Annotated in this window: 34 protein-coding genes and 2 tRNA genes (2 of these 36 cut by a window edge); 6 read left to right on the top strand and 30 right to left on the bottom strand. The window is 40.7% G+C overall.

Annotation, left to right across the window (positions count from 1 at the left end; genetic code table 11):
• From PHU20_RS12590 to PHU20_RS12500, 19 genes are all read right to left on the bottom strand, one after another.
• A protein-coding gene (locus PHU20_RS12590; RefSeq protein WP_274825729.1) for a GH116 family glycosyl-hydrolase crosses the window boundary here: on the bottom strand, nucleotides 1-128 show its 5' end (the start). The gene continues 2,455 nt to the left of window position 1, outside the view; 128 of the gene's 2,583 nt are visible here — the first part of the coding sequence; its start codon is at nucleotides 126-128; the stop codon falls past the left edge of the window.
• A gap of 2 nt (nucleotides 129-130) precedes the next feature.
• A complete protein-coding gene (locus PHU20_RS12585; RefSeq protein ID WP_274825728.1) occupies nucleotides 131-769 on the bottom strand; it encodes a GDSL-type esterase/lipase family protein in 639 nt (212 codons plus the stop codon).
• Between the two features lie 10 nt (nucleotides 770-779).
• Nucleotides 780-3,119 (bottom strand): glycoside hydrolase family 95 protein, encoded by a 2,340-nt coding sequence (locus PHU20_RS12580; RefSeq protein ID WP_274825727.1) that lies wholly within the window; start codon nucleotides 3,117-3,119, stop codon nucleotides 780-782.
• 35 nt (nucleotides 3,120-3,154) lie between these two features.
• On the bottom strand, nucleotides 3,155-4,585 hold the full coding sequence (locus PHU20_RS12575) for an arylsulfatase (protein ID WP_274825726.1): 1,431 nt from the start codon (nucleotides 4,583-4,585) through the stop codon (nucleotides 3,155-3,157).
• A 12-nt stretch (nucleotides 4,586-4,597) separates the two neighbouring features.
• Nucleotides 4,598-7,075: a glycoside hydrolase family 95 protein gene (locus PHU20_RS12570; protein ID WP_274825725.1), complete on the bottom strand. Its 2,478-nt coding sequence runs from the start codon at nucleotides 7,073-7,075 to the stop codon at nucleotides 4,598-4,600.
• A 10-nt stretch (nucleotides 7,076-7,085) separates the two neighbouring features.
• A complete protein-coding gene (locus PHU20_RS12565; RefSeq protein ID WP_274825724.1) occupies nucleotides 7,086-9,188 on the bottom strand; it encodes a Sip1-related alpha-galactosidase in 2,103 nt (700 codons plus the stop codon).
• 42 nt (nucleotides 9,189-9,230) lie between these two features.
• Nucleotides 9,231-10,778 (bottom strand): sulfatase family protein, encoded by a 1,548-nt coding sequence (locus PHU20_RS12560; RefSeq protein WP_274825723.1) that lies wholly within the window; start codon nucleotides 10,776-10,778, stop codon nucleotides 9,231-9,233.
• A gap of 60 nt (nucleotides 10,779-10,838) precedes the next feature.
• The gene (locus tag PHU20_RS12555; RefSeq protein WP_274825722.1) at nucleotides 10,839-11,495 is read right to left on the bottom strand and encodes an SGNH/GDSL hydrolase family protein; all 657 of its coding nucleotides are present in this window, start codon (nucleotides 11,493-11,495) and stop codon (nucleotides 10,839-10,841) included.
• Between the two features lie 4 nt (nucleotides 11,496-11,499).
• A complete protein-coding gene (locus tag PHU20_RS12550) occupies nucleotides 11,500-14,043 on the bottom strand; it encodes a GH116 family glycosyl-hydrolase (protein ID WP_274825721.1) in 2,544 nt (847 codons plus the stop codon).
• An 18-nt stretch (nucleotides 14,044-14,061) separates the two neighbouring features.
• Nucleotides 14,062-15,447 (bottom strand): sulfatase family protein, encoded by a 1,386-nt coding sequence (locus PHU20_RS12545; protein ID WP_274825720.1) that lies wholly within the window; start codon nucleotides 15,445-15,447, stop codon nucleotides 14,062-14,064.
• 4 nt (nucleotides 15,448-15,451) lie between these two features.
• Complete coding sequence (locus PHU20_RS12540) at nucleotides 15,452-15,712, bottom strand: hypothetical protein (RefSeq protein WP_274825719.1); 261 nt, start codon at nucleotides 15,710-15,712, stop codon at nucleotides 15,452-15,454.
• The gene (locus tag PHU20_RS12535; RefSeq protein WP_274825718.1) at nucleotides 15,709-17,325 is read right to left on the bottom strand and encodes a sulfatase; all 1,617 of its coding nucleotides are present in this window, start codon (nucleotides 17,323-17,325) and stop codon (nucleotides 15,709-15,711) included. Before PHU20_RS12535 ends, PHU20_RS12540 begins: the two co-directional genes overlap by 4 nt.
• A gap of 8 nt (nucleotides 17,326-17,333) precedes the next feature.
• Nucleotides 17,334-19,238: a glycoside hydrolase family 97 protein gene (locus tag PHU20_RS12530; protein ID WP_274825717.1), complete on the bottom strand. Its 1,905-nt coding sequence runs from the start codon at nucleotides 19,236-19,238 to the stop codon at nucleotides 17,334-17,336.
• Between the two features lie 362 nt (nucleotides 19,239-19,600).
• Nucleotides 19,601-21,016: a sulfatase-like hydrolase/transferase gene (locus PHU20_RS12525; RefSeq protein WP_274825716.1), complete on the bottom strand. Its 1,416-nt coding sequence runs from the start codon at nucleotides 21,014-21,016 to the stop codon at nucleotides 19,601-19,603.
• A gap of 56 nt (nucleotides 21,017-21,072) precedes the next feature.
• Nucleotides 21,073-22,530, bottom strand: a complete 1,458-nt coding sequence (locus PHU20_RS12520) for a hypothetical protein (protein ID WP_274825715.1) — start codon at nucleotides 22,528-22,530, stop codon at nucleotides 21,073-21,075.
• 96 nt (nucleotides 22,531-22,626) lie between these two features.
• On the bottom strand, nucleotides 22,627-24,432 hold the full coding sequence (locus PHU20_RS12515; RefSeq protein WP_274825714.1) for an alpha-L-fucosidase: 1,806 nt from the start codon (nucleotides 24,430-24,432) through the stop codon (nucleotides 22,627-22,629).
• A 181-nt stretch (nucleotides 24,433-24,613) separates the two neighbouring features.
• Nucleotides 24,614-27,646 (bottom strand): TonB-dependent receptor, encoded by a 3,033-nt coding sequence (locus tag PHU20_RS12510; protein WP_274825713.1) that lies wholly within the window; start codon nucleotides 27,644-27,646, stop codon nucleotides 24,614-24,616.
• Between the two features lie 440 nt (nucleotides 27,647-28,086).
• Nucleotides 28,087-32,253 carry a hybrid sensor histidine kinase/response regulator transcription factor gene (locus tag PHU20_RS12505; protein WP_274825712.1) on the bottom strand — a complete coding sequence of 1,389 codons (4,167 nt, stop codon included), beginning with the start codon at nucleotides 32,251-32,253 and terminating at the stop codon, nucleotides 28,087-28,089.
• A gap of 386 nt (nucleotides 32,254-32,639) precedes the next feature.
• Nucleotides 32,640-34,286 carry a sodium/sugar symporter gene (locus tag PHU20_RS12500; protein ID WP_274825711.1) on the bottom strand — a complete coding sequence of 549 codons (1,647 nt, stop codon included), beginning with the start codon at nucleotides 34,284-34,286 and terminating at the stop codon, nucleotides 32,640-32,642.
• 172 nt (nucleotides 34,287-34,458) lie between these two features.
• Here PHU20_RS12500 and PHU20_RS12495 point away from each other — a divergent pair, with 172 nt between their 5' ends.
• From PHU20_RS12495 to PHU20_RS12485, 3 genes are all read left to right on the top strand, one after another.
• Nucleotides 34,459-35,457, top strand: coding sequence for a GntR family transcriptional regulator (locus PHU20_RS12495; RefSeq protein WP_274825710.1), 999 nt, complete (start codon nucleotides 34,459-34,461; stop codon nucleotides 35,455-35,457).
• A gap of 193 nt (nucleotides 35,458-35,650) precedes the next feature.
• Nucleotides 35,651-36,799, top strand: a complete 1,149-nt coding sequence (gene galK / locus PHU20_RS12490; protein WP_274825709.1) for a galactokinase — start codon at nucleotides 35,651-35,653, stop codon at nucleotides 36,797-36,799.
• A gap of 21 nt (nucleotides 36,800-36,820) precedes the next feature.
• A complete protein-coding gene (locus PHU20_RS12485; RefSeq protein WP_274825708.1) occupies nucleotides 36,821-37,846 on the top strand; it encodes a UDP-glucose--hexose-1-phosphate uridylyltransferase in 1,026 nt (341 codons plus the stop codon).
• 317 nt (nucleotides 37,847-38,163) lie between these two features.
• Here PHU20_RS12485 and PHU20_RS12480 read toward each other — a convergent pair.
• The 8 genes from PHU20_RS12480 to PHU20_RS12445 form a co-directional block, all read right to left on the bottom strand.
• Nucleotides 38,164-38,245 (bottom strand) — tRNA-Leu (locus tag PHU20_RS12480).
• Nucleotides 38,246-38,536: 291 nt separating this feature from the next.
• Nucleotides 38,537-39,424, bottom strand: a complete 888-nt coding sequence (locus PHU20_RS12475) for a carbohydrate kinase family protein (protein ID WP_274825707.1) — start codon at nucleotides 39,422-39,424, stop codon at nucleotides 38,537-38,539.
• Nucleotides 39,425-39,502: 78 nt separating this feature from the next.
• Nucleotides 39,503-41,245 carry a RagB/SusD family nutrient uptake outer membrane protein gene (locus tag PHU20_RS12470; protein ID WP_274825706.1) on the bottom strand — a complete coding sequence of 581 codons (1,743 nt, stop codon included), beginning with the start codon at nucleotides 41,243-41,245 and terminating at the stop codon, nucleotides 39,503-39,505.
• Nucleotides 41,246-41,257: 12 nt separating this feature from the next.
• Nucleotides 41,258-44,410 carry a SusC/RagA family TonB-linked outer membrane protein gene (locus PHU20_RS12465; RefSeq protein WP_274825705.1) on the bottom strand — a complete coding sequence of 1,051 codons (3,153 nt, stop codon included), beginning with the start codon at nucleotides 44,408-44,410 and terminating at the stop codon, nucleotides 41,258-41,260.
• 13 nt (nucleotides 44,411-44,423) lie between these two features.
• The gene (locus tag PHU20_RS12460; protein ID WP_274825704.1) at nucleotides 44,424-46,049 is read right to left on the bottom strand and encodes a glycoside hydrolase family 32 protein; all 1,626 of its coding nucleotides are present in this window, start codon (nucleotides 46,047-46,049) and stop codon (nucleotides 44,424-44,426) included.
• A 38-nt stretch (nucleotides 46,050-46,087) separates the two neighbouring features.
• Nucleotides 46,088-47,440 (bottom strand): sugar porter family MFS transporter, encoded by a 1,353-nt coding sequence (locus tag PHU20_RS12455; protein WP_274825703.1) that lies wholly within the window; start codon nucleotides 47,438-47,440, stop codon nucleotides 46,088-46,090.
• Nucleotides 47,441-47,671: 231 nt separating this feature from the next.
• Nucleotides 47,672-50,416, bottom strand: a complete 2,745-nt coding sequence (locus tag PHU20_RS12450) for a substrate-binding domain-containing protein (RefSeq protein ID WP_274825702.1) — start codon at nucleotides 50,414-50,416, stop codon at nucleotides 47,672-47,674.
• A 516-nt stretch (nucleotides 50,417-50,932) separates the two neighbouring features.
• A tRNA-Leu gene (locus tag PHU20_RS12445) sits at nucleotides 50,933-51,014 on the bottom strand.
• A 122-nt stretch (nucleotides 51,015-51,136) separates the two neighbouring features.
• Between PHU20_RS12445 and PHU20_RS12440 the strand changes: the two genes are divergently transcribed.
• Nucleotides 51,137-52,531, top strand: a complete 1,395-nt coding sequence (locus PHU20_RS12440) for a dipeptidase (protein WP_274825701.1) — start codon at nucleotides 51,137-51,139, stop codon at nucleotides 52,529-52,531.
• 243 nt (nucleotides 52,532-52,774) lie between these two features.
• Here PHU20_RS12440 and PHU20_RS12435 read toward each other — a convergent pair whose 3' ends face one another.
• Complete coding sequence (locus PHU20_RS12435) at nucleotides 52,775-53,353, bottom strand: PhnA domain-containing protein (protein ID WP_274825700.1); 579 nt, start codon at nucleotides 53,351-53,353, stop codon at nucleotides 52,775-52,777.
• Nucleotides 53,354-53,780: 427 nt separating this feature from the next.
• Between PHU20_RS12435 and PHU20_RS12430 the strand changes: the two genes are divergently transcribed.
• Entirely contained in the window at nucleotides 53,781-54,881 is a 1,101-nt protein-coding gene (locus tag PHU20_RS12430) for a DUF4407 domain-containing protein (RefSeq protein WP_274825699.1), read from the top strand.
• A 48-nt stretch (nucleotides 54,882-54,929) separates the two neighbouring features.
• On the opposite strand, the gene PHU20_RS12425 is transcribed toward PHU20_RS12430, so the two are convergent.
• The gene (locus PHU20_RS12425; RefSeq protein WP_274825698.1) at nucleotides 54,930-55,067 is read right to left on the bottom strand and encodes a hypothetical protein; all 138 of its coding nucleotides are present in this window, start codon (nucleotides 55,065-55,067) and stop codon (nucleotides 54,930-54,932) included.
• Nucleotides 55,068-55,109: 42 nt separating this feature from the next.
• On the bottom strand, nucleotides 55,110-56,252 hold the full coding sequence (locus PHU20_RS12420) for a response regulator (protein ID WP_274825697.1): 1,143 nt from the start codon (nucleotides 56,250-56,252) through the stop codon (nucleotides 55,110-55,112).
• A 212-nt stretch (nucleotides 56,253-56,464) separates the two neighbouring features.
• On the opposite strand from PHU20_RS12420, the gene PHU20_RS12415 reads away from it, so the two are divergent.
• Nucleotides 56,465-57,671: the beginning of a hypothetical protein gene (locus PHU20_RS12415; RefSeq protein WP_274825696.1), read on the top strand. The gene runs 1,880 nt beyond the window's last position; the window shows 1,207 of its 3,087 coding nt (coding positions 1-1,207); the start codon lies at nucleotides 56,465-56,467; the stop codon falls past the right edge of the window.

The raw sequence follows: 57,671 nt of genomic DNA, 5'->3' as shown, positions 1-57,671 counted from the left end.
ATTTTTATTTTTTGAATATGGTCTTGGTCATAAGTTTTTAATACGGGCCAATTTAATGATTCATCTTGTGCGGTAAGGCAACCCATCATCATCATCAAAAACAGTAAACTTATTTGGATTTTTTTCATGATTATTTCGGCATTTGTTCAGCTATAATCCCAGCTAATATTTTTGCTCCATCCTCCTCTGGATGCACACCGTCCGGAACGAGGTTTCCCTTATCAATTAAAGGCTCATATAAATCAATAATTGGTAAATTATTTTCTTTAGCCAACGTTTTTATAATTGGTATAACTTCTTGCTTTACGATTTCACCATTAATTGAAAATTTACTGTGATCATAAACAGGAACCGGCAAACACAAATATAATTTTGGGGTTGGCAAAATGGTTTGAAAGGTATCGATCAAACTTTGATAACTTTCTTTAAAATCTTGGGCATTCCAATTTTGCGGTTTGGAATCGTTAGTCCCTAATTTAATTGTTATAATGTCTGGATGAACCGCAAAAACATTTGAAAACTCCTTACAATTCCAATAAGGTAAATTACCGTTTTTTAATGCTGTTGCACCACTTCGCCCTAAATTAACAACGGAATATGCATTTCCCAACAAATCGTTTAAAACCTTGGGATATGCCGTTACACTTTCTTTTTTATGCCTTGAACCAGCAGTAATGCTGTCACCAACACATGCTATGGTTTTTGGCTTAGTACTACAAGACACCAAAACTACTAGTGCCAAAATATTCAAGAACCCTATTTTTTTCATAAACTCAATTTTAATACTTTTTCCATTCAGGTTTCCAAACCTTGATTTCCCCTTCTTTCAAAGAGATGACTTTACTCAATCTTCCATCAGAAAAAACCCTAAAGCTTCCATTGGTGGTGGCGCGTATTTTTGCTTCAACCAATTTCCCGTTTTCCCAAGTGATATCCACTTCAAAACCACCACGGGCCCGGAGTCCTGTAATACTTCCATTTGGCCATGCAGTGGGTAGTGCAGGTAGTAAATTGATTTTGCCATCGTGACTTTGCATCAGCATCTCCGTAATACCTGAAACCAACCCAAAATTACCGTCGATCTGAAAAGGTGGATGAACATCCAAGAGGTTTGGCAGGGTGGATTTTTGCTGTAGTGCCATAATGTTTTCATGTGCTTTTTCAGCTTCCAACAAGCGCGCCCAGAAATTGATAATCCAAGCACGACTCCATCCTGTATGTCCGCCACCATTAGCCAAACGATGCTCGATGGTTTTTTTAGCTGCTTCAAATAACTCTGGCGTATTTTCTTTTGAAATTTGATTGGAAGGATGCAACGCATATAAATGTGAAATGTGGCGGTGCCCTGGGTCTCTTTCCCCAAACTCCTCCATCCACTCCATCAAACGGCCATCGCTTCCTATTTGTAAAGGTTGAATTTTTGCAAGCTGACTTTTTAATGTATTTCGGAAATCTTCATCGATACCCAAAATTTCAGCGGATATTATGCAGTTGCGGTATAGTTCCAGAATAATCGAGCGGTCCATGGTGGACCCCATGGATACTGTTGCAACTTCGCCGTCTTCAGTTATAAAATCATTTTCTGGAGATATTGAAGGTGAAGTAACCAGATACCCCGTTTTGGGATCGGTAATCATAAAGTCTACAAAAAACTCCGCAGCTTCCTTCATAATAGGATAAGCGTGTTCCGCTAGATATTTTTTGTCCTTGGTGTATTCATAATGTGTGAAGAGATGCTGACAACTCCAAGCGGCTCCCATAGGCCACATACCATATCGTGCCCTTCCAAAAGCTGCAGTCATATTCCAAGCATCACTGGTGTGGTGTGCTACGAATCCACGACTTCCGTAAGTTTCTCGAGCAGTGATTCTACCCATCTCCCTCAAATCCCCAATAAACTTTAAAAAGGGTTCGTGGCATTCGGCAAGATTAGTCATTTCAGCCATCCAATAATTCATCTGAATATTAATATTGATGTGGTAATCGGCATTCCACGGCGGTTTAAACCCGTTTACCCAAATACCCTGTAAATTGGCAGGCAAGGTTCCCGGTCGTGAACTGCTTATAAGCAAATACCTGCCGTATTGGTAATGCAGTTGGGTAAGGTAGTTATCAACAGTACCATCTTTTACCCGCTGTAAACGTTTATCGGTCGGAAGGTCTTCTCCATGGCCTTCAGAAATTTTAAAATCCAGTCGCTTAAAGAGGGATCGGTAGTCGTTGGTATGCGCCTTGTACAAGCTTTCATAGTCCTTATTCAGGATTTTTTCGAGATTCGCTTCTGTAAGCTTTCTTGGATCTTCGCCTCGATAATCACTGGCAGCTACAATACGTATGATCAACTGATCTGCATCCGAAATCACTATTCTACCCTCCTTAACTTCAGAAGTGCCTCCTTTAATTTCAAAATGGATAGTGGCGTAAAACTTCACACCTAAACCATCACCTATATGCTCAGAAAAATGAATGCTGTTTTTGCTAAGCCGTATCTGTGTATTATCAGTACGCCTTACATAAGCAGACAAGTTAATGGATTTGTTTTGGTCTGCTGAATACTTAATAAGCATCGCTTTATCCGGAAAGCTTGAAAAACTTTCTCTTTTGAATGTAACCCCATCTTTTTCGAAAAGGGTGGTTTGCAAAGCAGTATTAAGATCCAATTCACGTCTAAAATTGGTTATGCTGTCAAAGCCAGATCGCTCAACAATCAAATTAGCGAGCATTTGGTTGGTCATGGTACCGGTAGGAAAACGTTCGGTCAAAAGGTTTTCAGTAAGATAGGTTTCAGCCTCAACGTATTTCCCATCAAAAATTAATTGCTGGATCTTTTTAAGAATTTCAGGCCCTGCTTTTTTATCCCGATTATAAAGTTTTTCACCGGTCCAGATGGTTTCTTCATTTAAACAGATGGTTTCTTTAGAAGGAGTGCCATACAGCATGGCCCCCAAACTTCCGTTTCCTATGGGAAGGCCTTCGTTCCATTTTTTGGCAGGCTGCTCAAACCAAATTTTCAAAGCTTGTTCTTTACCTTGTTGGTCTTTGTTCTTATGTTCAGAATCTGAACATGCCGCACAAAAAACAAAGACAAAAGCCGTTAAAATATTCTTGTGAATTGACATATTACTTTTATTTTATTACCTGGTTTCCCGATCTTTCAATCCTTTTTATGTCCTTTAAAGCCAACAGAAGCATCTAAAACCTTTCCTTGTTTAGGCGGTGTATGTGCCTGTTGGGCATAGCGCAGCATTTTTTCCAAAATTTCGGGGTGTTCAGTAGCCAGATTATGCTGTTCTTCAATATCAGAACTCAAATCATACAATTCATAATCTGCTTGTTTATTGGGTTTAATGGCTTTCCAGTCCCCCATTCTAATAGCACGACCTTTGAGATCTTCCCAGTACAGATAATCATGTTGTTTTTGAGAGAATTCTAATGTTTCGCCAAATAATGTCGGAGCAATGGAAACACCATCGGTCGAAGCTGGTGCTTTGGTTCCTGCAATATCGGCAAGGGTAGGCATGATATCAGGAAAATAGCCTAAATGGTTTGATACACTACCCGGCGCTATCTGTTCTGGCCAGTAGGCTATAAACGGAATTCTAAGGCCGCCTTCATAAAAATTGCCTTTCCCCCCTCTAAAACGCTTACCGGTTTCGGGATTTAGATTTGGAGCAAAAAAACCGTGAGGATGATTTTCATTCTTAAAATAAGGCTGACCACCATTATCCCCAGACACAAAAATTATGGTGTTATCGGCAATACCCAACTCTTCGAGTAAGGTTACAATCTCCCCTACCTGTCTATCTACCATTTCAACCATGGCGGCATACATTTGCGCATCGTATTTTCCTTTTTGGTTGGTAGCGTCCCATTCTTTGTTTTTATATTTTTGCCAAGTGGGTTCATCTTCGGGCATCGCCCAATACCCATGAGGTGGTGTCCAAGCCATATAGGCAAAAAACGGTTCCTCCTTTTTAGAACGGATAAATTCCAATCCCTTTTCGTGAATAAGGTGATGAGAGAATGTTTCCCCACTTAAAAAATCACCTGTATTCCCTTCTAGGGGCACTTTTTCACTATTATGAACCAAGTATCTCGGATAGTACGTATGCGCATGCACTTGGTGATAGTACCCAAAAAACGTATCGAAGCCATGGTTTTCAGGAACGCCTGTGGTTCCGACATCCCCAAGACCCCATTTACCAAATCCTCCCGTGGCGTATCCGGCATCTTTAAGTACATTAGCAATGGTAATATCCTCTGCCGCTAAACTCAATCCACCACTGTTGGAGCGAACAGTTGTATGCCCCGTATGCTGGCCAGTAATAAAAGTACTCCTGGTGGGCGCACAAACGTTTCCGCCCGCCAAAAATTGAGTGAAACGCATGCCGTTGGAGGCTAATCTGTCTATAGTTGGCGTTTCAAAAATTGGGTGCCCCATACCAGAAGATTCAAAATAGCCCCACTCATCCATCATAATATAAACAATGTTAGGCTTTTTGACTTTTTCCGGTTTCGTGTTACAAGCTGTCATAGCTATGAACACCAAAGTCAGTAGTATGTAAGAAATTTTTTTACTTTTCATTATCCATAAGTTTTAATCCTGGTTATTTTTCCAAACCATCGTTTCACCTTGTTTCAAACTCAAGGTTTCACTCAACTGGTCATTTGAATAAACCCGGAACTTCCCTTCTTTTACCGCATGAATTTTAGCTTGTTTCAATTTTCCGCTTTCCCAAACAATATCCACTTCAAAGCCCCCACGGGCTCTTAAACCTTTAACATTTCCGTCAGGCCATGATGAAGGTAAAGCTGGCAATAGATGAAAAATATAGGGAGCTTCCGCTAAACTTTCATCGGGAACTACTGGCACAAAATGATTGGGTTGGCCCATATCTTTGTGGTAGGCTACAAAAGCAGCCTCTTCAATGGTTTCCGCTTTACTATCAATACTTCTTAAATGACTTTGCAACAACATTTCACACACACCTGCCACTCCACCAAAATTCCCATCGATTTGGAATGGTGGGTGAAAATCGAACAAATTAGGATAAGCACGTTCTGAAGTTAAAAACTTGTAAAACCGATGTGCCTTATCGCCATGGTGCAATCTTGCCCAAAAATTTGTTTTCCACGCCGTACTCCAACCGGTTGAAACGTCGCCACGGTGTTTCATGGTTACCAAAGCCGCATTGGTTAATTCCAGAGTGGTCAATGGTGAAAAATCACGCCCGGGATGCAAGGCTATTAAATGTGAAATATGGCGATGTTGGTCTGTGGGACTGTCCCAATCTTCAGGCCATTCCTGTACCTGTCCGTATTGACCTATTTTTTGTGGACAGAGTTTTGGAATGATATGCTGTAGTGTTTCCCTAAAGGCTGTATCCCTATTTAAAACGGTGGATGCTTCAATGCAATCGGTGAATAGATTCAATACCAATTGCTGCTCAAACGAAGCGCCATAAGCTTGCTTATTCAATTTGCCAAATTGCTCCACCAGATAAGCATTCTCTGGAGACCAAGTGGGATAAACCAACAACGAACCATCTTTCCATGGGGCTAAAAATTCCAGGTAAAACTCCGCAGCTCCTTTTAAAATCGGATAGATTTCCTTAAGATAATTTACATCCTTACCAAAAGCATAATGCTCAAACAAATTCTGGCATAACCATGCTCCAGATTGTTGCATACGCCTACCGTGTTCGTTAGGTGCCGTAAAACCGAAAACATTACCGTTCAATCCGGTACTCCAACCTTTTTCGACCCCATACGTTTCTTGGGCAACATGCTTTCCTGATTCTGCCAATATTTTCATCCATTCCACATAAGGCGTAAAAGACCCTGGAAGATTTGCCGTTTCCACCATCCAGTAATTCATGGCCACATTAATATCGTTGTGATAATCGCCGTTCCATGCAGGCTTTAAATGACCGTTCCACAACCCTTGTAGATTGGAAGGTACAGGGGCAGAACGCGAACAACTCAATTGTAAATAACGGGAGTAATTGAAATAAAGGTTCTCCAATTCCAAGCTTGGGCCGTTTTCAATCAAATCATCCGTGGTTACATGGGAAGGTTCGTAATCCAAGTTTAACTGGCAATTATCCATCAAGTCTGAAACATCTTTTCGATGGATACTTTTGAGCTCATCGTAGTCTAATTTTATGGCATTTTCTAGCGTTGTCTTCGTATCAGTTTCAAAATCACGACCTTTAAACGATGGATAAACGGGAAGATAATCGGTGTAGGCCGACACATAAATTTTTACATCCTTGGCGTTTTCAACCTTTAATGTCCCATCGTCTTGGGCGGTTATTTTTGCGTTACCCGCATCTATGAACACCCTTTGTTGAAATTTGACGGGGTCTTTTACCATGGCGGCTTCACCATTTAAAACCAGCACATTTCCTTCGGAAATGAGGTTGGTTATTTTATGCAAACTACTTGCTTTGATAGTGAGGTTCATTTCCGCATTTTCAGCGGTATAGCGCATTGCGACCACATCATTGGGGTAGCTGCAAAAATATTCCCTGGTGAAGTTTGCCTTACCGATACTATAGTTGACATGCCCAACGCCAGAAAATACATCCAAGGAACGGGTGTAATTCGTGACGGCTTCACTTTGATGCCCCGTTGCAATATATACGTCGGTAAAAGGGGCATAATTCCCCAAAGGTTGATGACTACTGAGGTATTTGGTAGACATGCTTTCCATACTATTTTCCGAAGTGCCATAGTTTTCGTTACGATAGGCTTCCCGTACTTTTTCAAAGTTTTTATATGCCCCTATTCGGGTTCCGGACTGTTCTACTTCGCTTAAACCCCTTTTACTGTTCATCCACAAGGTGATATCATTCAGCATGATGTGCTCTTCCTCCATATCCCCTGAAAACATGGCTCCCAAGCGGCCATTGCCCAAAGGCAATGCTTCTTGCATGTAACCTGGCTTACTGTAATCCTGCCTTTGCCCAGTAGTGAACTTGCTGGCAGGCTCATCATAAGTCAGCAAAAACTGTGCATCGATTTTCGCGGAGGTTACAATAATCAATAAGAGGGTTACAATAGGTTTTATCATGTTTTTTTATCTATTGGACTTTTCCAATAATGTTGTACTTTCTATCACTATCTGGCTTAATTAATTCACCTTTCCATAAACCATTTTCCAATTTTGTGAATTCAAAGTTTTCCGAATGTGGAATTTTGTTATCGGACCACAATAATAACGGCCCGTCTTCCACCATTTGGATTTTCACGGAATTTTCATCGATTTCCAATACTTCGAAGGTTGACCCCGAAAGGTATTTGTCGGGTCGTCCGATGATAGACCAACCATGTTGTATTGGGTTTAACAATAACAAACGTTCTTTTCCAGAGCCCAATGTGAACTGGTAATCTTCTTTTAGAATTTGTGCTGAACCTGTATAATAATCATAAAGTAATATACCTTCTTTCGGTATTTCCCAAAGACCGTCATAAGGTTGTATCATGCCTCCAGCAAACGGATAATCCTTTAAGGAAACTTGAGTAATCAGCTCTTTATCATCTTGATTTAGGTTCACCGCCATTATAGCTGCGGTTTTGTTCTTTAATGGTGCTATGACCCGAAATGCCTTCCCGTCAAAATAAGGATCTTGCATCAGACTTTCGGGCAGTGGCACGGCAGGAGCCAAAGTTCCTAAAATACGTCCGTCGGCATAAGTCAATGGTTTTAAAACGGTATCATCTATATGCTCTGGCACATCCGATAAGTAAATAGGGCCTCCAGACATGGCCCTTGCAACGGCCATTAACTGAGCAGTTTCTTCAAAATTGGCAAAGAACATATCTTGGTCCAGCCAATGCGTGTGCCCCAACCAAAAGGCATTGGCGAAATTTTGAACCAAAGTCACATCCAAACGGTCTTTGGTGGTTTTATAATCCACACTCCCACGGATAATGGCGCTATGCCTGTGATTGAACACATTGAAGTTTTGTTGGGCAATACAGTTAAGAAGCATCAAATCCTTGTCTTTGCAATTTTCCTCTAACGCTATATTGTTGTAATGTACTCCTAGAATGGCATTGCTAGCTCCTGCATTGTTTCGGAAATTATCCGATTGAAAATCGACTTTAATAATATCAAAACCATTGGCCTTGGTGTTTTTTGTCATTTCATGGAAAAACGCATTGGCGGCTTCCCCTGAAATTTTTGGCACTAAAAGCGGCTTTTGGCCACTAGGGTTGCGCGCTACCAAATGCTCTCCCAAACCCGGCATGTTATGCTTTGGCGATACGGCTCCAAAATAGCCATTGAAATTTCGCCAAATACCCATCCATTTTATTTTATCGTCTTTCTGACTTGTAATGGGTTCCCAACCATTCGGGAATTTAGTTTTATCTGCTCCAAAAGATAACAATTGTCCTTTTTCGTGGTCTAAATAACCATCATCAACCAGCATCCACCGAAACGGAATTGTACTTTCTTTCATGCCTTTAAGTGCATCCAAAATCACCTCCTCGTTGATGTTGTGCTTGTAATGCTCCCAAGAACACCAACCCAAATAGTTGTAAGCTTCAGGATATTCTTTATCAGACCTCCAATTGATGTTTTCTTTTACATTATCGGTGTTCATCGCCTGCTCCCAAGCCATTCTAGCGGCTTCATACGGATTCTTGGATTGCCCGTAACCCATTAAAGGTGCCGCTACATTTTCGGTATCCGTACCATACGTAGTAACCGTTAAATAAACCGTTTTATTGCGAATGGAAAACGTATTACCTAAACGATTCGAGACCAAGGGTAAAAGCGCTAAATAATCGCCATTTTCCTTTTGAAGCATCATAAAAGCCCCAAGATCGATATGGCTGTCCATTCTTGGTTTTTGGTGCTTGTAACCGTCTAATTCAGAAATATCATCAAACCAAAGCGGCTCTACCCGATTCCCTGCGGCCAGCTTTTGTGAAAACGGACGATAGTAAATACCTTTTTTGTACTTGGGCAATTCCAGTTTGATTTCAGAAATAATCCCGATGGAATCCGGTGTCAATTCTTGTTTTTGAACAGAAACTACCCCGCTCCCGCTAAAGGATGATACATGTAACGTTTGTGGAATTACCTCCAATGGTGCATCTTGTTCTTTTGCCTTGGAAGGTTCTGAACACGACCATATACAGGAGATACCAACAATAAATAGAAATACTTTATACATTATATGGTTTAACTTTGGAAAGATTTTATTTATGACTTTGACTTAATTGATTATCGGTTGGATTTCCTTCCACCCTTCCATATCTTCATTTTCCTGAATCGCTCCCGGTGTACTTCTTCCGTCCAGGATAATTTTTTTCAAAGCTGCCTTTAATTCTGCCGCTTTTTCCGGATGTTCGGCAATTAAATTTTCGGTTTCACCTATATCGGCTTTCAGATTATACAGTTGCATATCGGGTAAATCCAATTTTTCATCTTTAATATCCTGTGGCCTTGGATAACTCCATCCACCAGAACCCGGACAAACATTCAGTTTCCAATCACCTTGCCTAATGGCAAAAGAACCGTTGATGGAATGGTGGACGGTGTAATCCCGAATTTCGTTATTACCATCTCCCGTTATTAACGGCAACATACTGAAACTGTCTTCAGCTTCGGAATCCTTTATGTTATATCCTGAAATTTCTGCACAAGTGGCAAAAAAATCGGTAGTACAAATGGTTTTATCCATACCAGTATTCTTAGGAGCTTTGGCTGGCCATTCCACTATAAAAGGCACACGATGGCCGCCTTCAAAAATATCGGCTTTTGAGCCTCGGAACTTGTAACTAGGATTATGGTCGACTTTTGCCAACTCCTCAAAATCAGCTCTTGGAGAGCATCCGTTATCACTTGTAAAAACCAATAACGTATTTTCTGAAATACCACGTTTTTTAAGCGTTTCCCTTATTTGACGCACCACATCGTCTACCTGCATCACAAAATCGCCATACATATTGGTATTACTCTTACCTAAAAACCCTTCGGCCGGCAAAATAGGTGTATGGGGTGCCGGTAAAGGAAAATACAAGAAAAAAGGTGTTTTACCTGTTACTTCGTTGTTGATATAATCCACTGCTTTATCGGTTAAATCCTGAAGTACGTTGGCATGGTCAAAATCATCGGCAGTAGGCCCGTTCCGCCAGAATGCCTTGCCATCTACGCTAACCGTTGTTTTGGTGGGCACCATGGTAGGCATATCATTTTCCACATACACATAAGGAGCCATATCGAGGGAACCACAGAAACCGAACGAATAGTCAAATCCATGGGTCGATGGCCCGTTTTCAATAGGCTTGGTATAATCAACCGCGAGTTGGGCATCCCATTTATTTCTGGCATCTCCATCTGCACCGTCTTGAATAGCCCAATCCCAACCTAAATGCCATTTACCAATAAAGGCTGTGGTGTAACCTTGTGCTTTTAGCATTTCGGCAATTGTAGTGCGCTCTTGTTTTATAAGTGATGAAGAGTACCCTCCAAGTACCGACTTTTTTAAAGTTGAACGCCAATTGTAACGCCCCGTTAAAATACCATAACGTGTTGGGGTACAAACGGCCGATGAGGTATGCGCATCGGTAAATTTCACCCCATTTTCGGCCATTTCGTCTAAATGCGGTGTTGGGATTTTCCCTTCCGGATTAAAGCTTTTTACATCCCCATAACCCATATCGTCTGCTAGGATGTAGATGATATTGGGGTTTTTATCCGCTTTTTGCGCTTGTACCGTCAATATTGGAAAAAGAAATATGAAAAATATGAAATGCTTCATCTTACTAATTTTATGTTGTTTAATTTTATTTGACCTACTTTCAATCAATTATCAACCCGACTATTTTATGAGCTGTTTTATGAAATTTGAAACATGCTCCCCTAACAATTCATAGCCTTTTTCGGTATAGTGTACATCATCGATACCTTTTCCATATTCGTTATGGATAATTTTTGAAACTTCAAAAATATCATTGATTTTTACGCCGTTAGCCTTCATTATTTTTTTGGCTATGGTATTATATGTTATGGCATCTTCCTGAAACCGTCCTGCTTCCTTTTCGGGGACGAAGGTGGTTGTGGCGAAAATTAATTCCGCATTGGAATGCTTCTTTATGAGTTTAACCAAGGTATTGAGGTTTTTTTCATATTCCTCTGGCCCGAATGTTATGGTTCCATTTACCTTGTCCCTGTTTCCTTGAACTTTTGAATCGGGGTGCCGATAACATAAATCCCATAAACCCCAATTAAAATGAATAATATCCCAGTCCCCCGCTGCCAACCATGATTCAATATGCTTTAACCCGTTCTCTGTATGTTTTGCATTCCCAGGGTTATGATGCACCTCGGCAATGTCTTTCAACTCCTCTTTAACGAAAGGTGTATAACCGTTGGAAATGGAATCGCCAATAATTAAAATTTTGGGGTTTGGCTGCTTTGAACTTGAGGCCACAGCCACTAAAACGAATAAAATAAAAGCTATTCCAATGTTTTTCATCCTATTAAAAATTAACCGTTATATTTTCTCCTTTTGAAATGGTTTTGCCTTTTAGTTTCTTTTTGCCAAGACCTTGAAGCGTTAAACTTTTAAGCTCCAATTGCCCGTAAAGCACGTTTATTTTTGCCGACCCTTTTTTTACCTCACACGTACCCCAACTGTAGCCATTACTCCAAAAATAGGTACCCGGTTTTGACGTAAAACGGATCGATTTTTCAACCCCGGAATAATGAAACCCCGTTGTTGCCAACACCCCGCCCCAAGCCATCATACTTCTGGCATAATGGTGACCATATTCCGCTTCGTTGAACGGATTTCTTTTTTTTCCGTCGTAACGATTACGGATATCCCGTATGGTTTTTAAGCCTTCTTCCACCTGATCTTCATACATCATGGCTACCGCTGCCGTGTGCTCAAATCCGGTCATCACCTCGGTAAAATACGGGAACGGTTGCTTGGGTCTTTCCCCAGGATAATCGGCCATCAACAAAGCCGATTCATCCCCATAGGCATACGAGCGCATAAAGTTGGGGTGCTTCATTAGACTTTCGCGGTAGTTGTATTTTAAAATAGACGCATTGGTTTTCTTAATGTTTTCTTTGTTGGCAAGGTGTCCCAAGTCAAGGATATGGGCCACAACCTGACCTACCAACTGGTCTACAAGCACGCCTTCTCCCAACTGGTATTGTGGGTCGTTTGGAACCAGTCTTCTTTTTACACGGATAAGACCTTTGGCAATACTATCGAGATGCATTGGGGGCACTATTTCCTGTACATAATATTCTCCGTTAAAGAGATTTTCATCCATCCATTTAGAACCGTTTTCATATAAAGACCTGCAGGTTTTCGCAAACTTTTTTTCACCAAGGTAGCTTGCCATTTCTTCCGTTGCCCGTAAGGCCCCGAGGTACCAAAAGCCCATTTGCGGGTTGGGGCCATAATATTCAACATCCATGGTATTGTGCTGACTACCTTCCATAACGCCATCTTTATCGGGATCCCATCCTTTGGGGATCCAACAGAACTCCAAAGCTTTTTTCACCATTGGCCAATTCTTTTTCAAAAAAGCGTCATCACCCGAAAGCTGCCATTCACGGTAGTATTTCATTATACACCCCATTTGTCCGTCGGCGGCGGCCAAACCAAAACTTGTGGCATTAGTTTCCAATGGCAAATAAATACGGTAACTCATCAATCCTCGATCGTTGGTCGCATACCCAAACTCCACTTCGCGCATGTTTTGGGCCACATCGCCGAATAAAAACGGGATGGTCTGTTCGTAATTCCAAACATGGGTGCAAGACCCTGAACCACTACCTTCGTTATCCTTGATACCTTCCCAACCTAAATAATAACCCGATTTGGTCCTAAAAGCGAGTTGCGTACGCAAATGCGCTAAATTGAACAAGGCAGCTTCCTTTACGATTTCCGGGATATCACTTTCGATAAAAGCATCTACGAAGGTTTTCGTCTGTTTTTCCAATTCGGGAATCCTGGGAACATTTTTCCGTGCGACCTCCCATGAATCCTTAAATTGCGTAGCATAGTAATTGCCCACATTGGCTTTATATTGAAAACCAAGTCGGTTGGGGAAATGCCAAGTGATAAAAAATCGTATATCTTTTTCTTCGTTGGGGGCTAAAGTGGTTTTTACCGCTAAGGACCCCATATTGTTCTTTTGTTCGGACGTTCTTTCTTCCAATAAACCATTATCGGTATAATCATCCCAAAACTCCAAAGTGCTGTTTCCCCAATCTCCCGGTTTCCAGGCGGTTCTATATGAAACTTCACCGTCACTATTGGTTGTTAAACTAAACGTCCCCCACTGCGGACTTTCTTTCTCTATTTCTTGGCTCGCGGAATAATGGATACCTTTCAGATCAATGGCCTCTTTGTAGGTATTGATATTTTGATAGGCTTGACCTTCCTTACCATCAAACCCAATGAAATTGGGGATGTTACCCGCCAAAGAAATCGTAATTGGCTTATCGCTGGTATTTTTCACTTTATAGCTCAATACGACCATTGGGAGGCTACTATCGTCCGTATTTCCGGGAATCAAAGGGTTGAACGCCCCAACCGTTACTTCTACAGGCAAACTATTATCCCGTAGCAACACTTGCCCAAAAGGATAAGCGGTTTGAAAAGTAGCTTGAGCAAAACGGGGCAGTCCGTGATTGGGTGCCTTTGAACCATAAAAACCTTCATCGTACTTTGTAGGCACCGGACCCTCTAATAGTAAAGCTTGTGCCGCTTTATTTTCTTCTTTTAAATAGATGGAGAAAAAAGGTGCCCGATTGATAACTTCCACGCCGGTATATTTTGGGTTATACCCTTTGGCAGGCCTACTTATAATTTCCCAGTCTTCAAATGCACCCCTTCCTGTTAACGAAATGGTTCCCGTACCAATACCGCCAACGGGCATGGCGATGCGGTCGGTATGGTTTTGGTCGTAGGTTTTAAGCACAGGCCAATCAGCGGCAGAATCCTGGGCCTTTACCATAGAAGTAACTAAAAAAAGCAATATTGAAAAATGAAGTAACTTCATGATGCTGTTTTATTCAGCTTAATTTTTAGTGAGTGCCTTAGGGATTTCAAGATATCCAGCCGGACGGTTATTTTTTTTAATGTCTTCTTCAAAATCTGTGATACAACCCAGTAATTGATCGGCAATCGGTCGATTCCCTTCCAAAACATTTATGGATTCCGAAATATCATTTTCTAAATCGTACAGTGCAACTGGTTTATCTCCCTCAACATGCAGCTTCCATGTACCCGATCTTACCGCCGCCATAGTATTTCCCTTATGATAAAAAAATGCCTGGTGCGGACTTTTGCTATTACCGCTCAATACTGACATAATATCCTTTCCATCAAGTATCCGGTCTGCCGGGAGTGCTGCCCCTGCCAACTTCGCAAAGGTGGGGAACAGGTCCATGGCCGTCATAAGCTCATCGTTTACTTGGCCAGCAGGGATTTTTCCAGGCCAACGCACTACGGTAGGCATGCGCATCCCCCCTTCATAGGTACTCCCTTTTTTGCCCCTTAAAGGATGGGCGCTTCCCACCATAGGGCCATTATCGGAAGTGAAAATCACTATGGTCTTATCATCGATACCGTTCTTTTTCAAAGCATCTAGAATTTGACCTACAGACCAATCTATTTCACTAATGGCATAAGGATACCATTGATCACGTACACGATAATTGAAATACCCTTTTTCACCGTTGGGAAAAACTCTTAAAGAATCTGGGATCTCCTTTTCAAAAGACGCTGATACGGCAATAGGCCTATGCGGCATGGGATGGGGGATATACAAAAAGAAAGGGGCGCCCCTATTTTTTTCAATAAAACGAATGGACCGCTCAGTGATTTGTTCGGTCAGTACGCCGATATTAGGATTTAATGCAACTACTTCTGCATTCTCCATCAAGGGTAAGGGTGGGAAATCAAACTTTTTGTTATTGGGATGAAGGGGTTGGATATCATGACTATAGGGAATCCCAAAAAACTCATCGAATCCTTGGCGGGTAGGTAAGAATTCAGGTTGATCCCCCAAATGCCATTTCCCGAACATCCCGGTCTTGTACCCTACCGCTTGCAGTACCTCTGCAATGGTAATTTCTTCCGGGTTAAGGCCTTTTTTATCGGCTGCAAGCAACACCCTTTCGGCCATGCCGATACGTGAGGGATAAGATCCGGTCATTAACGCAGCTCTTGATGGCGTACAAATCGGTGCCGCCACGTAAAAGCTGGTCAATCGCATGCCTTCGGATGCCATTTGGTCGATTCTGGGTGTTTTTACATGCGTACCACCAAAACAGCTCAGGTCTCCATAGCCTTGATCGTCGGTAAAGATGATGATCAAATTGGGCTTCCCTGGCCCGGATACCGCTTGGGAATGACAAGCACTAAACCCGAATACAAAAAATAGCCAAACAAGATTTTTCACACGTTTAAATTTTAGTAATCATTGGTACTCCTTTGAACAACCAAGGGTTAAACCCTTTCGCGGGGCGGTTCATAATCTCCCAATCCAGTTTGGCACCATTCCCTTTTAAAGAAACCGTTCCAGTGCCCAAACCGCCAACAGGCATGGCTATGCGTTGAAAGTGATTTTGGTCGTAGGATTTTAATATGGGCCATTTCTGTTGTGCTTTAACACCCAAAACAAACAAGGTTACCACAAGTACTATAAAAATAGTTTTGGCCTTCATTGATTTTGAGTTTGGTTTATTTCGTTGACTTCACTTCCCCACCAATCGTCATTGGGCTGCCAATCGGGGCTCAACATTTCCCTTCTTTGCTTTTCCAAGCGTGGCATGAGTTTCGTTTTATGGCTTTCCAGTCTTTTAATACGGGCAGCTTCATCCCATTCGGGGTCTTCCTTTGCATATTGGGTATTCATGGATTCCAACCAATCCATTAATTGTGTGTATAAGGTTTCCGCTATCGCTTTGTTTTTCCCAGACAAATCGTTACCCTCTTTTAGATCTGTATTTAAATCATACAATTCATTGTGATCGTCTTCCCAGTAATGAATCAGTTTCCAATTGTCCTTTCTAATAATGGAAACCGGCTCCCCCCCTTGATTTCCGTAATGCGGATAATGCCAAAAAAGTGGTCTATCATCAATTTCTTCCCCATTTAAAAGTGGCTTTAAACTAATGCCATCGGCATGTGCTTCGGGTTTTAAAGGGATATTCGCCAAGTCTAACAATGTCGGGTACAGATCGGCGCCGGAAACCGGGGTTTCTATCATACCCCCATTTTGCTTTAACCATGGTACATAAATAAAATAAGGCACCCGTATACCACCTTCCCATTGGTACCCTTTTCCTCCCCTTAACATCAATTGATCGGTCGAGAAGTTGTCACCGGAAGTAACCCCTCCGTTATCCGAAGTGAACACCACGATGGTATTTTTATCCAAACCATTATCTTTCAAAGTCTTAAGAACACTTCCAACAGCCTCATCCACTTGTTCGATCAAGCCGGCATACACTGGGTTATCTTGGTATTTTCGGGCAGGTAAAATACGTTCCATTTCAAAGCCATTTTCTGCAATGCCCATTTGTTCGGCTTTGTCCCTGTACCTTTTCCATTTGTCTTTGGTGGTCTGTATAGGGGCATGTACCGCATAAAAAGAGAGGTATGCCAAAAATGTGGTGTCTTTGTTTTTCTCAATGAATCCTGAAGTTTCTTTGGCCAATTTCATGGAAAGCGACATTCCTTTTTCTTCCTCATGGTCTTCCATTTGCGGATTGTTGAAGGGAGAGAAATAACCTCCGCTGTAAGGCCCACCTTTTTCATACCCCCCTTGATTGATATCGAATCCGTGATCGGTCGGTAAGGAGTGATCCGCTGCGCCTCCTAAATGCCATTTTCCCGCAAAAAAGGTTCGGTATCCGTTCTCTTTCAATACTTCAGGCAAAGTCACATCATCGTGATCCAAATGATGCTTGTACTCGGGCGGTAAAAGCTTTGTGTATCGGTTCTTTTTTTTCCACTCCGATCCCGATGGCGCACCAACAAACTGCGTAATCCCGTGCCTTGCCGTAAACTGCCCGTTCAACAAACTTGCTCGCGAAGGGCTACAAACAGAACACGTAGCATAGCCATTGGTGAAAACATTCCCCGATTTTGCCACAGCATCGATATTCGGGGTTTCATAATATTCGCTGCCCATAACACTTAAATCGGCATACCCCAAATCATCTACCACGATAAAAAGGATGTTGGGTTTATTGGAATCTGAAAGATGATCTTCATTTTTGCATGATGCCGATAAAAGGGTCATCAGCGCCAGGAAATATATTGGTCTTTTCATGGGCGATCTTATTTCTTCGATTCCGGTCTTATCCACATGCAATGGCCACCACCGGGAACCATCTTGGCCTGTACAACAGCACCCTTCATTACGGTTGCGGTTCGTACTTGATAAGCTTCCGGATTCGTACGGCTGTCGGTTTCTTGGGTATCTTCATAAAAGGTAATGGTATATTCTTGGTCATCATTCAAAAAGTCCAATGTAATATCAAGCGTACCCCCTTCGTTGTGCACCGAACCGATAAACCACTCCTCTCCATGCCGTCTTGCCGTGGAAATATACCCATCCATTTTGGCGTGCAATATTTTTGTCTCATCCCATTTTCCTACGGGCATTTCTTTAATGAATTCAAACAAATCCTGTTTTTCGGCATAAGCTTCGGGTGCATCAGGGATACACACCAATCCGCTGAATACGATAAGGGTTCTGGCGGCTTCCGCAGTGACCGTTGTACGTAATGAATTCAGTTTTTTAGGTCCTTTTTCCCTTTTGCCCGCATTTACGCTTGTAATATCGAAAACCCCATTGTTCATATCCAAGGGGCCTTGAATCGCGTTGATCAATGCCATCCTTATAAAGGTTTTAGGGGTGAAAGCCCGTCTGGAATCTTGCTGTGCATGACAAAATTCCTTTGTAATGGCATTGGGGTAGGTTCTCGTTACTCCGGTGAACGGCACGGGTCCATCGTGAAAATCAATCAACAAATTACTTTCGGCACTCATACGAATGGCGTCTCTGGTAAAGGGCACGTTGGCCCCCATAAAACCGTATTTGATACCTTTGACCCCAAGGGATTTGTAATACGGGAACAAGGCATCATCACCATAATTCCCTTGTCGCCTGTCATAGTACAGAATTAGGGATACCCCTTTTTCTTTGGCATAGGCCGCTACTTTATCCAAATCCAATTTATCGGACATTGTTATTTCCCCTGGTTCCACATGGGTGTACCAGGCATCGTCAATAAGGAAATATTCAATCCCGTTTTGTGATGCAAAATCGATAAATCGGAAATAACTTTCGTTATCGATCCCATACGTAAATCCGTCCTTGGCTTGGAAACCATGAACCCTCCAATCCCAAAGGGTTTTCCCCGGTTTAATCCATGATGTGTTTTCAATTTGATTAGGGGCCGCCACATTCAGTGGCACCGTATTGGTAAGTAAATCACCCATTCGGTCTTCCAAAAGAATTACCCGCCAAGGTGTTGTTAAGCTCCTCTCATCGGACTCAAACCCGTTTATGGAAACCAGTTTTTTTCTTTGGTCATCATAATTGAAGTTTATGAGATCAAAACCCGGCGCACTGATCAAATCCGATTCCAAAAGCGATAAAAATTTACTTTCTTGATGCGCTACGACCAAGGGCATTTTTATTTTTTGTTTTTTACCATTGGGTTGGATTTTCCCCAAGTCGGTCACAGCCACAGGCCCAAAGGGCTGCCCTTCTCCCGCCGGTGAATATAGGTTACTGGTATCGGGCAAACCGTATTCGATAAAAAAAGAAGGCTTGGCCCCTGCTGGAATTTCATCGGCCTTAAAACGAAAAGCAACACCATCATTATAGGCTCTTACCAAAAGTGTAACAGGGACACCTTCGTAATTCAGCGATACTTCCAACTCTTTGTAATGGTCTTCAATTTCACTGAACTGCCCCCAAACGGGATTCCATGTATTACGCACTTCATTGATTTCAGCATCCACAACTTCTACCTGCAAGTCGGGTAAAATGGAGATCCCTGAATTTAAAATGATGTCTTTGCCACCATCATAAAGGTTGTAGCCCAAACCCTTATCCGTTTGATCCAATACAACTTCAATTAGGCCATCGGGGGATGTAATCGATAACTGTTTGGGTTTTGTGCAATTAAATAAAATGAGTGCAAGACCAATGGTAAATACGATTTTTTTCATTTTGATAATGGTTTACATTTCTTACAAAAGCCGGTGGGCGGTTATTTTTTTCAAGTTCTTTTTCAAATTCAATGACATAAGCGTGAAGTCCTTTTCAATATCTGGATGCACCTCTATTTCGCATGTACAAATAAGCTATTACATATCAAATGGTTATTGCTTCTTAAGTTTTATAACAAACACCCTGTCGTTAGCCAATAATCGCACCCCATTTACATTGCTATACCAAATATAAAAAATAAAAAACAACTAGTAGGTACTAGTCGATTTTTTAGTTTGATCCACCTACTTTTCACACCGTAATCAACATTGAAAACAAGACCAGAAAAACCTAAAACAAAAACCATGTCGTTACCAATACGCTATTCCAATTCAAGGGTTTTTCTTTCTTTGGAAAAGGTGTTGGCAGGTGGAGCTTCGGGTAAAGTCTTTTGAAACATTTCGAGTTTCTCACCTAAAGCCTTTACTTTCCCGGGATTATCGGCAGACACGTCTTTTTGTTCCCCCCAATCCGTACTGATATCGTACAATTCCGTACGGTTCATTTTTTTGTTGGTCAGCAGTTTCCAATTATTTTCCTGTATTGCGGCACTTGGCCAAAAATAAGGGCGGTCATTGGAAAAACGCCAATCCCAATAAATAGGTTTTTCCCGTTTATAAGCTTCTCCCTTTATGGCCGCTACGATACTTTCCCCGTCGGGCACATAACCCTCAGGGTAAGTTGCCCCTGCCAATTCCAAAAATGTTGGCAACAAATCCACAGCTGCCATTTCGGTAGTTTTATCCACCTTTCCTTCCGGTACATTACCTGGCCATCTAACGATAAAGGGAATGCGTACCCCACCTGCGAACAAAGAGCGTTTACGCCCACTAAGTTCATTCGCTTCACCAACGGAATAATACTCCCCCAAGCCCGGCCCCGTGGAATTATCGTCAATTTTCTTATGGCTACCCGATATTTCCGGACCGTTATCCGAAGAAAATACCACTAACGTATTGTCATCCAAACCAAGTTCCTTTAAAGTAGCGAACAAATCCCCTATGCGCGCATCATATTCGGAGACCACAGCGGCATAGACCTGTTGTTGTTCATCCAAATGGGCAAATTGCTGCATATATTCCTCTTTTGGATAATGCGGTGTATGTGTTGCATGAACCCAGGCATTAATGAAAAAAGGCTTATCCTTATGTCGTTTTACGAAATCTATCGTTTTATACAAAGTGGAATCCGCTTGCATTTGGTGCAATCTGCCTGCTAAATTGAATGCTCCATATTCATCATAGCCATATTCCAAGGGGGATGGCGCATCTTCCACATGTGTATTGGTAAGGTGCCACTTTCCAAAATGGGCCGTGGCATAACCCGCTTTCTTCAGCATACGGGGCAACATCGGTGCTTTGGGATCCAACCAGTCCGGCATATTCCGTTTGGCATGCGATGCTACGGAAGCAAAATGGCCGTGTACACTTTGCCGTGCAGGAAATTGGCCCGTGACCACCCCAACCCTACTAGGGGAACAAACGGGATTTACAACCGAAAAATTTTGAAAATCGATTCCTTCGGAAGCCATTTTATCCAAATTAGGGGTCTTGCAGAACGTACTACCGTGGATTCCCAAATCGCCGTAACCCCAATCATCGGCAAAAATAAAAATGATGTTGGGCTGTTTTTTTGAAATGGTATTTACACTTTCTTTTTCCGTTTTAGTTTCTTCTTTGCACCCATAAAAAGATGTAACGACAATTAAACAAACAGTAATTAATTTAAAAATTCCCATTATACTATATTTTGTAATCATTATAATATTTTATACTTATCCAATTCAATATTTTACTACTCAGCTTCTTTTTTTTCAGCCTCTTTTAAATATGCTCCTTTTGGTCTTTTATAAGGCAGATAATTAGGTTTGGGAGACTGCTGCATCCGTTCATCTATTGCCTTGAATATTTGAAACTCTTCTTGGGGAATCCTTCCCGAGGTAATTGTATTTGCCCAACTGAATGCACCACCCGCACCAGTTACGGTTCTTACAAAACGATAGGCTTGTTCCACATCAAATAACAATGGTGAATTCTGACCATTCCAGGCTTGTCGCATAGGACTCCACCAATGCTTTAGCATGAACTTATTTTCTAATTCCGCCCAAGGCCGATTTTCAATTGACCTAAACGTAAATTCTTCGTATGCCCACGAATTTGGAGGTGCCCCGGTTACCAAAGGAGTTGGATGTCCCGTGGTAAAATCACTATGTGTTCCTGTAGGCAACAAATCAATTACCTTGTAATTCGCAGCTCCTTTACCGTCTGAACCAACGATGGTATTTGGAAAATAATTTTTTCCGTCGTTAACTGTTATTGCCAACCTTGGATCCACATCCTTCAGCATATCAACAAAATCGGTTATTTCACCGGGAAGGTACTTTGCATGATCTACCCAATAACCATCAACCAAACCTTTAAAACGTTCCGCAAAGCCTTTACAAAGTAATCTCCAAGCAGCACCTTCGTCTCCTCCGTGTTTCGTAAGGTAATAATTTGCCCATGCAGCAGCATATTTTGGATATCGATCTCTAAACACTCTAGTTGCAGGGCCATCCCCTGCTAAATATAAAATCACTTTCAACCCTCTATTTTTAAAAGCCGTTATAATATCGAGAATAATTTGCTCGTTAGCTTTGGAGGGAACTAAACCAGGATGAATTTCTTTGGCGATATCGATATAAGGATTATCCCTTAACGTAAAGTAACAACCACGTGCATTCATTGTGAAATTCGTAATTACATAACCAATGGTTTTAAGGCTATCTATTTGTGAAATTCCAACATTATAGTTAGCTCCTTTTGCTACCAAGCTGTCTAATTCAGCACCTCCAGACACCGGAAATCGCACGCTCCAAGCTCCAGACATCCATTTTGCAGTGGAATTCCTTGGCATTTTTTGCTGTACTGTAAATTTCTTTTTATAAGTAGAAACAACCTTTCCTTTTTCATCTTTAATGGCTCCAATTATATTAATAGGATGGCCCTTATTCGCATCCTGACCCACTAAATCAACCTTATACCCATTGGTCATTTGAGAAAGACTAAGGTAAGCCCCATCAGTGTAATCCTCCAAGGCTAAATATAATTGATAAGAGCTTTCAATGGTAATGGAAAAACTGTCTTTTATCGAATACTCGTTGTCGTTTATAGCGTACGTATGAAAAACGTTTTGGCCATAAACCACATTCTGGAAAAATGGCAACGTAAATACGAATAAAAAAACCAATTTATTTTTTTTCAATGTTGTCATAATTTTAAGGTTTTACTTTAAAACAATCATCCAAATTATGCCTATGGGCACGGTTAAACTTATATATAACCCGCCTTTGACAATCAAAAACAACCTTTACTTTATTGGTTGGATCAATACGGCTTTCAAACTCGAAGTTTTAGGATCACCTTCCACTAAGGAAACTGTGACAGTATGTTTCCCAGCCGTTTTAAATTCAACTATCCCCATATTATAATATTGATATTTCCCGGTAGCCGCCTGTTGGTTCTGCACCAAGAAACCCTCATCAGTCATTGTTTTCCATACCAAACGATCCTTGCCTTTATAATTCAAATCCAAATAATAATACCCAGGTTCATGTACATTTACCGTCCATGTTACCTTACCGTCGGTATCCCATTCACTTACTTGGTTGACATGCTTCCACTCGCCGAATTTTTCCATCCAACTTATTTCTTCTTCTACAGCAGCATTAACTTCAGCAAATTCTACCCGTAAGAGGGATTCGATATTCGGATAAACCCCTAAGGTGGTATCTACTTTTACATTTTCAACACTACTTTCCAGTTTTACTTCCAAAACCGAAACCGGTGAATCCGATGAACTGAAGGGTAATTCAAAAATTGTCCAGTCATTCTTTTTAGTAAAAGAAATTTCCTTTGAACCATTTTCACTTAACAAAGCTGCCGATTTGATTTTTGTTTCTAGGCCGGGCAGATACAATTGACCATCTTGGGGCCAATCAAAGACGGAAAGAAACAGTGAATTTCCTTTTGTGGTTACATCTCCCCAAGGCAAGGCATGTTGCCATGGCGAACTTCCGGCATCATAGATTACTTGCGGATATTTCTCAATCCATTTGCCCGCATCCATTAAAAAATTCCGCCCAATTTCAGGAATTGCCCCGTCAGGACCCGGACCTACATTGAATAGATAGGTTCCGCCACGACCAACAGTAGCTATAAGTCGTTTCAATATTTCTTTGGGACTTTTAAAATTGTTATCGTACCATGCATACGACCAAGAATCGTTATTGGTATCACAAGTTTCCCAAAGACCTTCTATATTCTTGGTAGGCACTTCCATATCCCCATTACTGGAATAATCCCCCATTCCATATCCCACTCTGCTACACATCATGGCATTAGGCTGTAATTCCCTGACCATATTGGCCAATTCAACAACATACTCCTTTTTCATATCCCCGGGGGTGTCAAACCATATAAAATCTATATCGCCATAGTTGGTACATATTTCCCTTACTTGTGGTTTACATTTGTTTTGGAAATAATCCTTAAAGCTTGCTTCGTTACCTTCTTCGTCAGTTTTTGGGCCTCCGGTAGCACCTGGCGATGTCCAATCCTGATTATGTGAATAGTAAAAACCAAAACCTAAGCCCAGTTCATGGCAAGCATCGGATAGTTCTTTCATGGGATCTCTACCGAAAGGGGTGGCATCCACAATATTGAAATCACTGACTTTAGAGTTGAACATAGCAAAACCCTCATGATGCTTACTGGTGATAATGATATATTTCATACCGGCATCCTTTGCCAACCGTGCTATTTTTTTGGCATCGAAATTTTGCGGATCAAAATCATTTGCGATTTTCATGTATTCCTTGGGTGGAATATCGGCAACCCTGGGATTCATTATCCATTCCCCAATACCGTAATATGTTTTATCTTTCCATACCCCACCTAATTTAGAATACAGCCCCCAATGGATGAACATCCCAAAATTACCTTCATCGAATAATTTCGCCTTGCCATCTTCAAGGTTTTGGAAAGAAACATTTTTTTCCCCCCACATCTCATTCATATCAACACTCTTATCTTTAGGTACCGTGCCTTTTTCTTGGGCATACCCAAACGATATGCTTAAAAGCATCATTAGACAATTGAACAACATATTTTTCATGTGTCTATATAATTTGTTTTTATTGGTCACATGTAGCTTCCTTTGGGTCATTCGCTTGGATATTGACCGATCATTAGGGAAGTTTCATTGCATACCAGATTATTTAAGTTTTGGAATTAACCTGCTCCTTAGCAATAATAATCCACCCGGGGCATTAAAACCGGGGTGGATTATTGAAAGGTTATAATTTATATCTTGCCCCAAGCGTGTAAATAGGTCCTTGCCGGGTTAATTGGGTAAACAAGGATGGATCGTTATTGGTATAATCACGTCTATCACTAGCAGTAAGGTTTTGACAGCTTACCGATAATTGTAAATCCTTGGTAACTTCAACGTTTGCACGTACATCAAGGCGATCAAAAGCATCAGTATAAGAAACATTTGACCGAATATCACTACCTCCACCTATGTTTCTAAGGAAGCTACTACGGGTGTTGTAGGCCACACGTAGACCGAAGATATCACCATCATAATACACGACAGAGTTAAAGTTGTGTTTTGAAGAACCGGGAAAACTATTATCATTCTCGTTGATTTCATCATCAAATTTACTGTCTACGAAAGTGTAGTTTGCCTGTACACCGAACTTTCTGAAAGCATGGCTGATAAAACTTAAAGGTTGTCTAAAACCAACTTCAAATCCGTACAACTGTACGCCTGTATAATTCACCGGACTCGTAATGTCGAATAATTGGTCATCAAGACCTGATACATCAACATCAAAATTTATATCCCCAAAGTCGGAAAATTGAGCATCAAATGTAGTTTCATCTATAATAAAGTCATCAATAAGTTTATAAAAACCACTAAGAACAAAGGCACCACCGGCATTATTGTACCACTCACCTGTGGCATCAAATTGCCAGCTATTATATGGTTGCAGGTTCGTATTTGACAAGGTTGCCGTACCATTTGTAGATCCAGCGTCAGCAGACTCCGGATTGATGAAACGAACTGTATTGGTTGGTCGTAAGTCCAGATAATCCGGTCTAGAAACCGTATTGACCGCTGAGAAGCGCAGATTGAAATTGTCTTTTAGGGCAAAGTTCAAATTCAAGGAAGGGAGTACATCCCACCTGCTAGAAGATGCAACAGTTGGCACACCGTCATATTCAATTGTACCAATGGCTTCAGAAGGGTCGGTCAATGTAATGGTAGAGAACGCAAGGCCCTCGACGTCCCAGTTTACGGCCCTTACCCCTATATTACCAGAAACGGGAACCCCGATAAAATCAGATTTGAAATCCAATTGACCATAAACTGCAGTTGTATTTTCGGTTAACTCCCAAGAATTGGATGTAAGTAAAGGAAGGTCACCGTCGGTAACATTAAATAAGTCCCCTTCAAACGAAGAACCTGCGGTTTGATTAAAAACATCGGGGTTGTTAGCCCTTAACAAAGCTTGATCAACGGTTAACCAACGGTTATTGCCAATATTCCTACCCTTGGCAAAAACGGGATTAAGAACACCCGTAACATAATTATCAAAATAGGTTTCCTCATCAAGATAATCCGCACTCCATGGTTGGCCCGCACCAGCTAACTGTGCTTGTCTACTGTTTAAATCAGTAGTACTATAGCGCCCCCCTATGCGTACTTTTAGGTCCTCGCCAAAGGCTTTTTCAATATCAAGACGAACTGCCTGATTATCACCTTCGAACATTATATCCCTCAAGAAGACATAATCCCTGACATCGGCATTATCAACATTGGTCGCCTCAGCTTCGTCATATCCAAAAACCCCATAGTCACTATTTAAATCAAAACTTAATGAAGGTACGTTTACCCAAAGTTGTGTAAATGTGAGTCTTTGATCAAAATCTATATTCGACAGCGAATAATCCGCCACTATTTTCCAGTCGTCTTTCTCCCAATTTAAATTGAACCCCGCCATATACATTGACTGAAGGTTATCATATTGTGTAGGCAAAACCGCTGTTCTGGCCGTTGGATTGTTAGAGCCAGTAGTATCAAAACCCCTTAAGACATTATCTTCATCAATACTCAAGTCCTCACTGGAAAAGGTAGTGTTGTTTGTTTCCAGTTGTGGAAACAACCTGAATTGATTCCGAGTGGATCGATTGTCAAACTGAGTATACAATAAATCCGCATTCGCTTCTAAATTTTCTCCGATTTTGAATTGTACTGCAGTTGAAATACCAACCCTATCCACCGAATTACGCACTGGATTAAATCTGGTTAAATTCGGAGACAAGACATCCTCATGTGCAATATCGCCTACCCCGTCACCATCGGTATCTTCATTGATATTTCTTGAAAGATAGCCCATAACGTAAGAGTCAAAAGCCCGTTTTGAAGTACTTGTAATGGCTGAGACCACCAAACCAAATTTATTATCATCGGATCGTAAACCAAGTAACCCACTTATTCGTGGCCTGAATGCCCTATTATCCCCATAGTCATTGACATCCCCTCGAACATTGAATACCGCGAAATAATTTTTATCATCCACATATCGCAAAGAAAGGGGTTTTACCGTCTGAAAATCCACTGCGCCACCCAAACCAGGTTCAATGAGGTGTGCCTCCGATGATTTGTAAACCACTGCACCTTGAACGACTTCGGTTGGCAAAACGTCCAAATTAAATTGCCTCAATTGGTCTATACCTTCAGAACCTGCTGATAGCGGTGTTCTTCCATTAACTGTTATATTCACAAACTGTGGACCAACACCCCTAACGGAAACGCGGTCTCCTCCTCCATTACCGGAATCGTCACGTTCTACCTGAAGCCCTGGAACCCGTTGTAAAGCATCTGCTATATTTTCATCGGAATAATTTCCTATATCCTCCGGAGTGATTGCCTCAACAACACTGGCCGCTTCCCTTTTAACGGCTATAGCCCTTTGTTCCGCACCTCTAAAACCGAGGATAACAATTTCATCCAGTTGAGCAACATCTTCCTTTAAAACCACATTTATAGTACTGTTTTCCCCAATGATTTTCTGCACAGTAACATACCCTATGTAAGAAAACCTTAAGGTTCCGGTACTGGGAACATCAAGTTCATAATCACCATCAAAATTGGTTGTTGTTCCTACATCAGTTCCCTGCACAATAATCGAAACCCCGGGAACAGGCTGACTGCTTTCATCTACTACCCTCCCCGTAATTCGCTTTTCTTGTGAAAAAGCAAAACAACCATGTAAAATAAGCAGTAAAAAAAACAATTTACTTAGTTTAACACTTTTCATAATTATTTAATAGTTTAAATTAGTTTTAATTGATTCTATTCTGTATCAAAAGAATCGAAAAACCAATGAAACAACATGCTGTAATCGGTTTAATTCTTTCTCACATCAATCATTGATAAAAAAATCAACACCATAACTAGTTGTTTTTTTCCCCTATTTACTTAACCACCGAATTAAAATAAAAATGAACATACCCATCGATATCCATAAGTCAATCCATATAAAATCCAATATGCGATTTAAGGTTACCATACCCCAAAAAAGCATTTTTGCAAGCTATAGATCATATGGACATATTTACTGTAACCCGGATGATCCCGGACAACAGCCATTGGTGAGGCAAACATGTAATTGGATATATTAAAAGGTGCATGGTCCCAAATAACTTACCAGCTATTCAAGTTTATTGATTATGATAAAAAAACAAGGTATCGTTGCTTCTATTTTTTTAGAAACTCGGAAGGGGATACACCGTATAATTTTTTAAATGAAGTGGAAAAATAGGACGGGGATTCAATACCTATTTGATATATTACCTCTGTAACGTTAAACCCTTCATTGCTTTTCAGTAATTCGGCGGCACGTTGTAGTCTATAGTTTCTTAAATACACATTGGGAACCTGACCCGTAAGTTGTTTTAAACGCCTGTAAAAGTGGGAAGTACTCAACCCCATGGCGGTTGACAACTCTTCAACGCCAAAACTCGAATCGGAAATATTCTTATCGATAACGTTAATGATATCATTTAAAAATTCTTTATCCCTTGTAGATATTTCAATATCCCCATTTGGCAATGAACTGTTTTTGGCAAAGTGCTCCTTAAGTTTAAGGTTATTCTGTATTAGCTTCTTTGCGCGTAACGCCAAATGCTTTAATGAAAAAGGTTTACTCATATATTCATCTGCCCCAAGCTCCAAACCTTTTATCAAATTTTCGTCATCTTCCAAAGCCGTTAAAAGCAATACCGGGATATGGCAAGTTTCCGGATTTGATTTGATATTTTCACATAGCGCAAATCCATCCATTTTTGGCATCATTATATCACTGATTACAAGATCAGGTTCTTGTGCCTTAATTTTTTCCAATCCCTCCAATCCGTTTTTAGCCATTAAAATATTATAACCGTCAGAAAGATAACTTCTCAAAAATATCTGAAGATCCTCTTCATCCTCAACAATAAGTATGGTATACTTCGGCTTATCGTCATCCTTTTTTTGATCTATTTGATCGGTTTTGTACTCACTGGGTAACGGCACCCAATCCTTAATATAGGATTTGTTGGCGGTATCGATTTCGGAAGAATCATAATCGTTATTTGGGATTGATGGTATCAGGACAGAAAATCTGGTTTCAACATTTGGTTCACTTTTTACCGTAATTTCCCCTTTAAAAAGGGCCACCAGTGATTTGCAAAAAGCCAAACCAATACCGCCGCCACTGATATTTTCTTTTTTGTTCCCCAATTGGTAAAAGCGTTCAAAAATATTGTTCAGATCTTTGGCCGGTATCCCTTTACCCGTATCCACAACATCTATTTTTATCAGTGTATCATTTTCCTTGTGTATGATATCGGCCTCTATACTGATATTACCATGTGAAGGGGTGTTTTTAAAGGCATTCGATAAAAGATTAAAGAGTATTCGTTCTACTTTTTGAACATCGATAACTATTTCTTCATTAGGTGAACCAACCTTATAAAAGAAATTTATATCCTTTTCAATAGCATAATTTTCAAAGGCTTCCGTAGTGGGGTAAATAAAGTTACCAAGTGTTATTTTGTTCAGGTTTAAACTTACGAAACCTTGTTCGGCTTGCCGGAAAGTTATTAATTGATCGGCCAAACTTAGAAGTCTTTTCGTGTTTTTCTGAATAATGGCCAGATATTTTGATTGGGTTTCGTCTTTATTCGTTTCGATGATTTGTTCCAAGGGACCGGCTATAAGGGTCAAAGGCGTCCTGAATTCATGGGACACATTAGTGAAATAGCGAAATTTACCTTGGTTGATAATATCCATTCGTTCCTTATCCAATTGTTCATAGTTCAACTTTTGTTTTAATTTTTCGTGCTGAATGAAATAGATCATAACGCCGGCACAAATTAGTAGTATAAGGACTATGAATATTAAATAGCTCCACCAGGTTTGATACCATGGCGGCAATATCCGAACCTTCAAATTTTTAATTTCCGGACTCCACACCCCATCTCCGTTCGCTGCTTTTACCTTAAACGTATACTCCCCGGCAGAAAGGTTGGTATAGGTTACGGTGCTCTTGCCACTTTCAGATGCGATCCAAGTGCCATTGAATCCTTCTAACTTATAAGCCAACTTGTTTTTTGCCGGAGTAGAGGTGTGTTCTACAACCAATTGGAACGCTATCGATTGTTCATTTTGGCTTACGGCTATGCTTTCTGTTTCGGATATCGACTTTTCAAGTATTGTTTTATTATTGAATTTCTCCCCTATTTTAACTTCTTTATTATTAACCAACAAGGAGGTAATCTGTATTTTAGGAGGTACGGTGTTTTGTTTTATGTTTTCCGGTTTAAAAATGGTCAAACCATTCAATCCCCCAAAATAATAATACCCCGATTCCCCTTTAAAATAAGCCCCATGCCGAAAATTGTTTTGCGCTAAACCGTCCCTAACATCGAAAACATCGGTTTCATTGGTTTCTGTATTGAATTTCACCAACCCCATGTCGGTACTTATCCAAAGATAAGTCTCGCCTTCAGGTAAGATCCCATATATGGCATCATCGGGAAGCACATCATTTTTTCTATAACAATCTATTATGATAGGACTACCGGAATGATTTACCGTGATTTTGTTTAAGCCACCTCCGAATGTTCCCGACCAAATATGTCCTTTTTGGTCTTCATGCAAGGAAAAAACATTGGAATAACTTAATTTTAAAGCACTATTTTTCTCATCGGACAACCTACCGTCAATCGTTATTTTCCCGCCATCGAATGTGCCATATAACAAGCCCTTATTCGTACCAAACCAAACTGTATTGTTCGTGTGTTTCAATAACGTATGGCAAATGTCCCTTTCTTGTAAATCAATAAATGATTTCACATCCAATTCCGGTAATGACCCCTTTTGAATTTTAGACCACGGGGTTTCGATTACCGTAATTTCACTGCCCACGAGAATGAAGTTGGCCTCATCTATCTGAAGAATATCCCGGTAGACTTGATCTGGGAGGGTTTTCCCATCTTTTTTTAAAGCTACCTTTTTAAACCTTTTACTTGATGGTTCGTAAACAAATAAGTTCGATTCCGTTCCAAACCATATAAAACCCTTTTTGTCTTCGTAGATACATCTTATCGTCTTATTTACCGGAAATGGGATTTTATTTTTTAAATTTTCAAACTTGAGATTGAATACGGTAGTATCGCTAACCTTGGTCGTACTCCTTAACAAATCGTTATTATTATATACGGACACCCAAAGCCTCCCCTTATTATCCTCCAATATAGACGTTATCAGGTTATCGGTTATGGCATCGCCATCATACGGGTTTTTGGAGTAGTTTATGAATTGTTTCTGGGAAATATCCAATTTATTGATCCCACCTTGGGCCGTTCCGATCCATAAGACCCCATAATTGTCTTGAAAAACAGCATTGATATAATTACTACTTAGCCCAAGGTTGTTTTTTGGACTATATCGATAGTTTAAAAACCGGTCTTCTTTTTCCAAATATTTCAAAAGTCCGGTATTCACCGTCCCGATCCATACATCACCATTAATATCTTCAAAGATGGTGTTGATATGTAAAGGGTGGATTTGTGTTTTTGCCGTACCGATATGATCGATGTTTTTAATAACATGTACCCTGTTTTCCTCAAGTGTCGTTTTGAATAAACCATTCTCGGTTCCTATCCAAAAAATATTGTTTATGCTTTTTATGACCGTGATGTTGGTATTTTTGAATTTTTCTAAATCTACCAGTGTTTTGATTTTTGGATTTTGACCTAAGGAATCCCGGTCCAATTCTATTTTTTTTAGACCGGAGGTGGTGGCTACTATCAATTCGTCATCACCGATAAAACCAAAATCATTTATGGAGGTAATGTTCGGATAGCCCTTAAGAAGGTTTTTAGAAACATTCAGAACACCATTTTCCGCGCTTTTTAGTATACAATGGTATAATTGGTTTTCTCCTGAAAACCATAAATCCCCATTTGACCCGGAAGTTATATGGGTTACTTCCAATTTAGACGGTAGTGGCACGGTATAAAACGTTTCAAGCCATGGTATATATAAATTCATACCCACATTTGTCCCTATCCATAACACTCCATTATAGTCGCTGTGTAAACTGGTTAAGTTATTACTGGAAATTGACCCATTCGTTTTGGATTGGGTAGTATAGGTCTCAAATTCATAACCATCATATTTGATCAGTCCGTTAGGAGTCCCAAACCATAGGAAACCGTACTTATCTTGGGCAATGGTATTTATCGTATTTTGATTGAACCCTTCTTTATTGGAAAACCTATCAAAGTTTTGGGCATTGGCCAAGAACGAATTAGAACCACTTAACAGCATTAAATGCAAGAACAAAATACATGTTGCTAATCTGGTAACCGTTTGCATGAAATTGGTTTTAAAAAATATCCATTACCGTAAAAGTAAGTACTGAGGGGCAATCAATACACTGTTTCTTTTGTTTTTTGCCCACTTATACAACTACGGAAAGGAGGATCAAAATCCTACCGAACAAGATTTTTATTCTATCCCTAGAATTCAAAATTACTACTACATTTCGATTTACTGTAGTACGTTCAACTTTTCACGGTTTTTGTGCTATTTATATAAGGCCCATTTTAAATTTACATACATAGAACCGCCACCTAGGTCTTTTCCCAGAGTTTCCCGTTTTCATAAACCCATGGATCGGGTATTCGCAGTATGTTGTCCATTCCCTTTTCCGATATTGAACTTGTGAAAATCCGATGCCATACTAAAGACCATGGATAATCTTACCAGAACAAACAATACAAAACAGCGATGACAACGCAAAGAACAAAAGACCCGATATTGAACAATGGGGAGGTTTCGAATAGTTTTTTGGACAAGGTAATTCCTTTGGCATCATCTTTCCCTTTGGTTTCAAGATGGCTTACCCCCATAATGATCATCATGGTAAAAACTGCCGTCAATCCCATTTGGTGCATCCAAGGTTCCAAAGCCGCAATGGGAATATATTTCAACAACAAAGCAATCGGTATGGATAAAAGAGCACCCCAAATCGCCCCATTATTGGTGGTTTTTTTCCAAAAAAGACCTAAAACAAACACCGCTAAAATACCCGGACTTACTACCCCTGTCCATTCTTGGATAAATTGGAAAGCTTGGTCGATCCCTCCCAAAAGTGGTGCCATGACCACAGCGATGATCAGAGCAACAGTGGCTGAAATACGCCCTACATTCACGGTAGTCTTGTCATCGGCATTTTTATTGATGTATTGTTTATAAATATCCATTGTGAAAATGGTGGAGGTGGAATTCAACATCGATGCCAACGACGAAACGATAGCTGCCGCCAAAGCCGCAAAAGCCACACCTTTCAATCCTACGGGCAAGAATTGCAACAACCAGGGATAGGCTTTATCGGCTTGTTCCATGGATGGAAGGTTGAGCTGCCCAGCTTCTCCCAATCGTGCCATGATCGAAGGGTCGTTGACCATCACATAGGCTGCTATGCCTGGAATCACGACAATTAAAGGAATCACAATTTTCAAAGCTGCAGCCAATAAAATACCCTTTTGGGATTCCCCCAATGATTTTGCGGCCAATGTACGTTGTATGATATACTGGTTGAACCCCCAATAGTATATATTCGCTACCCATAAACCACCTACAAGGACCCAAATACCCGGCAAATCCAAATAATTGGGATTTTTACCCCCATCGGCAGTGAATTCCTCCAAAATCATATGGAATTTTTCAGGGGCAACTTCCATTACCGTATAAAAACCGGAGAGAAGCCCTTCGCCACCGGAAACCGTATTCAAGGCCAGATACGTGGTCGCCAATCCACCTAAAACCAAAAACACCACCTGAATTACATCGGTCCATGCAACAGCCGATAACCCACCATATAAAGAATAGGCGGCCGCAAACAATGCCAAACCAATAACGGCATATATCATATCAACACCCATAATGGTTTCTATGGCCAATGCCCCCAAATACAAAACCGAAGCCAGATTTACAAACACGTATAATGCAATCCAAAAAACGGCCAGTATGGTCTTTAGGTTGGTGGAAAATCTTTTTTCAACAAACTCGGGAATGGTATAAAGTCCTTTCTGGATAAATATGGGCAAAAAGTATTTCCCCACAATGATCAACGTGATCGCCCCCATCCATTCATAGGAAGCAATGGCCAGCCCAAGGGCAAACCCCGACCCCGACATTCCAATGAATTGCTCTGCGGAAATATTAGCGGCTATCAGCGAGGTTCCTATCGCCCACCATGGCAATGATTTACTTGCCAAAAAATAGTCTTCCGCATTTTTTTCATGCCCCTTTTTATCACGGGACACCCATAATCCCACTCCCAAAATCAATACGGCATATGCTATAAAAACGGCATAATCCCAAAATCCAAATCCACTTGTCATAGTTGCTTATTTAGTTTCTTTAAGTTGGCGTTATCACGAACAACGGTTATTCGATTCCATGGCATAAAGCCCCATAAGATGTTCGACAACGCTACGAATTTAAGAAATATTTTTAAATAAAACCTACTAGTACCTACTAGTATTATTTAAAATATTTCAATACCTTTGCCGCATGGGTATTATCAACATTGAACAAAAAAAAGGGACTCCGAAATACAAGCAGATCATCGCTTCGATCGAGGAGGCCATTATTGATGGTAAATTGAAAAAAGGCGATCAATTACCCTCAATAAACTTCATCAGGGATACCTACAAACTTTCGCGGGATACCGTTCTAATGGCCTTCAATGAATTAAAGGCCAGAGGCATCATACAATCGGTCGTCGGAAAGGGGTATTATGTCCTGAACGAGGATATAACAGTTTCCCAAAAAATATTCTTGCTCTTTGATGAACTCAATTCATTTAAAGAGGACCTGTACAATTCGTTTCTTGAAAATTTGGAAGAAAACATCAAAGTTGAAATTTTCTTCCACCATTTCAACCCTGAAATGTTCAACAACCTGATCTATGAAAGCAACGGCAATTACAATTATTATGTGATAATGCCCGCCAACCTGAAGCAGGCAAATTCAGCCATTGAAATTCTACCGAAAGACAAGGTTTATATCTTAGATCAGATTCAAGATAATTTGGTCCAATACGCTGCCATATATCAAAATTTTGAAAAAGACATCATCAATAACCTTAGCTCCGTACTACATCTGATCGAGAATTACAGGGAATTGATCTTGCTTTTCAATCCCGACAGACAACCCCAAGGCATGCTTGATGGCTTCAACAAGTTTTGCGCATCGAATGGCATTGAAAATTCGGTAATTCAATCATTACAAGGGCGCATCCCTAAAAAAGGGGAGGTATATATAATCCCCGACGATAAAGATCTATTACGGATCATCAAGAGAATCAAAGAAGCCGGATTGGTACTTTCCAAAGACATTGGGATCATCTCCTACAATGATACGTTGCTCAAAGAAATCGTGGAAGGTGGGATCACCACCATTTCAACGGATTTTTATGAAATGGGGAATCAATTGGCAAAAATGATCCTTTCCAAGGAAAAACGTCAGATAGAAAACACCTCCAACCTTATTCTTAGAAATTCATTGTGATTCCAATACATGCCTATGTCCAATTCGAACCATAAACAGGATACAGAAAACCATATAGCCCCAGGACGAAGAACTACAGCCTTAAAAGGTACGCCCCATATTGGGTCTGAGGCTTTCCCTGATGGTTCCGTTCCAATACCCGGAAATGGACATAACATCGTTTGGAGCCTATAATTTAATACACGACAATAAAATGAATACATCTTTATTAAAAAATGTGAAGAACGAATTCGTCTCTAAATTCGAAAGTGAACCCGTTATGGTTTTCTCCCCCGGCAGAATCAATATCATTGGGGAACATACCGATTACAACGATGGGTTCGTATTCCCCGCTGCAGTGGATAAAGGTATCGTAGCCGCCATTAACAAAAGTGATTCCGATAGCTGTACAGCTTACGCCTCCGATAAAGAAGAAACCTTCCTGTTTTCATTGAAAAACCTTGACCCTTTAGCCCAGGGGAGCTGGCAAAACTACCTATTGGGGGTTGTTGCCGAAATTCAAAAGATCGGTAAAAGCGTTGGAAACTTCAATATTGTTTTTGGCGGCAATATTCCCGTAGGTTCCGGTATGTCTTCCTCTGCCGCTCTGGAAAACAGTGTGGTCTTTGGCTTGAACGAGGTTTTTAAATTAGGATTATCCAAACATGAGATGATATTGATCTCACAACAGGCAGAACATAACCACGTTGGGGTCAAATGTGGCATTATGGATCAATACGCCAGTATGTTCGGTATTGAAAACAAAGCCCTGTTACTCGACTGCAGGACCATAACCTCCGAATCTTTTGAAATTGATTTTCAACACCACGAATTCGTACTAATAAACACGAATGTAAAACACAGCTTATCGGACAGTGCATACAATGATAGGCGTTCGGTATGTGAATCGGTTGCCAAAATGCTCAATATTCCCGCTTTACGGGATGCCACCGAACTTGACTTAGCATCGATAAAGGATAAGATAAGTCCAGAAAACTACCAAAAAGTACGCTACGTCATTCAGGAAAACGAACGTGCGATCGCTGCCTCAAAAGCCATGCAACAAGGTGATTTGGCAGCCCTTGGAAAACTACTTTACGCTTCACATGAAGGATTGCAAAACCAATACAAGGTAAGTTGCGATGAATTGGATTTCCTGGTTGGGCAAGCCAAACTCAACGAACATGTTTTAGGGGCTAGGATGATGGGTGGTGGCTTTGGCGGTTGCACCATAAATCTGGTTGCAAAAGACGGGGCGGAAAACTTTAAAACTCAAGCTTCAAAAGCTTACAAAGCCCAATTCAATAGAGAATGTTCAATTTATGACGTAAAACTTTCCCAAGGAACACATTTACTAACCTAATTAAACTTAATATCAATCAAAATGAATTCGGATCTACAGGATTATTCGCATAAACGCCTTAATATTTTAACCGGGGAATGGGTTTTGGTTTCACCGCATCGTGCCAAACGACCTTGGCAAGGTCAAAATGAAGCGGTGTCCAACGAAGTACGCCCCGTACATGACCCCAATTGTTATTTATGTGCAGGAAACAAAAGGATCAATGGGGAGACAAACCCAAATTACGAAGATGTATTCGTATTCACCAACGATTTTGCGGCCCTGCAAACCGGTTCCAAAGAATTCACTATAGAGGATGGCCTGCTTACCGCCCAAAGTGAGCAAGGCATTTGCAAAGTAATCTGCTTTAGCCCCGACCACTCAAAAAGTTTGGCCGAAATGGATCCCTCGGAAATTGAAAAAGTGGTCTTTGCCTGGCAACGGGAATACAAGGCACTTGCAGATAATGATTTTATCGAATACGTTCAAATATTCGAAAATAAGGGGGCTGTTATGGGCTGTAGTAATCCCCATCCACACGGACAAATATGGAGTCAATCGAGCCTTCCCAATGAAATCATCAAAAAGGATGAAAACCAATCAGAATATTTCAATAAAAAAAACCGCAGTCTTTTAGGGGATTATCTCGACCAGGAGCTATCAAAACAAGAACGCATTATTTTTGAGAATGATGCCTTTGTGGTGCTCGTCCCTTTTTGGGCCGTTTGGCCTTATGAAACCATGATCGTCCCAAAAAGGCATCAGCCCAACATTCTTGGATTAAAAGGCCATGAAACGTTGCTTTTTGCCGAAGCCATTTCGGTTTTAACCAAAGCGTACGACAAACTATTCAACACTTCCTTCCCGTACTCGAGCGGTATACATCAAGCCCCCACCAATGACAAGGACAACAGCCATTGGCATTGGCACATGAGTTTTTATCCGCCGTTATTGCGAAGTGCCACCGTAAAGAAATTCATGGTAGGTTATGAGATGTTCGGCTCGCCCCAACGTGATATTACCGCTGAATTCGCCTGTGACCAACTAAAACAATTGATAAAAGTGTGACCCTTTCAAGGACAGGGACCAACCCTTTTCTTTGTATAGGGAGTAATTTCCTTATTCAAGAGCTCTGATCTTTGGAGACATGCACTTTTCCCTGTCGTAACATATCCATATATACAATCCCCTCTCCGGGCGAATCGATATTTTCCGGACCCCATACCCAATCCGATCGGGTCCCATAAACAAAAAAAGCCCTCCGCTATCGGAGGGCTTTTTACTTCTATAGGCGGTAAGACTTTCCGCCCTTGTCCAGACCGGTCCCTACCCGCTACTATCACCGAAAACTAAAAAACCCCCGTAAAACGGAGGTTTTCTTCTTGTACGGGCGGAGAGACTCGAACTCTCACACCTTGCGGCACTAGATCCTAAGTCTAGCGTGTCTACCAATTCCACCACGCCCGCATACTGAATACGATAACCTATTTGGTTATCGGGATTTAATTATTATATACATTTAACCTTATTTCAAGAATCAACTTTTAGGGAACATTAAAAAAGAATATTTAGAAGGGAAGCCTATTTTATCAGACACCTTTATTAATTGTTGTCACGCTGATTTTTCATATAATTACCCCCTTAGGATATAAATTTTTACGTACTAGTTTTATTACAAAAAAGCTGACGGTAAAATCTTGCCAACACAAAAAATCGGAACTTTTTCAAGCAAAGATTTAAACTAAAGAACCCGATAGGTCAAGGGTTCATAAACTTAGCGATTTCCTGCATGCTCAATTTGGGATTAGCGCCATCGCTTTTAGCAACCAAGGCTCCTACGGCACAACCAAAATCGATAGCCTCCTGTGGCCCTTCCCCATTTAGCAATTTATAGATTACCGAAGCCAAAAATGAATCACCAGAGCCTACGGTATCCAAAACCTTAATTCTATATCCACTATTATAATAAAATACATTCCGGTGATACAATACAGCACCATACGCCCCTTTGGTTACGCAAATGGTTTCAATTTGAATCTGTTCGGCCAAAAATACAATCGTCTGCTCCATGGAGTTAAATTTGGAACCAAGATATTCAGCCACTTCATACAATTCGTCATCATTGAATTTGACAAAATCGGCTTGCTGTATCAATTCCAAAAGCAGCTTCTTCGAATAATATGGTGCTCTTAAATTTACATCAAAAACCTTGTAAGGTGCTATTTGCAATAACTCCATTAAGGTAGCCCTCGATGTGCTATCCCTGCAGGCAAGACTACCATAAATAAAAACATCACTTTCTTTCAACTGTTTTTCATAACTACTTGTTGGGGTAATTTTATCCCAAGCAACCGGATAGGAGATATCATAGGTTGCCACCCCACTACTATTTAAATTAACTTTGACTTGACCCGTACGATAAAGTGAACTAATCTGAATCCCATCGGTATTGACCCCACGATTATTCAGATAGTCGATTATCCTATTTCCGTATTTACCATCGCCTACACTACTTATAATACTTACGTCTACATCATATGACCTTAGTCGTAAAGAAACATTCAAGGGAGCCCCGCCAATCTTTGAGTGTGTTGGGAAATTATCGAATAAAACCTCACCAAAACAAATCACATTTAATTTTTTCATAAACCAAACTTTAAATAAAAGACACGAAGAAACCACTCTCCGTGCCTAATAAACTAACTCAAACAATTTCATCTTATATTAATATCCAGGGTTTTGCTTATAAAGACCTCCCGTAAAGTCTATTTCCCTTTGTGGAATTGGATAGTACTCATCCCTTCCGGCAGTAAATTCTGCATTTGACAAGAAATCCCTTTTGGTTTTTTCCTCGGTCAAATAGGCATTCAACACTTCTGCAGCCTCTCCCCATCTTACCAAATCAAAGAAACGAGGTCCTTCCATCCCAAATTCCAATCTTCTTTCAAATTTTAATGCTTTCCAAGCATATTCTTTATTTGGAAAAGAAAGGTATTCTTGTACATTATAAATATCCGTAGCACCGGCATCGATTTGACGTTGGGTACTTGCAGCTGCACGTGCCCTAACCTGATTGACCAAGGGCAAAGCCTCATCCCAACGATCCAATTGTATCAAGGCCTCTGCCTTAAAAAGTAAGATATCGGCATATCGAATAAAATCAACATTCTTTGAAGTACCCACAAACGGCCCTTCCTTCACGTAACAGGAGCAATCCGGAGCTTGTTGTTCCTTCATATTCCCAAAATAACCATAAACTCCTGGATCCCTGGCCCAAGTAAAGTTATAAACCATATCACCTGTTGTATTCACTGTATTCCTATATTTAAAAGGTCTTCCTGGGACTCCTACCGTATGATCCAACCTAGGATCAACCGTTAATCCTGCAGCCGGCGTTACGGTTCCATCCTCATTAACGGCAGTGAGTATATCCGTATCGTTAAAACTATCCAATAAAGGTAGTCCTGCTTCATCGGTTCTAAACGCGTTTACCATGTTCTGACTAGCCAAATGAAACCCACAACAACCATATAACGCAGATCCATGTGGGGAATTAAGTCCTGTAACAAAACTCACCCTACTAACCTTGGTACCATCATTTATAGAAAATTGGGCGGCCCAAATAGATTCAGGACCATTATCAAAACCATCTAAAAAGTTGTTGCCATAATCTGCCTCAAGACCTGCCACAACCTCATCAGCATAATCAATCACCTCTTGTAGCCTGGCCGGATTTATTGTGGTGACCTGATGTTGGTCATTTTGCTCATAGGCTTGGTAAAGCCTAAGTTTGGCCATATAGGCTGCAGCTGCATTTCTATCTGCCCTGCCAACCTCATCTTGCGATTGGGGAAGATTGTTATAAGCAAAAATAAAATCCTCCGCAATTGTATTCCACAATTCATCGTTCGGCACATCATTGGAAACCGCCGCTATTTCTTCTTGGGTCAAACCTTCCTTTATATAGGGTATTTTCTTGAACAACAGCTTCAACATAAAGTGGGAATGCCCTCTTAAAAACCTAAGTTCCGCCTGTCTTAAAGTCTTATTTGCATATTCCGCATCAGGTATGTCGTTGATTACGGTCAATGCAAAATTAGCCCTTGAAATGGCCTTGTAGTAATTGGTCCATGTGCGGGGTGCCATCCAATCCCCATAATCTGGAATGGTTAAGTTATATTGCTCATAGCGATCTACTACATCTACATCACTTCGGCCTCCACCGCCTTTATAAGCATCATCCGATCGCACACTTCCATACACCCATTGATGGGTCAAAGGCCCGATCATCTCATCATTGGCAATCCCTGCATAAGCTGCTACCACCAATGCTTCCGCATTTTCCGCAGTTGCTACGTTCTCATTGGATAGCACGCCCTCCGGTTCATATTCTAAAAAATCCTTGTCACAAGAAGCCAGAAATAATGTAACCAGCATTCCTAATATTAAAAATTTATTTTTTTTCATGATTTTCTTTTATTAAAAATTCACATTAAGTCCTAAAGAAAGTACTGTGGGAACGGGAATATTATCTACTGTGGTACGTTCTGGATCAGAGCCTATATAATCTTTCGGAGTAAACCAGAATAGGTTTTCCCCTTGAAAATAAATGCGTAAACCGGTCATTCCCCCTAATTTGCCAATTAAATCCTCGGGCAAGGAGTACCCCAATTGTAAATTCCTTATTTTGAAATACGAATTCTTCCTATATAAATAATCAGAAGTTCTAAGATCATTAAAGGCTAGTGAGAGTGATGGAATATCGGAATCGGTATTAGTTGGGGTCCATGCATCAAGAACACCAAGTCCGGCATTCTCCCGGCCCTGTGTGAAATTGTTCCATAAGATATATGGATCCTGCCCTATTCTACCCGCAACACCTGATCCGAAAACAGAGAAATCAAAATTACGGTATGCCAAATCTACACGAATACCATATTCAAGGTCTGGCAAGGTATTCCCAATAAAGTCGCGGTCATCACTATCTATTACATTATCCCCGTTAAGGTCTTGGAATTTTAAGCCTCCAGGTCTTGCCCCAACCTGTGCAGGACTGGCATCGATATCGGCCTGACTTTGGAACAATCCATCCGTTTTATAACCAAAGATGGAAAATTGTGACTGACCTAGGATAGAATTCTCTGCCGTTCCGGGAAAACCTGCCCTAACTTCTTCAGGCAAAAAGGTTATCTCGTCTTTGAAAGCTCCAAAATTAGTAGATACCGCCATTGAAAATCCACTATCCCACATTTTGGAATAGGCCACCGATAGCTCCCATCCTTTTGTTTCTGTGGTAGCCCCATTAAGAACACGCTGTTGTCCTTCGCCAATAACTGAGGCGATTGGAGGTGTAATCAAGATGTCACTTGTTTCTCTGGTAAAGTAATCGAAAGTACCTACTATTGCATTGTTAAAAAGCCCAAAGTCTACACCAAAGTTAAATTCCTTGGTAGTTTCCCACTTAAGCGCCGGGTTCGCAGCTTGAATTGAAACAAATCCTGAAGGTAAGGTTCCCCCGTTATTACCTCCTAAATCATAAGCTGTTCCAACATTATAATACTGGTTGAAAAAATCAGGAACAAATTGATCTTGGTTGGGACCATATCTTGATTCGTACAAACCAAATCTGGCCAGGTCACCAATAGATTGGTTACCAACTTCACCGTATCCTGCACGGAATTTTAAATCCGAAACCGCACCTTCATCATTGAAAAAATCTTCTCTGCTAATTCTCCATCCCAAAGTTGCGGCCGGGAAAACACCATACCTGTTTTCTTCACCAAATCGGGAGGAACCATCCCTACGCACGGTCACTGAAGCTAAATACTTATCTGCAAATGCATAGTTCAATTTTCCAAATTGTGACAATAGGCTGCTTCCACTGGAACGACCTGTATTGGTCCTAGCTCCTGTAGCCGCATCCAGAACAAAATAAGATTCCGTTTCTACCGCAAAACCATCGGCAATAGCGGTAACCGAATCAAAATCATTTTTAATGGATTCTGTTCCAACCAGTAGACCAAAACGATGATCTCCCAACTCCAAGTTGTAATTTAAAGTATTGGTGAACACAACGCTAGTAAATTTATTGGTGTCCAAAATCAACCTATTATTGCTCCTATTGACAAATCCATTGGCTACCTTGGGCTCTATATCCTTACGTTTGTAGTCACCATAATCCAGACCAATGCTAGTCCTAAAAGTTAAATTGTCTATTATTTGGAGTTCGGCAAATACATTACCAAAAATATTGGTCCTTTCCGTGTTGTCCCATCTATTCAAATACTGCATCAAAACAGGGTTGTTACGATCCGAATACCCTGCCCCCAATGGCCCACCATAATTACCGTTACTATCAAACAAAGGAATGGTCGGCGCCAAACTAATTGCCAATGCAGGAGTTGGGGCGCTACCAATATCGGTAGAGGCCAAAGTTTCATCCGAAGTGGTGAAAACCGTATTGACCCCAACCTTTAATTTATCATTGAACAATTTGAAATTGGAATTCAATTTGCCTGAAAACCTTTCGTAACCCGTATACTTTAAAATGCCTGTATTCTTAAGGTGCCCCAAATTAATGAGATGAAAAGATTTATCAGTGCCCCCCGAAATGGATACTTCATTATTGAAAATATAACCTGTTTCATATGCTTCATTCTGCCAATCCGTATCTCCCACCGGCACGCTGACATCACCACCAACATAAGGCTGGAGCGTTACACTGTTCAGCACTGGATTATTAAAATCGCCATTCCAATCAAAATTATAAATCTCGCCATATCCACCGGTCGGATCAGCACCATCATTGACAGACGCCCTCCATAAAGCTTCTCCTCGCTGAATGGAATTCAACATATCGTATCGCTGTTTTTTTTCAGACTGCACAGAAATATTCGAATTTATAGTTACCCTGTACTTTTCATCTCCTCCTGATTTAGAACTATTTTTGGTGGTTACGATAATTACCCCATTACCTGCCCTTGATCCGTAAATGGAAGAGGCTGAAGCATCTTTCAACACTTGAACTGATTCTATGGTACTGGGATTAAGACCTGAAAAAACTTCTTGCCTAACCGTTGGAACTCCATCAATAACATAAAGAGGGTCGTTATTTCCCAAGGTGGTGACACCCCGAATTAAAATTCGACTACTAGTACCGTTGGGGTTACCCGATTTTTCAACAAAAAGTCCAGGCACCCTACCTTGTAAGGCCTGCATGGCATTACCCGAACTTAAACTTTGACCTTCCACCGGACCAAGCTCCACAACTGTAACAGCTCCTGTTAAATCGGCTTTTCTTTCAGTTGTATAACCTGTTAGTACTATCTCATCTAACAATTGTGCATCTGCCTGTAAAACAATATTAAAAGAAGTTTGACCATTTACCTGGACCTCAACTTTTAAAAAGCCAACATAACTTACCGAGAGTGTAGCATCCGCGGGTACTTTATCAAGTGTGAAGTTCCCGTCAAAATCCGTCGTTGTGCCAATGGTCGTCCCAGATACAACCACAGAGGCACCTGGCAGTGGCATACCATCATCCTGGGAGGTCACCGTACCATTTATCCGTTCTTGGGCCAATAACCCCAAGGGAACAAATGTCATTAGTAATAAAAAGAGTTTTAGTTTCATAATTGAGTTTTATTTAGTTAATATTCAGTTCATTTACTTCTAGAAAATCAAGAACAAAGTCTTCGCTTGCCGACTCTATTGAAAGTGTCTCGAATGGCGCATTGGGAAAGAAAATCTCAGTCATTACCGTAGATCCTTCATCAAAAAACAATTCTATTGATGTCTTATCAAGGAGGATTGTCCCGGACAACAATGCATTGTCGGAAGATCGTTTGGCTTTGCTGACCTTATTCGAAAACCTATCGGAAAACCCTGTTTTACCGGAATTATGACGATCAATGAAAAAACTATTATCACCCCCATTGTATCCAAAGGATAATTCGTCTCCTTGTTTATTGGAAAGTTTAAAAGTGAAACTATCTTTCTTTACATCTGAAATACTGAAACTTATTGCAGTTCGTGAGAGATTTACCTTTTCTGAATCAAGAAGTGCCGACAGCCCATTCACGGCAATTCTTTCTTTCTTATACTTTACACCTTTATAAGCGTCTAATTCATCAACCGGATCAAATGCCAACCTATAGGTTTCCGCATCCTTGATCAATTTCACTTCCCTTGCCACGGTCATGGCACTTCGCCAGGTTTCAGTAGGAACTTCATTGGCATATTCCCAATTGGACATCCAGCCCATATAAAATTTCCCGCCGTTCTTGGAGGTGACATTGGAAAAAGTAACCCCGGCATAATTGTCCTTCCCAAAATCGATCCAAAAGTTCTGACCCTTGTTCAGGACTGTTTCAAAATCCTTATCCATGCTAAATTTTGTCCCATCAAAGTCCCCAATAAAATATTGCGTAGCACTACCCCCATTTGGACCCCCAGGATTTACACTTACATAGAGGACCCATTTGGTTTCATTTGTACCCGCTACAGGCATTTGAAAAAAATCCGGACATTCCCAAACACCACCATGTGTTCCGAGATCCTTTCTCATATCCCCTCCAAAATATGACATCAGTTCCCATTTTTTAAGATCCTTTGAACCATAAAACATCACTTTGTCATGGGCAGCCAAAACCATAACCCATTTTCCATGTTCCTCGTCCCAGGATACCTTGGGGTCCCTGAAATCCCTAATTCCGGGATTTTCAATAACCGGATTCCCTTCATATTTTGTCCAAGTAAGCCCTTCATCCAATGAATAGGCTATTGCCTGTGACTCGACATCGATCCCTTCCGCTTTTTCAATTTCCATATTATGATATGTGAACATGGCGATTATCGGTACTTGGCCTTCTTTCCCAAAGCCCGAGGAATTTTGCAAATCAACCACCGCACTTCCAGAAAAAATATATCCCATATCATCAGGGTATAATGCAATGGGCTGCTCTTTCCATTTTACCATATCGGTACTTACTGCATGGCCCCAATGCATGGGTCCCCATTTATTACCGTCTGGATAATGTTGAAAATACAAATGGTAATACCCATTGTAATGGAACATCCCATTGGGATCGTTCATCCATCCTACCTTGGGTGTAAAATGGTAATTTGGGCGATACAGCTCTTCTTCGGCATCTAAAGGACTTTCTTGTTGAACAACAACGCCCTTGTTATCTTTTTCCCGATGTTCCTTGCATGCAAAAAATATACACAGGCCTGCAATGGCAAGTACTAATTTTAATCTATGTTTTTTCATACTCTAAATAAATTGGGTTTAAATCTTACACATTTACACTATTCAACCACATTGCCTGTTTTAGTATTTGCACCTTCTGATTTACTTAAGGATTTGCTCAAAGCCTCCAAGGAAACCCCCTTTGTTTCAGGCATAACAAAGGCTACAAAGAGCAATTGCAAAAACATCATAAAGGCAAAAAAGGCAAATACGGTTCCTGCACCGATCGATGAAAACAACACAGGGATCAACGACGGGATCACTGCCGCCAAAATCCAATGAACCGAGCTACCAAAGGATTGACCAGAGCCTCTTAAGTGATTTGGGAAAATTTCGGATATGAACACCCAGATTACAGTACCCTGCCCTACGGCATGTGCGGCAATGAAAAGGAACAGGAATATGGCTACGGACATTCCTTCCCAACCAAAGAAGAAAGCACAGGACACCAAGGTCAGTGACACTATATATCCAAAAGAACCTATATACATTAATTGTTTGCGACCGAACCTATCGATTAGAAATATACCCACAAGGGTAAAAAGTAGGTTGGTGACCCCTATTCCAATACTGCTCAATAATGCCGTACTTTCTCCCAGACCCGCCTCTTCAAGTATTCTGGGGGCGTAATATAAAAAGGCATTTATACCAGATGCTTGATTAAAAAAGGCCATACAAAAAGCAAGAATCAATGCAAAGCGGTATTTCTTCATAAAAATATTTTCGCCCGGTGCCTTATTTTCGTTTTCCTGATTAATTTCCAACATCATTTTCTCTGCATTCTGGCCAGGGTTTATCACTTTAAGTACATTAAGAGCTTTTTCGGTACGAAACTTGGTCAGAAGCCACCGAGGGCTCTGTGGTACGGTGGTGACAAATAGTGTGTAGATTACAGCGGGAATGGCCTCTACCCCAACCATCCATCGCCAAGCATTTTCTCCAATACCACTTAACAGGTAATTGGATAAAAAGGCCACTAATATTCCAAAAACGATATTGAATTGATACAGACCTACTAGTTTCCCCCTATCCTTGGCAGGTGAAATTTCAGAAATATAAGCCGGAGCGGCTATTGTTGATGTCCCTACACCCAACCCTCCCAAAAATCTGAAGAATGCAAAGGTTATTGGGTCGTTTGCAAATGCAGAACCTAAAGCGGAAACGGTATAAAAAACCCCTATCCAGAAAAGCGTTTTTTTTCTACCCAGCCTATTGGTAGGTATCCCCCCCAATAATGCTCCTACAACCGTCCCCCATAAAGCCATGGCCATAACCACGGTTCCATGGAACACATCTGAAGACCCCCATAAAATCTGTAATTTTTTGTCCGCTCCAGAAATCACTACGGTATCAAAACCAAATAAAAATCCTGCCAAAGCCGCAGTAATAGACCAAACCAATATTTTCTTCATATCACAATTATTAAATACGAAGACTATATTATTACAAATTATTTAAGAGTTATTTTACCAATGTTTCAGTTTATTATGATTTCGTTCACATTTTCCCTGACAACATTAAACTCCTGATAATCTGACTGTTACCTTGAACGCCTCAACAAAGTAGAATTATCATGTTATACTTATGTAACATGGAAGTTCAAATTTGATACATGGTTTAAAGAACAGAAAGATAAAAATGCCCTAAAATGATTTTTTATAGGCTCCCGGAGTAACACCGTATTTACTTTTAAAGGCAGTAGAAAAATAATTCGGGGAAGAAAAACCTGTGCTATACCCTATTTCTGCAATGGATTTGTCCGTAGTTTCAAGCATAGATTTCGCATTTTCCAATCTAAAATTGGAAATGTAATCGCTAACACTGATACCCAACATAGCTTTGACCTTTCGGTACAATTGAACCCTGGAGATATTCAGTGCATCGGCCAGGTTCTCAACTGAAAAACCGGCATTGTCCAAATTGTCCTTTATTTGTTGATTCAATTGACGAACGAATAATTGTTCCGGATTCCCAAAAGATTGCGTTTGATCTATTTTATGAATGTTATTGGTATAATAATACCTTAATTTTTCCCGATTATAAAGGAGCGACTTAATAGATTGCGTTAAGATCGAATAGTTAAACGGCTTGGTCAAATATAAATCGGCCCCACTTTGAAGCCCTTTTATAAAAGATTCCTTATTCCCCAAGGCGGTCAATATGATTACCGGAATGTGTGAGGTACGCAAATCGTTTTTTAATATTTCGCAAATCTCAAAACCATTTTTAACGGGAAGGTTCACATCACATAAAATAATATCGGGAACATGTTCGAATGCCAACTCAATTCCATCCGTTCCATCAGACAATACGATATCATATTCGACACTAAGCTTGTTCTTAAGGAAAAAACTCAAATCCCTATTATCCTCTATCAAAAGAATGCAATACCTCTCTTCCCCACTATCGGTGTCCAATTTAATATAGGTATCATCCATCGTAATATCTTCCGAAAAATTGATCAGAGTCGAATCGACTATCTCCGGGTCCACCACAATTTGATCTTCATTGAAATGGGTGTTCCCTTTAAACAAGGTAACAATGAATTCAGTTCCATTATGGGATTTTACCTCGATTTTCCCTAGATGAAGCTCTACAAACTGTTTACTTAAATGCAAACCTACCCCTGAACTGTTTTTCCTATTATTGGATCCCTTAAAAAATGGGGTGAACACATTTTTCAATTCATTTTCCGGTATACCTATTCCGTTGTCCTTAAAATGGATGCTGATACTGCTTTCCTCAAAATTATCATGGATTTCAATATCAATTCTACCATTATCCGGTGTAAATTTAAAAGCATTGGACAATAGGTTAAAATAAACCTTATCCATTAAATTTCTATCAATAAACAAATCCAAATCCTCATTATTGGAACTAATATTGAAATTAATGCCCCTCTTTTTCGCTTCCCCCTTGAATTCTTTATAAATATTATTGGAAAACTTATAAATATTGGTTTTTGAGGCCCTTACATTAAACTTTTGATCCTCGATTTTTCTAAAATCCAACAAACTATTGATCAATCGAAGCAGACGATTTGAATTATTCTGAATCAGTTCAATTTCAAAGCCGGTTTTATTCCCTTTTTTTTTGTCCCATTCCCTTAACGACTCAATTGAACTCATAATTAATGTTATGGGAGTTTTGAACTCGTGGGATAGTCCAGTGAAAAAATTCAATTTTGCCTCATTACTATCCTTTACCTCATTGGCTATTTTCTCTATTTGATTTCTTTGTACAGTAATCTTTTTATTGATCAACTCCAGTTGTCTATTCTTCTTGGATATAGCTATTTTGGAATATATGCTATAAACAGCAAGGCCAAATATTATAACCGAAAATATAATAATGATTTTCAGAATATTATTTTGTGAATAGTAGAGTTGTTCTTGTCTTTTAATGGCGGAAATCTGAGATTCAATGAGACTTTGCTGCTCACTAATTTTAGTGAATTGATTCTGCATTATATCAGCATTAAACTGATCAATAACCGTGGTGCTCAGAATATTATTTGTAGGTACCACCTCGGCTTTTAATATTTTCACGGCAATCTTTATTGCTTCCGCACCACCTGTAGGATACAATATTGTCGAATTCAGAACACCATCTTTTACTAATTGTATACCTCCGTTAGGTCCATTGAGTCCATCAACGCCAATAATTTTTATTTGACCTTCCATACCCAAATTTCTGGCTACCTCCCAAGCTCCCTTGGCCATTCTGTCGTTATGGGCAAAAACATAATCTACCGGTCCGGTTCTTGACAACAATTCACGCAAACCTTCATTGACGGATTCCTTCTCCCAATCACCTTCTATGGTTCCTACAAATTTTATTTTGGGAAATTTATCCAAAATCTGATGAAAACCTTGACTTCTTTCCTCAGCAGGAGACGATCCAGCTAGCCCCCTTATTTCAATAACCCTTAAAGAATCCTGTACATTGGAAACTATGATTTTTCCAGCATTACGGCCAACTTCAATGTTGTCCGCGCCTACATACGCCGTATACTTTTGATTGTCAGTTTTCCTATCTACTACCAAAACCGGAATTCCTGCATTCATAGCTTCTTCCACAATTGGGGTAATAGGTTTGGATTGAATAGGCGAAACAATAATAATATCAATACTGTCTGTTATGAAATCCTTTAACTGTGCTATTTGTTGCCGGACATTGTAGTTGGCGTTTGCTATACTTAGGGTAACATTGGGATACAAAGAAGCCTGTACTTCCATGGCATTGTTCATGGATTGCCTCCATTCGTCATTGAACATGGCCTGAGAGAAACCTATCCGTACTTCCTCTTCTTCAGTCTGTTTTGCACACGAAAAAAGAAGGATAAACAAAGAAATAACAGATATAAAAAAACTTCGTTGGATTCTCATAATAATTAGGCTAAAGTGTGATCTTCACGAAATTGAAATATTCACGTAGACACTTCCAATATATTTAAAAAAAACTTTCAGGAGTTTGTCATATTTTAAATTTATGATTTAATCAATTCTTATACTACATATACAATATAAAAATTGGGCTTTTGTCCATATCATATTTTCCATCAATACCAATTTGTAAATAAAATAATGTTAAATGATAAAAGGGAGGTGGACCAGATGCGTTATAATTATTAAATAAAAAATAAAAGTTACCGTATCGTCCTCATTGATAGGAATTCAATAATTTGAAAATATAGACTCACGAAATGAAAGAAATATATTGGAATATAACTTACAAAATGAATTTCGATTTTTTCTTTCGAAATTCAATCTTGATCATTTAGGAACTGGATTGAACCCAAATGACATCAAATTATATGTTGAAATGAAACTTTAACAAATGTTGTACCTATGTTGTACCCATAACTAAAAAAAGCCGACTCCTAATAGTCGGCTTTCGCTTTGTACGGGCGGAGAGACTCGAACTCTCACACCTTGCGGCACTAGATCCTAAGTCTAGCGTGTCTACCAATTCCACCACGCCCGCATACTGAATACGATAACCTATTTGGTTATCGGGATGCAAATATAAAGCAAAATTTGAATTTACGATACTCTCTTTTTAAAAAGTTCTTTTTGTATTTTTGAATTTATATCCAAACCAGAAACATGCAAAGTAGCAAAGAGTACGTAGAACAACATAAAAATCGCTTTTTAGACGAACTTGTCGAACTTCTTAAAATTCCATCGGTCAGTGCTGATTCCGCCTTCTCACAGGACGTTATCAACACTTCCGAATTGGTAAAAAAAGCATTGACCGATGCTGGATGCGACCTTGTTGAACTCTGCGAAACCGACGGCTACCCCATTGTTTACGGAGAGAAAATCATCGATCCTGCGTTACCGACGGTCTTGGTCTATGGCCATTATGATGTGCAACCGCCCGATCCCACCGAACTTTGGGAATCGCCCCCTTTCGAGCCTGTCATCAAAGCAACCGGGGAACACCCTGAAGGTGCTATTTTTGCCCGTGGGGCAAGTGACGATAAAGGTCAGATGTACATGCACGTAAAAGCATTGGAATTCATGGTCAAAACCGGTCAATTGCCATGCAACGTTAAATTCATGATCGAAGGGGAGGAAGAAGTGGGTAGTATAAATATTGCCACCTACGTAGCCAATAATAAGGAAAAGCTCCAAAATGACGTGATCTTGATTTCCGATACCGGAATGATCAGTAAGGAGTTTCCCTCGATCACCACCGGATTACGTGGATTGAGTTATGTTGAAGTGGAAGTCACCGGGCCCAATCGCGATCTACATTCCGGATTATATGGAGGAGCTGTGGCCAACCCCATCAATATCCTGACAAAGATGATCGCCGCTTTGCACGATGAAAACAACCACATCACCATTCCAGGATTTTATGACAAAGTAGAGGAGTTATCCGTGGAGGAAAGAGCTGAAATGGCCAAAGCACCTTTCGACATCAACGCCTACCAAGATGCCTTGGATATCGAAAGTGTATACGGTGAAAAAGGATATACTACCAATGAAAGAAACTCGATTAGACCTACCTTGGATGTCAACGGAATCTGGGGAGGCTATATTGGAGAAGGTGCCAAGACCGTAATTCCCAGTAAGGCACATGCGAAGATTTCGGTGCGTTTGGTTCCGCACCAAGACTGGGAAGAAATAACCAAACTTTTCACCACCCATTTTAAAGGATTGGCCCCCAAAGGGGTAAAAGTGAAAGTAACCCCACACCATGGAGGACAAGGTTATGTAACTCCAATAGATACCATTGCCTACCAAGCGGCTTCCAAAGCCTATGAAACCACTTTCGGAAAGCCCCCCATTCCACAGCGCAGTGGCGGTAGCATCCCCATTGTTTCCCTCTTTGAAAAAGAATTGGGTAGTAAAACCATTCTAATGGGCTTCGGACTGGACAGTAATGCCATACATTCCCCCAATGAACATTTCGGACTCTGGTATTATTACAAAGGCATAGAGACCATCCCTTATTTTTTCAAGTATTTCACCGAAATGATGGCCTCGAAATAATCCTATCCGATACCAAGTTTTAGCGTTTGGGCGTTAAGGATCAATCCTTGGCCTTTGATCATTTGGGCGTTACCCAAGGGTCGGGCTATTCGCTACAAGTCTTCACTGTACATACAGTTCAGAGCTTTCCACTACTATCCCTAACGCTAAAATTGAGGTACGCTCTGTCAATTTCCGACCTTGGTGTTTGACATTCAGCATTGGGGCAATGAAATTCGGAATTCGGAATTTGAAGTCTAATCGCTATATTTTTTTGACGTACTTGGTAATGATCACGATTTGCTGTGCCCCTACTTTGCCTTCTATATATTCCGCATTTTCCCTATCCAACGAAATACGCCGAACGGCCGTTCCTTGTTTGGCTACCATACTCGACCCCTTTACTTTTAGATCTTTGATCAGCACCACGCTATCCCCATTTTCCAAGACGACACCGTTCACGTCCCTATGTACGATCTTTTCAGATTCGTCCTGCCCTTCCCCTGTAGCCTTGGCCCAGTTCAACAGTTCATCATCCAAATACATCATATCCAATAGATCTTGGGGCCATCCTTCTGCCTTCAATCTTGAAAGCATACGCCATGCGACTACCTGTACCGGAGGATGTTCGCTCCACATACTATCATTTAAACAACGCCAATGGTTAGGGTCTACCGTTTCCGGGTCCTCAATCTGACTTAAGCAAGTTTCACACCCCATTAAACTACCATCGACACCACCCGTGGATACCGGGGGTACTTCGTAGATTTTTAGATTTTCCGTTGCTCCACATAATTCACATTTTGAGCCGCTTCGTGCCTGTAAGTCTTCCAATAATCCCATTCCGATTGTTTTTTAGAGCTGCAAAGCTACAATTATTTAACATTTTTGACCTACTCATATACAGATCACTTTCCAATTATCCACAACCCATGTATCCCATAGCTTCCTTTTTTTGTTCCAACCCTATATTCGTGGGATGATTTGAGGGAATGCCCCCATAAACCCCTAAAGATCGAATTCCCTACTTCTTATCCAAACAGGCTCCAACGCTTCCTTAACCTCAGGTCAAATCTTAAATTATGCCCAAAACCCTCGAATTCCGAGACTTTTCTGTAACAAATCATCAAAGACAACGTTCTAATTATCTATATGAAACCATAAGCAGTCCTAGGCCATAGCGAATTCAGTGGGGAACCAAGGTCAAAAGTTGTCGACTGCGCTCGAACTGACCGTAGTATTGTGAACATCAATCAAAAATCGGAACACTATGTTACAACAATTCTTTATCCTCTGTTCAGGGGCGGACGCCTCCATTTTAAAAACATGCACCGAAGGTGAGCGAAATAAATATGCGGGAATCGGGGCCACCGTATTTTTTACTGCCGTCATGGCCTTCTTAGCCAGTGCCTACGCCTTATTCACCGTTTTCGATACTGTCTATGCGGCTGTTTTTTTCGGTCTTATCTGGGGCCTCTTGATTTTTAATTTAGATCGCTTTATCGTTTCCACCATTAAAAAACGCAATAGTTTTGGCAAGGAGCTCTTACAGGCTACCCCACGTATTGTTCTGGCCGTGATCATCGCCGTGGTCATATCAAAACCGTTGGAAATGAAAATTTTCGAAAAGGAGATCAATCGGGTCTTATTGAAACAAAAAAACGAACTCACCTTAGCAAATAAAGAACAGATTGCGCTGCAATACACCCCAACAATCGAAAGCTTGAACCGTGATATTGACCGCATAAAAGCTGAAGTAGCGACCAAAGAGGCCGAAACCGATGCCCTTTACGACACTTATATTTCAGAGGCAGAGGGTACCGCAGGGACCGGCCTTTTGGGAAAGGGTCCGGTTTACGCCGAAAAACGTAAAAAACACGATGCCGCCTTGGCCGAGTTACAGCAATTAAAAACCACCAATGCGGACAAAATAATCGCACTCGAATCACAAATCACGGCCCTACAAGCCGATTACCTCACCGCTGTAAATAGATCGCAACCCATTATCGATGGATTTGACGGACTAATGGCCCGTATCAACGCCTTGGGTAAATTGCCCTGGTTTCCTTCCTTCTTTATTTTCCTATTGTTCTTGGCTATAGAAACATCCCCCATCATCGCCAAACTATTGGCCCCCAAAGGCGAATATGATCTAAAACAGGAAGAAGGGGAAAGCATTCTAAAAACTTGGGTGGCCCAAAAAGTACAGCAACGTCAACGGATTTTAGCGACTGATATCGCCTTGAACGATAAAATCTATGGTGAGATCGAAAAGGAAGAAGCCGTTTATGCCCATAAAAAGCAAAAAGCCGAAGAGCTCTTGAGATTACAGGCCGATGCCTTTCATGATATCCAAGTAAAAAGCCTGTGATTAAAACAAATAAAAAAACCTTCCAAAAGAAGGTTTTTTTATGGATACCTATTTCGAGGTATTTGGCGAAACAACACTTAAAACAAGCTCCTTTTTATTCATGGTAACCTCGAATATTCGGTAAATTTCCTTGGAAGCATAGTATTGAACGAATCCCTTATTTGCGATTTTCCTGACCTTTTTCATCTGTTGATTTTTTGATTTTTGTTGTTTTCCCCTACCATCTTATTATTTCCCATAATGGACGGCTATTTGGGCCAGCTGACCAACGATCTTAACGGAATCTTTCATCGATAGCTTTGAACCGTCTGCATGTACCCACCTATTTAACGGCTGTTCACAGATCAAACCTTGAACCTTTTCCTTTCCATAATGTTTCCTCATCCTCATGAAAATCTCCACATCGAACAGCCATCTGGTGATGAATTTTTTATTGAACATACTGGTGGCTATTTCCCGGTCCATGATCTTAGCCCCACATTGGGTATCTTTAAAGGGCATTCCCAAAATTCCTTGGATAATCAGGTTAATGGTTTTACTGATGATTTTCCTGGCCGATTCTTTGGCGATATTGGCTCCCATCCTACTGATCCTGGAACCACTTACGATCTTGAATTCCGATTTTTCCAAAGTCTGTACCAGTCCGTCAAAATCACGGAAATCGGTAGAAAGATCCGCATCAAGATACCCGATGTAATCCAATTGCGGGTCTTTTGATAAGTGCAGGATCCCCTGACGAACCGCCTCGGCCTTGCCCCCGTTTTTTTCACAATTATAAATACTGATGGTATCCTCATTCCCTTTGCGAAGTTCTTCCAATAGGGCCAACGTATTATCGGTACTCCCATCATTGACAAAGCACAAATGATAGCCCAAATTTTTACTGGTGAAATCCTGGAATACACTGCGCGAAAGTCTTTCTTCCTCATTATAACAAGGGATAACGACCCCTACACAATACTTTTGAAGCATTTGGGCATCTTCTTGGTCCTTGACAGGGATGGGTTTTGGCGAATTCCCAAGAATCCTCCTTACCCGGGCAACCATTTCATCCAAACTCACCGGCTTTTTCATATAATCATCTATCCCGAGATTGAAGCCATTGACGATGACCTCCTCATTGGTGTTTCCCGACATGACCATAATCGGGGTGCTTGACTTTTTAGTGACCCGTATATGTTCAACAACTTCAAGTCCCGACATATCTGGCATGTTGATATCCACAATGACCAAGTCAGGCTTCTGGGCCTCGAACAACTCGATGCCCTTTTGGCCACAATCGGCGGTTTTGATATCGTATCCCAATTCGGACAATCTCTTTTCTACGGATAACAATATCAGTTGTTGATCGTCAATGGCTAAAATTTTCATAGGTTAAGTTTTAAGGTATTGATTAAAATCTATCGTGGTTGATCATTATTTCTGCTACAAATGTATGCTTGATCGACGGCTATTTCTTTCCTAAGATGTTCAATGGCAAATTTGTATAGACGAATGGATTTTTATACCCGTTGGTTGATTCTGAACGAACATTACAATATATCTATCTTTATAATGTTATATTCTATCAAGAAAGAAGCTTCATGCAGCGAACAAATATCTTGCTGATCTTAGCCCTTTTCATAGGGGTTGCCTTTCATGGCTCCAGTATATTCTTTACGTTGGAGACCACTTACGATGCATTGATACATTTGTTTTTTGCCGACCATTATGCCCAAAGCTGGTTCGAGCCATGGGATTATAGGTGGTATACGGGATTTACGGTACATGCTTACCCTCCTTTGGTACATCAAAGCATCGCGATTTTATCCTATATCGGCGGATTGAAATTCGGCATGTTCACAGTAGCCATGATCGGCGTGATCCTCTTTATCACTGGGGCATATAGGTTCGGGCTATTGATGACCGGAAATAGAAAAATTGCCGGCTATACCGCCTTACTGGCTGTATTTTCCTCAACATTTATAGAAACCTTGCATATTTTCGGGCAGTTACCGAGCATCATCGGACTTTCGGTACTCTTGCATTCCCTACCGGAAATCTATCTATGGGTCAAAACGGGAAAACTTCGCTACTTTGCCACGTCCCTTTCTTTGATTGCCGTTACGGTAACCTCGCACCATGTAACTCCGATCTTTGGGATGGTCTTCTTTATTTTTCCCTTACTCGGTATGGCCATCATGGATGCTTCGAAAGACCGGGTATCAAACCATAAAGCCATCACACTCAAGGTGTTTTTGATCCAGTTCAAAAAATTGTTCTGGCGTATCGTGGCCTTCGGCTTCTCCTCCTTGGTACTGATCATAGGATGTATTTTACCCTACTGGATAAACACCAAGAAAAACCCGATAACACAAGTTCCCATTCCTCATGGGTCACGGGATAATTTCTTGGAGGTCACCTCATCGGGATTGGTATTCTTTCTCATCCCATGGGGGATTCTATTGTTCATTCTACCCTATATCCTCTACCGCTATTTTAGTAAGCGGTATTTATTCTTTGGATTGTCATTTTCTATGTTGACCCTTTTGGGAACCGGTGGAACCACACCCATACCCTTAAAAATACTTGGGGAAACGGCATTTAATATCCTGACTTTGGATCGCTTTACCCTATGGGCGACCATTATGGCCTTGCCCATTTTCGGGGAATTCGTGTACCGTATGGTAGAAGGTGACCTAAAAGCCAACCTACAAGAACGCTTTGGCCCTGTATACCATCGTTTTATAGGTGCCGGAATGGCAGGGGGCATCCTTCTGATGGTCATTTTTACGATGAGCTTGAATTATT

Source organism: Maribacter polysaccharolyticus (assembly GCF_028882255.1).
GTDB classification, from domain to species: domain Bacteria; phylum Bacteroidota; class Bacteroidia; order Flavobacteriales; family Flavobacteriaceae; genus Maribacter_A; species Maribacter_A polysaccharolyticus.
The sequence above is the reverse complement of the archived record's forward strand: the minus strand, read 5'-3'. Positions and strand labels throughout refer to the sequence as shown.

Bases quoted from the DNA above. Each gene is read 5' to 3' on its own strand.
- PHU20_RS12450 (WP_274825702.1), bottom strand. From the start codon at position 50,416: ATGAGAATCCAACGAAGTTTTTTTATATCTGTTATTTCTTTGTTTATC.
- PHU20_RS12465 (WP_274825705.1), bottom strand. From the start codon at position 44,410: ATGAAACTAAAACTCTTTTTATTACTAATGACATTTGTTCCCTTGGGG.
- PHU20_RS12535 (WP_274825718.1), bottom strand. From the start codon at position 17,325: ATGAAAAGACCAATATATTTCCTGGCGCTGATGACCCTTTTATCGGCA.
- PHU20_RS12530 (WP_274825717.1), bottom strand. From the start codon at position 19,238: ATGAAAAAAATCGTATTTACCATTGGTCTTGCACTCATTTTATTTAAT.
- PHU20_RS12540 (WP_274825719.1), bottom strand. From the start codon at position 15,712: ATGAAGGCCAAAACTATTTTTATAGTACTTGTGGTAACCTTGTTTGTT.
- PHU20_RS12525 (WP_274825716.1), bottom strand. From the start codon at position 21,016: ATGGGAATTTTTAAATTAATTACTGTTTGTTTAATTGTCGTTACATCT.
- PHU20_RS12460 (WP_274825704.1), bottom strand. From the start codon at position 46,049: ATGAAAAAACATAGATTAAAATTAGTACTTGCCATTGCAGGCCTGTGT.
- PHU20_RS12500 (WP_274825711.1), bottom strand. From the start codon at position 34,286: ATGACAAGTGGATTTGGATTTTGGGATTATGCCGTTTTTATAGCATAT.
- PHU20_RS12420 (WP_274825697.1), bottom strand. From the start codon at position 56,252: ATGAAAATTTTAGCCATTGACGATCAACAACTGATATTGTTATCCGTA.
- PHU20_RS12425 (WP_274825698.1), bottom strand. From the start codon at position 55,067: ATGAAAAAGGTCAGGAAAATCGCAAATAAGGGATTCGTTCAATACTAT.
- PHU20_RS12440 (WP_274825701.1), top strand. From the start codon at position 51,137: ATGCAAAGTAGCAAAGAGTACGTAGAACAACATAAAAATCGCTTTTTA.
- PHU20_RS12565 (WP_274825724.1), bottom strand. From the start codon at position 9,188: ATGTATAAAGTATTTCTATTTATTGTTGGTATCTCCTGTATATGGTCG.
- galK (WP_274825709.1), top strand. From the start codon at position 35,651: ATGAATACATCTTTATTAAAAAATGTGAAGAACGAATTCGTCTCTAAA.
- PHU20_RS12485 (WP_274825708.1), top strand. From the start codon at position 36,821: ATGAATTCGGATCTACAGGATTATTCGCATAAACGCCTTAATATTTTA.
- PHU20_RS12475 (WP_274825707.1), bottom strand. From the start codon at position 39,424: ATGAAAAAATTAAATGTGATTTGTTTTGGTGAGGTTTTATTCGATAAT.
- PHU20_RS12470 (WP_274825706.1), bottom strand. From the start codon at position 41,245: ATGAAAAAAAATAAATTTTTAATATTAGGAATGCTGGTTACATTATTT.
- PHU20_RS12580 (WP_274825727.1), bottom strand. From the start codon at position 3,119: ATGTCAATTCACAAGAATATTTTAACGGCTTTTGTCTTTGTTTTTTGT.
- PHU20_RS12560 (WP_274825723.1), bottom strand. From the start codon at position 10,778: ATGAAGCATTTCATATTTTTCATATTTCTTTTTCCAATATTGACGGTA.
- PHU20_RS12550 (WP_274825721.1), bottom strand. From the start codon at position 14,043: ATGAAGTTACTTCATTTTTCAATATTGCTTTTTTTAGTTACTTCTATG.
- PHU20_RS12495 (WP_274825710.1), top strand. From the start codon at position 34,459: ATGGGTATTATCAACATTGAACAAAAAAAAGGGACTCCGAAATACAAG.
- PHU20_RS12555 (WP_274825722.1), bottom strand. From the start codon at position 11,495: ATGAAAAACATTGGAATAGCTTTTATTTTATTCGTTTTAGTGGCTGTG.
- PHU20_RS12455 (WP_274825703.1), bottom strand. From the start codon at position 47,440: ATGAAGAAAATATTGGTTTGGTCTATTACTGCGGCTTTGGCAGGATTT.
- PHU20_RS12575 (WP_274825726.1), bottom strand. From the start codon at position 4,585: ATGAAAAGTAAAAAAATTTCTTACATACTACTGACTTTGGTGTTCATA.
- PHU20_RS12520 (WP_274825715.1), bottom strand. From the start codon at position 22,530: ATGACAACATTGAAAAAAAATAAATTGGTTTTTTTATTCGTATTTACG.
- PHU20_RS12510 (WP_274825713.1), bottom strand. From the start codon at position 27,646: ATGAAAAGTGTTAAACTAAGTAAATTGTTTTTTTTACTGCTTATTTTA.
- PHU20_RS12515 (WP_274825714.1), bottom strand. From the start codon at position 24,432: ATGAAAAATATGTTGTTCAATTGTCTAATGATGCTTTTAAGCATATCG.
- PHU20_RS12570 (WP_274825725.1), bottom strand. From the start codon at position 7,075: ATGATAAAACCTATTGTAACCCTCTTATTGATTATTGTAACCTCCGCG.
- PHU20_RS12505 (WP_274825712.1), bottom strand. From the start codon at position 32,253: ATGCAAACGGTTACCAGATTAGCAACATGTATTTTGTTCTTGCATTTA.
- PHU20_RS12435 (WP_274825700.1), bottom strand. From the start codon at position 53,353: ATGGGATTATTGGAAGACTTACAGGCACGAAGCGGCTCAAAATGTGAA.
- PHU20_RS12430 (WP_274825699.1), top strand. From the start codon at position 53,781: ATGTTACAACAATTCTTTATCCTCTGTTCAGGGGCGGACGCCTCCATT.
- PHU20_RS12585 (WP_274825728.1), bottom strand. From the start codon at position 769: ATGAAAAAAATAGGGTTCTTGAATATTTTGGCACTAGTAGTTTTGGTG.